The 55,001-nt window shown below is 66.5% G+C and carries 54 protein-coding genes and 1 pseudogene (1 of these 55 running past the window's edge); 30 read left to right on the top strand and 25 right to left on the bottom strand.

From position 1 onward, the window contains the following. The 12 genes from Q0R16_RS02965 to Q0R16_RS02910 form a co-directional block, all read left to right on the top strand. A protein-coding gene (locus Q0R16_RS02965) for an MFS transporter (protein WP_295631691.1) crosses the window boundary here: on the top strand, positions 1-944 show its 3' portion. Its footprint begins 367 nt before the window's first position; 944 of the gene's 1,311 nt are visible here — the last part of the coding sequence; its start codon lies off the left edge, out of view; it ends in the stop codon at positions 942-944. Positions 945-971: 27 nt separating this feature from the next. Next, positions 972-1,274, top strand: coding sequence for a DUF1330 domain-containing protein (locus tag Q0R16_RS02960; RefSeq protein WP_295631670.1), 303 nt, complete (start codon positions 972-974; stop codon positions 1,272-1,274). Between the two features lie 5 nt (positions 1,275-1,279). Beyond that, a complete protein-coding gene (locus Q0R16_RS02955) occupies positions 1,280-2,020 on the top strand; it encodes an alpha/beta hydrolase (protein ID WP_295631667.1) in 741 nt (246 codons plus the stop codon). Further along, positions 2,017-2,847, top strand: coding sequence for a phosphatase PAP2 family protein (locus tag Q0R16_RS02950; protein WP_295631664.1), 831 nt, complete (start codon positions 2,017-2,019; stop codon positions 2,845-2,847). Before Q0R16_RS02955 ends, Q0R16_RS02950 begins: the two co-directional genes overlap by 4 nt. Before the next feature lie 13 nt (positions 2,848-2,860). Then, positions 2,861-3,526: a carboxymuconolactone decarboxylase family protein gene (locus tag Q0R16_RS02945; RefSeq protein ID WP_295631661.1), complete on the top strand. Its 666-nt coding sequence runs from the start codon at positions 2,861-2,863 to the stop codon at positions 3,524-3,526. Between the two features lie 84 nt (positions 3,527-3,610). Then, positions 3,611-5,005 carry a hypothetical protein gene (locus tag Q0R16_RS02940; RefSeq protein WP_295631658.1) on the top strand — a complete coding sequence of 465 codons (1,395 nt, stop codon included), beginning with the start codon at positions 3,611-3,613 and terminating at the stop codon, positions 5,003-5,005. Between the two features lie 88 nt (positions 5,006-5,093). Continuing rightward, the gene (locus tag Q0R16_RS02935) at positions 5,094-5,324 is read left to right on the top strand and encodes a biotin/lipoyl-containing protein (RefSeq protein ID WP_295631655.1); all 231 of its coding nucleotides are present in this window, start codon (positions 5,094-5,096) and stop codon (positions 5,322-5,324) included. Positions 5,325-5,340: 16 nt separating this feature from the next. Continuing rightward, entirely contained in the window at positions 5,341-6,912 is a 1,572-nt protein-coding gene (locus tag Q0R16_RS02930; RefSeq protein ID WP_295631652.1) for an AMP-binding protein, read from the top strand. Further along, a complete protein-coding gene (locus tag Q0R16_RS02925; protein ID WP_295631649.1) occupies positions 6,909-7,868 on the top strand; it encodes an alpha/beta hydrolase in 960 nt (319 codons plus the stop codon). The genes Q0R16_RS02930 and Q0R16_RS02925 overlap by 4 nt, the downstream gene beginning before the upstream one ends. Continuing rightward, complete coding sequence (locus Q0R16_RS02920) at positions 7,865-8,965, top strand: phosphotransferase family protein (RefSeq protein ID WP_295631646.1); 1,101 nt, start codon at positions 7,865-7,867, stop codon at positions 8,963-8,965. The genes Q0R16_RS02925 and Q0R16_RS02920 overlap by 4 nt, the downstream gene beginning before the upstream one ends. A 1-nt stretch (position 8,966) precedes the next feature. Next, complete coding sequence (locus Q0R16_RS02915) at positions 8,967-10,253, top strand: acyl-CoA dehydrogenase family protein (protein ID WP_295631643.1); 1,287 nt, start codon at positions 8,967-8,969, stop codon at positions 10,251-10,253. A gap of 4 nt (positions 10,254-10,257) precedes the next feature. Next, positions 10,258-11,238: an NADPH:quinone oxidoreductase family protein gene (locus tag Q0R16_RS02910; RefSeq protein ID WP_295631640.1), complete on the top strand. Its 981-nt coding sequence runs from the start codon at positions 10,258-10,260 to the stop codon at positions 11,236-11,238. Here the strand turns inward: Q0R16_RS02910 and Q0R16_RS02905 are convergent. After that, positions 11,235-12,032 (bottom strand): enoyl-CoA hydratase-related protein, encoded by a 798-nt coding sequence (locus Q0R16_RS02905; protein WP_295631637.1) that lies wholly within the window; start codon positions 12,030-12,032, stop codon positions 11,235-11,237. The genes Q0R16_RS02910 and Q0R16_RS02905 overlap by 4 nt on opposite strands. A gap of 110 nt (positions 12,033-12,142) precedes the next feature. Between Q0R16_RS02905 and Q0R16_RS02900 the strand changes: the two genes are divergently transcribed. Then, on the top strand, positions 12,143-13,822 hold the full coding sequence (locus Q0R16_RS02900; RefSeq protein ID WP_295631634.1) for an FAD-dependent oxidoreductase: 1,680 nt from the start codon (positions 12,143-12,145) through the stop codon (positions 13,820-13,822). A 145-nt stretch (positions 13,823-13,967) separates the two neighbouring features. Here Q0R16_RS02900 and Q0R16_RS02895 read toward each other — a convergent pair whose 3' ends face one another. Both Q0R16_RS02895 and Q0R16_RS02890 read right to left on the bottom strand, forming a co-directional pair. After that, complete coding sequence (locus tag Q0R16_RS02895; RefSeq protein ID WP_295631630.1) at positions 13,968-14,975, bottom strand: NAD(P)-dependent alcohol dehydrogenase; 1,008 nt, start codon at positions 14,973-14,975, stop codon at positions 13,968-13,970. Beyond that, positions 14,972-15,748 (bottom strand): SDR family oxidoreductase, encoded by a 777-nt coding sequence (locus Q0R16_RS02890; RefSeq protein ID WP_295631627.1) that lies wholly within the window; start codon positions 15,746-15,748, stop codon positions 14,972-14,974. Before Q0R16_RS02890 ends, Q0R16_RS02895 begins: the two co-directional genes overlap by 4 nt. 163 nt (positions 15,749-15,911) lie before the next feature. Between Q0R16_RS02890 and Q0R16_RS02885 the strand changes: the two genes are divergently transcribed. The 3 genes from Q0R16_RS02885 to Q0R16_RS02875 are packed head-to-tail and all read left to right on the top strand — an operon-like array spanning position 15,912 to position 18,660. Then, on the top strand, positions 15,912-16,943 hold the full coding sequence (locus Q0R16_RS02885) for a thiamine pyrophosphate-dependent dehydrogenase E1 component subunit alpha (RefSeq protein ID WP_295631624.1): 1,032 nt from the start codon (positions 15,912-15,914) through the stop codon (positions 16,941-16,943). Further along, positions 16,940-17,929: a transketolase C-terminal domain-containing protein gene (locus Q0R16_RS02880; RefSeq protein WP_295631621.1), complete on the top strand. Its 990-nt coding sequence runs from the start codon at positions 16,940-16,942 to the stop codon at positions 17,927-17,929. Before Q0R16_RS02885 ends, Q0R16_RS02880 begins: the two co-directional genes overlap by 4 nt. Continuing rightward, the gene (locus tag Q0R16_RS02875) at positions 17,926-18,660 is read left to right on the top strand and encodes an alpha/beta hydrolase family protein (RefSeq protein WP_295631619.1); all 735 of its coding nucleotides are present in this window, start codon (positions 17,926-17,928) and stop codon (positions 18,658-18,660) included. Before Q0R16_RS02880 ends, Q0R16_RS02875 begins: the two co-directional genes overlap by 4 nt. Before the next feature lie 127 nt (positions 18,661-18,787). On the opposite strand, the gene Q0R16_RS02870 is transcribed toward Q0R16_RS02875, so the two are convergent. The 4 genes from Q0R16_RS02870 to Q0R16_RS02855 form a co-directional block, all read right to left on the bottom strand. Then, on the bottom strand, positions 18,788-20,917 hold the full coding sequence (locus Q0R16_RS02870) for a hypothetical protein (protein WP_295631616.1): 2,130 nt from the start codon (positions 20,915-20,917) through the stop codon (positions 18,788-18,790). Next, positions 20,914-21,912 carry an acyl-CoA dehydrogenase family protein gene (locus Q0R16_RS02865; RefSeq protein WP_295631614.1) on the bottom strand — a complete coding sequence of 333 codons (999 nt, stop codon included), beginning with the start codon at positions 21,910-21,912 and terminating at the stop codon, positions 20,914-20,916. The genes Q0R16_RS02870 and Q0R16_RS02865 overlap by 4 nt, the downstream gene beginning before the upstream one ends. Beyond that, a complete protein-coding gene (locus tag Q0R16_RS02860; RefSeq protein WP_295631612.1) occupies positions 21,909-23,102 on the bottom strand; it encodes an acyl-CoA dehydrogenase family protein in 1,194 nt (397 codons plus the stop codon). Before Q0R16_RS02860 ends, Q0R16_RS02865 begins: the two co-directional genes overlap by 4 nt. An 86-nt stretch (positions 23,103-23,188) precedes the next feature. After that, a complete protein-coding gene (locus Q0R16_RS02855; RefSeq protein WP_295631610.1) occupies positions 23,189-23,503 on the bottom strand; it encodes a Rieske 2Fe-2S domain-containing protein in 315 nt (104 codons plus the stop codon). Positions 23,504-23,647: 144 nt separating this feature from the next. Here Q0R16_RS02855 and Q0R16_RS02850 point away from each other — a divergent pair, with 144 nt between their 5' ends. The 3 genes from Q0R16_RS02850 (at position 23,648) to Q0R16_RS02840 (ending at position 27,321) form a co-directional block, all read left to right on the top strand. Further along, on the top strand, positions 23,648-24,793 hold the full coding sequence (locus tag Q0R16_RS02850) for an acyl-CoA dehydrogenase family protein (RefSeq protein WP_295631608.1): 1,146 nt from the start codon (positions 23,648-23,650) through the stop codon (positions 24,791-24,793). Then, the gene (locus tag Q0R16_RS02845) at positions 24,793-25,710 is read left to right on the top strand and encodes an acyl-CoA dehydrogenase family protein (protein ID WP_295631606.1); all 918 of its coding nucleotides are present in this window, start codon (positions 24,793-24,795) and stop codon (positions 25,708-25,710) included. Before Q0R16_RS02850 ends, Q0R16_RS02845 begins: the two co-directional genes overlap by 1 nt. 69 nt (positions 25,711-25,779) lie before the next feature. Next, positions 25,780-27,321 carry a glycosyltransferase family 39 protein gene (locus Q0R16_RS02840; protein ID WP_295631604.1) on the top strand — a complete coding sequence of 514 codons (1,542 nt, stop codon included), beginning with the start codon at positions 25,780-25,782 and terminating at the stop codon, positions 27,319-27,321. A gap of 94 nt (positions 27,322-27,415) precedes the next feature. Here Q0R16_RS02840 and Q0R16_RS02835 read toward each other — a convergent pair whose 3' ends face one another. The 3 genes from Q0R16_RS02835 to Q0R16_RS02825 are packed head-to-tail and all read right to left on the bottom strand — an operon-like array spanning position 27,416 to position 30,068. Next, on the bottom strand, positions 27,416-28,255 hold the full coding sequence (locus Q0R16_RS02835) for an LLM class flavin-dependent oxidoreductase (protein WP_295631602.1): 840 nt from the start codon (positions 28,253-28,255) through the stop codon (positions 27,416-27,418). A gap of 4 nt (positions 28,256-28,259) precedes the next feature. Next, on the bottom strand, positions 28,260-28,604 hold the full coding sequence (locus Q0R16_RS02830) for an EthD domain-containing protein (protein ID WP_295631600.1): 345 nt from the start codon (positions 28,602-28,604) through the stop codon (positions 28,260-28,262). 48 nt (positions 28,605-28,652) lie between these two features. Next, positions 28,653-30,068: an aromatic ring-hydroxylating dioxygenase subunit alpha gene (locus Q0R16_RS02825; RefSeq protein ID WP_295631598.1), complete on the bottom strand. Its 1,416-nt coding sequence runs from the start codon at positions 30,066-30,068 to the stop codon at positions 28,653-28,655. A gap of 204 nt (positions 30,069-30,272) precedes the next feature. Here Q0R16_RS02825 and aqpZ point away from each other — a divergent pair, with 204 nt between their 5' ends. Beyond that, complete coding sequence (aqpZ, locus tag Q0R16_RS02820) at positions 30,273-30,968, top strand: aquaporin Z (protein ID WP_295631596.1); 696 nt, start codon at positions 30,273-30,275, stop codon at positions 30,966-30,968. 6 nt (positions 30,969-30,974) lie between these two features. On the opposite strand, the gene Q0R16_RS02815 is transcribed toward aqpZ, so the two are convergent. Continuing rightward, positions 30,975-32,144: a CoA transferase gene (locus Q0R16_RS02815; protein WP_295631595.1), complete on the bottom strand. Its 1,170-nt coding sequence runs from the start codon at positions 32,142-32,144 to the stop codon at positions 30,975-30,977. Positions 32,145-32,286: 142 nt separating this feature from the next. Here Q0R16_RS02815 and Q0R16_RS02810 point away from each other — a divergent pair, with 142 nt between their 5' ends. Both Q0R16_RS02810 and Q0R16_RS02805 read left to right on the top strand, forming a co-directional pair. Then, a complete protein-coding gene (locus tag Q0R16_RS02810; RefSeq protein ID WP_295631593.1) occupies positions 32,287-33,453 on the top strand; it encodes an acyl-CoA dehydrogenase family protein in 1,167 nt (388 codons plus the stop codon). Positions 33,454-33,466: 13 nt separating this feature from the next. Beyond that, positions 33,467-34,810: pseudogene (locus Q0R16_RS02805) on the top strand (aromatic ring-hydroxylating dioxygenase subunit alpha); the annotation flags it as partial. 45 nt (positions 34,811-34,855) lie between these two features. Here Q0R16_RS02805 and Q0R16_RS02800 read toward each other — a convergent pair. The 5 genes from Q0R16_RS02800 to Q0R16_RS02780 all read right to left on the bottom strand — a co-directional run bounded on the left by Q0R16_RS02800 (position 34,856) and on the right by Q0R16_RS02780 (position 38,665). After that, positions 34,856-35,716, bottom strand: a complete 861-nt coding sequence (locus Q0R16_RS02800) for a TauD/TfdA family dioxygenase (protein WP_295631591.1) — start codon at positions 35,714-35,716, stop codon at positions 34,856-34,858. 67 nt (positions 35,717-35,783) lie between these two features. Beyond that, positions 35,784-36,386 (bottom strand): TetR/AcrR family transcriptional regulator, encoded by a 603-nt coding sequence (locus tag Q0R16_RS02795; RefSeq protein WP_295631589.1) that lies wholly within the window; start codon positions 36,384-36,386, stop codon positions 35,784-35,786. A 73-nt stretch (positions 36,387-36,459) separates the two neighbouring features. Next, positions 36,460-37,263, bottom strand: a complete 804-nt coding sequence (locus Q0R16_RS02790) for an SDR family oxidoreductase (RefSeq protein WP_295631587.1) — start codon at positions 37,261-37,263, stop codon at positions 36,460-36,462. A 1-nt stretch (position 37,264) separates the two neighbouring features. Next, complete coding sequence (locus Q0R16_RS02785; RefSeq protein WP_295631585.1) at positions 37,265-38,017, bottom strand: SDR family NAD(P)-dependent oxidoreductase; 753 nt, start codon at positions 38,015-38,017, stop codon at positions 37,265-37,267. Between the two features lie 123 nt (positions 38,018-38,140). Further along, the gene (locus Q0R16_RS02780; RefSeq protein ID WP_295631583.1) at positions 38,141-38,665 is read right to left on the bottom strand and encodes a nuclear transport factor 2 family protein; all 525 of its coding nucleotides are present in this window, start codon (positions 38,663-38,665) and stop codon (positions 38,141-38,143) included. Between the two features lie 173 nt (positions 38,666-38,838). Here Q0R16_RS02780 and Q0R16_RS02775 point away from each other — a divergent pair, with 173 nt between their 5' ends. Continuing rightward, the gene (locus Q0R16_RS02775) at positions 38,839-39,909 is read left to right on the top strand and encodes an alpha/beta hydrolase fold domain-containing protein (protein WP_295631581.1); all 1,071 of its coding nucleotides are present in this window, start codon (positions 38,839-38,841) and stop codon (positions 39,907-39,909) included. Between the two features lie 16 nt (positions 39,910-39,925). On the opposite strand, the gene Q0R16_RS02770 is transcribed toward Q0R16_RS02775, so the two are convergent. Then, complete coding sequence (locus tag Q0R16_RS02770) at positions 39,926-40,825, bottom strand: DUF808 domain-containing protein (protein ID WP_295631579.1); 900 nt, start codon at positions 40,823-40,825, stop codon at positions 39,926-39,928. A 129-nt stretch (positions 40,826-40,954) separates the two neighbouring features. Here Q0R16_RS02770 and Q0R16_RS02765 point away from each other — a divergent pair, with 129 nt between their 5' ends. The 3 genes from Q0R16_RS02765 to Q0R16_RS02755 all read left to right on the top strand — a co-directional run bounded on the left by Q0R16_RS02765 (position 40,955) and on the right by Q0R16_RS02755 (position 43,785). Next, a complete protein-coding gene (locus Q0R16_RS02765; RefSeq protein ID WP_295631576.1) occupies positions 40,955-42,412 on the top strand; it encodes a carboxylesterase family protein in 1,458 nt (485 codons plus the stop codon). A 90-nt stretch (positions 42,413-42,502) separates the two neighbouring features. Then, positions 42,503-42,955 (top strand): hypothetical protein, encoded by a 453-nt coding sequence (locus Q0R16_RS02760; protein WP_295631574.1) that lies wholly within the window; start codon positions 42,503-42,505, stop codon positions 42,953-42,955. Between the two features lie 68 nt (positions 42,956-43,023). After that, a complete protein-coding gene (locus Q0R16_RS02755) occupies positions 43,024-43,785 on the top strand; it encodes a kinase (protein ID WP_295631572.1) in 762 nt (253 codons plus the stop codon). Here the strand turns inward: Q0R16_RS02755 and Q0R16_RS02750 are convergent. The 6 genes from Q0R16_RS02750 to Q0R16_RS02725 all read right to left on the bottom strand — a co-directional run bounded on the left by Q0R16_RS02750 (position 43,730) and on the right by Q0R16_RS02725 (position 48,667). Then, positions 43,730-44,038 (bottom strand): hypothetical protein, encoded by a 309-nt coding sequence (locus Q0R16_RS02750; RefSeq protein ID WP_295631570.1) that lies wholly within the window; start codon positions 44,036-44,038, stop codon positions 43,730-43,732. The two genes, Q0R16_RS02755 and Q0R16_RS02750, sit on opposite strands and share 56 nt — an antisense overlap. Positions 44,039-44,130: 92 nt before the next feature. Beyond that, on the bottom strand, positions 44,131-45,078 hold the full coding sequence (locus tag Q0R16_RS02745) for a glutaminase (protein ID WP_295631568.1): 948 nt from the start codon (positions 45,076-45,078) through the stop codon (positions 44,131-44,133). A 66-nt stretch (positions 45,079-45,144) separates the two neighbouring features. Next, the gene (locus Q0R16_RS02740) at positions 45,145-45,771 is read right to left on the bottom strand and encodes a phosphatase PAP2 family protein (protein WP_295631566.1); all 627 of its coding nucleotides are present in this window, start codon (positions 45,769-45,771) and stop codon (positions 45,145-45,147) included. 49 nt (positions 45,772-45,820) lie between these two features. Further along, complete coding sequence (locus tag Q0R16_RS02735) at positions 45,821-46,945, bottom strand: glycosyltransferase family 2 protein (protein WP_295631564.1); 1,125 nt, start codon at positions 46,943-46,945, stop codon at positions 45,821-45,823. A 47-nt stretch (positions 46,946-46,992) separates the two neighbouring features. Further along, complete coding sequence (leuB, locus tag Q0R16_RS02730; RefSeq protein WP_295631561.1) at positions 46,993-48,051, bottom strand: 3-isopropylmalate dehydrogenase; 1,059 nt, start codon at positions 48,049-48,051, stop codon at positions 46,993-46,995. A 13-nt stretch (positions 48,052-48,064) separates the two neighbouring features. Next, a complete protein-coding gene (locus Q0R16_RS02725) occupies positions 48,065-48,667 on the bottom strand; it encodes a recombination protein O N-terminal domain-containing protein (RefSeq protein WP_295631559.1) in 603 nt (200 codons plus the stop codon). A 113-nt stretch (positions 48,668-48,780) separates the two neighbouring features. Here Q0R16_RS02725 and apaG point away from each other — a divergent pair, with 113 nt between their 5' ends. The 4 genes from apaG (at position 48,781) to Q0R16_RS02705 (ending at position 53,901) form a co-directional block, all read left to right on the top strand. After that, positions 48,781-49,290: a Co2+/Mg2+ efflux protein ApaG gene (gene apaG / locus Q0R16_RS02720; protein ID WP_295631557.1), complete on the top strand. Its 510-nt coding sequence runs from the start codon at positions 48,781-48,783 to the stop codon at positions 49,288-49,290. 66 nt (positions 49,291-49,356) lie between these two features. Further along, positions 49,357-50,193: a LysR family transcriptional regulator gene (locus Q0R16_RS02715; RefSeq protein ID WP_295631555.1), complete on the top strand. Its 837-nt coding sequence runs from the start codon at positions 49,357-49,359 to the stop codon at positions 50,191-50,193. A 157-nt stretch (positions 50,194-50,350) separates the two neighbouring features. Further along, positions 50,351-52,327 (top strand): EAL domain-containing protein, encoded by a 1,977-nt coding sequence (locus tag Q0R16_RS02710; RefSeq protein WP_295631553.1) that lies wholly within the window; start codon positions 50,351-50,353, stop codon positions 52,325-52,327. Between the two features lie 53 nt (positions 52,328-52,380). Next, positions 52,381-53,901: a carboxyl transferase domain-containing protein gene (locus Q0R16_RS02705; protein ID WP_295631551.1), complete on the top strand. Its 1,521-nt coding sequence runs from the start codon at positions 52,381-52,383 to the stop codon at positions 53,899-53,901. A gap of 325 nt (positions 53,902-54,226) precedes the next feature. On the opposite strand, the gene Q0R16_RS02700 is transcribed toward Q0R16_RS02705, so the two are convergent. Together Q0R16_RS02700 and Q0R16_RS02695 are read right to left on the bottom strand one after the other, a co-directional pair. After that, entirely contained in the window at positions 54,227-54,517 is a 291-nt protein-coding gene (locus Q0R16_RS02700) for a hypothetical protein (RefSeq protein WP_295631549.1), read from the bottom strand. After that, positions 54,510-55,001: type ISP restriction/modification enzyme (locus Q0R16_RS02695; protein WP_295631547.1), on the bottom strand; the 492-nt coding region annotated here is incomplete at its 5' end. The genes Q0R16_RS02700 and Q0R16_RS02695, both read right to left, overlap by 8 nt.

Genomic DNA, 55,001 nt, shown 5'->3' with positions numbered 1-55,001 from the left:
TGAGTGAATCGGCATTTTCGTCCTCGTCGCAGGCGCTGATCGCGGACAAGTTCCCGGCGAAATGGCGCGGCACGGCGGTGTCGATCTTCCTGTTCGGCGCGACCATGGGCAACATGATCGGCCCGGCGTTCGGCGGCTGGGCGGCCAAGGCGCACGGCTGGCGCTGGGCCTTCCTGATGGCGGGGATACCGGGGTTGATCCTGGCGCCTCTGGCATGGTTCACCTTGCGCGACGTGCACCGCGGCATGTCCGACGGGGCGCGCAAGTCTGATGCTCCGCCGCCCGGCCCATCGTGGGCGAGCGCGCGCGAGTTGATCGCCATCCCCAGCCTGACATTGATGGTGCTGTCGATCGGGTTTTCGGCACTGCTGACGATGGACATGGTGAGCTGGATGCCCGCTTTCATGGCACGCACCCACGGCATGGCGCTGGCCGATGTGGGCAAGGGCATGGGCGCGGCGCTGTTTTTCGGATCGTTCATGGGTCATTCGCTGGGTGGGCCGCTGTGCGACATGCTGATCCGCCGCGATCGGCGCTGGTACATGTGGATCCTGATCGTGGCGGGCGTGTCTGCGGCGCTGTTCGGCTATGCGATGCTGACCGGGCCGGCGGAGTGGGTGTTCCCGCTGATGATCGCGCAGTTCGCGATCGGCGGGCTGAGCGCGGCGCCGATGATGGCGGCGCTGGCCGCGCTGGCGCCGGCGCGATCACGCGCCACGGCGGTGACGCTGCTGATGCTGTCGATCAACGTGATCGGCTTCGGGCTGGGGCCGTTCTTCGTGGGCGCGCTGAGCCAGTGGCTGCACCCGATCTATGGCGAGGCTTCGCTGGGCGTGGCGATGCGCTGGACTTTGCTCGTGGCTTTGCCCAGCACGGTGTTCGCGTGGATCGCCAGCCGGCGGTTCATAGCGGACGAGGCGCGCGCGCTGGCCGCGCTGGCCTGACACGATCCGGACGAGAGGAACCAACCCATGCCCGCCTACATGATCTTCACCCGCGAAGGCCCGGTCCGCGACGAGGCCGAGATGGCGCTGTATTCGGCCAAGAACCAGGCGGCGGCGGGCAAGTATGTATCCGAATACGGGCTCAAGCCGCTGACCTTCTACGGCGCGCAGCAGGTGATCGAGGGTGATGGGCCCGATGGCATCGTGCTGCTCGAATTCCCCGACGCCGAGAAGGCGCGCGCCTGGTACGACAGCCCCGAATACCAGGATGCCTTGCAGCACCGGCTGAAAGGCGCGACCTATCGTTGCGCGATCGTCGAGCCGAACTGAGCCGCATGGCGACCTTCGTCCTGGTCCACGGCGGCGGCCACGGTGGCTGGTGCTACAAGCCGGTGACCGACCGGTTGCGTGCCGCCGGGCACCTCGTCCACGCGCCGTCGCTGACCGGGCTGGGTGAGCGGGCGCACTTGCTCGACGCCTCGATCGATCTCGATACGCACGTGACCGATATCGCCAGCCTGATCGAGGTCGAGGACCTGACCGACGTGATCCTCGTCGGCCACAGCTATGGCGGGATGGTGATCACCGGGGCGGCCGATCGGGTGGGCGGGCGTATCGGCAACGTGGTCTATCTCGATGCGGCGAACCCCACCGACGGCCAGTCATTGGTCGACGTGGCGGGGCCGATGATGCTGATGGCGCGAAGCATGGGCGAGGTGCGCAATGGGATCGAACTGGTGCTGATCCCCGAACGCACCCCGGCGCAGTTCTATGGCTTGACCGATCCCGAACAGATCGCGTGGATGCAAGCCAAGTTGAGCCCGCACCCGTGGGCCTGCTTCGAACAGCCGTTGGTGTTGCGCGATCCGGCGGCGCTGGCGCGGGTGCCGCAATCGCACATCGTTTGCACGTCAACGCTGGCGACGCGCGATGTGGAAGCGCTCAGACTTGCGAGCGAGGGGCGGTTCTGGGACATCGATACCGGGCACGATCTGATGCTGACCGAGCCCGACAAGGTGACCGAATGCTTGCTCGAAGTGGCGGCGTGGGTCGAGGATCGGAAGGGACAACGATGACGAAACGCTGGATTGCGCCCATGCTCGGGACGGCGGTGCTGATCGGGGCGGGGTGGACCGTGGCACTAGCCGAGCAGCCCCCCATGTCTTCGGCGATGGCGCCCAAGGCGGCACCGATGGCGGGGTTCAAGTTCGAGAAGGGCTATCTCGCCCCGTCGACTTTGCCCGACAGCGTGGCCTTGTTGCCGCCTCCGCCCGCCGCCGGATCGGCGGCCGAGGCGCGCGATGTCGAGGCATCGAAGGCGGCGCTTGCGCTTCACGGAGGTCCGCGCTGGACACTCGCCACGGTCGACGCCGACCTGTTCGCCCCGCGCGCGACCGCCACGATGGCCTGTTCCGCCGGCCACGCGATCGGCCCCACGCAAACCCCGTTGACCGAACACCTGCTGCGCCGCGCGCTGACCGATCTTGCCGCCAGCACCCGCGCCGCCAAAGCCAAGTACCAGCGCCAGCGGCCGTTCATGGTCAACGGTCAGCCGATGTGCACCCCCGATCTCGACGCGGTGCTGCGCCATGATGGTTCGTACCCGTCGGGCCACAGCGCGATTGGCTATGGCTGGGGTTTGATCCTGGCCGAGATCGTGCCCGCACGTGCCACCGCGCTCGCCGCGCGCGGCCGCGCCTTTGGGGACAGCCGCCGCGTGTGCAACGTCCACTGGCTTTCGGACGTCGAGGAAGGCCGCATCGCCGCCGACGCCACGCTCGCGCGGATGCACGCCGAACCCGCGTTCCAGGCCGATCTCGCCGCAGCCGCCAAAGAACTGGCCGCCGATCACTCCACCCCCACCGGCTGCGACGCCGAAGCCGCCGCGCTGGCGCTCCACTGAATCAGGACCCTGCATGACCCAGAATCCCCAACGCATCGGGCCGCTCCCGCGCGAGGAATGGACTGACGATTCGCGCGAAGTCTGCGCCTTCTGGGGCGAGCCGAACGCGTGGGAGGAAGGCTCCAAGACCAGCATCATCATGACGATGGCCAACCACCCCGATCTGGGGAAGGCCTACAACGTCTGGGGCAAGCACCTGCTGATGAGCAACACGCTGTCCACGCGGGTGCTCGAAATCATCGTGCTGCGGATCGCGGCGAAAGTGAAATCGGCCTACGAATGGCACAACCACGTCGGTTACGGCATGAACGCCGGGCTGACGCTCGAGGATATCGCCGCGATCCGCGACTGGACGCCTGAAGCGCCCGCCGATCCGCGCTGGACCGAGACCGAACAGACGGTGCTCCTGGCGATCGACGAGCTGATCGGGCAGGGCACGCTGTCCGATGCCACCTGGGCCACGCTTTCAAAGGCTTACGACAAGCGCCAGATGATGGACCTGGTGTTCACCATCGGCCATTACGTGATGACAAGCTGGGCGCTGTCGTCGTTCGGCGTGCCGATCGAGGGCGGGGCGGACGCGATCGGGTTCGATCTGCGCACCGCCTCGGGCCGCATCCCGGGCAAGACCTGGAAGCCGGGCGAGGACGAGGAATGGGTGGAAACGCGCGGGTATTGAAGCGCACGCGGCTTCGGTCCACCACAGCCGCCACGGCGGTCAGTCCTTACCCCTGACCGCTCGCGCCGGGGCGAAGGGCTTGCAGTGACATCACTTCTGGCATTCTCGGGCCGCATCGGCCGTTGGCCCTATCTGGGCGCGAGCCTTGCGCTCGTGCTGATCCAGCACATGCTCGCCTACCTCGTGCTGACTGCACGCACGGCGAGCCTGGCCACCGTCATCATTCCATGGGCCGCCGCATGGCGGGCAACATTCGAGACGCTTCTTTCGAAATTGCCCGAATCCGGTTTCGCGCTGGCCATGGCCGCGCTTGTCGGCCTGGTGCTACTGAGCGACTGGGCGCTTGCCGCGCTCGCCTTCCGCCGCGCGCGGGCCACGAACGAGAGCTTCCTGCTGGCTGCGCTGGCGGTGATCCCCTTTGTACAGTTGTTCGGGATTGTCTGGCTGACGGTGCGCGCGGATGCTCCGGCAACCACGCCCGAGCCGGCGAGCACGCCCGCGAGGGTCGATTGGCATAGCAGCGTGGTGGGGATGCTCGCGGGCGCCGGGATTGGCGTGGTTGCGGTGATGGTGTTCGCGGTCTTGCTCGGCACTTACGGTCTGGGCCTGTTCGTCGCAACGCCGGTGTTAATGGGAATGGCCGCATCGTATGTCGCCAATTGCCATGGCGACGTCGGGGTGCGCCGATCGATCAGGATCGCGCTCGACGCGGTAATGCTGGGCTCGCTGGGGTTGATCGGCTTTGCGCTGGAAGGGTTCGTCTGCCTGTTGATGGCGGCCCCGATCATCGTGGTGATGGCGATTGTCGGCGCGCTGGTCGGCCGGACGCTGGCGTCGGCACGACGCTACCGGCAATCGACCATGGTGAGCCTGGTTGCGCTGCCGTTCCTGTTCGCGATCGACGCTGTGGCCCCACCGCACGCTGAATTCGAAACAAGCGAATCGATCGAGATCGCCGCATCCGCGCCCGCCGTATGGGATTCGGTGGTGCACATGGGACCAATCCATTCGGCACCCTCCGCTCCGTTCGGTTGGGGTCTGGCTTATCCGATGCGGGGCACGATCCGCGGCTCCGGCGTGGGCGCGGTGCGCGAGGGTGTGTTTTCAACCGGCACCGCCTACGAACGCGTGACTGTGTGGGAGCCGAACCGGCGGCTGTCGTTCATCGTGTTGAGCGATCCGCCGATGATGACCGAACTCAGCCCGTTCGGGCCGATCGCAACCCGGCACGTGAGCGGATACTTTCGCACGATCGACGCGCGCTTTGCGATCGAGCCGCTCGCCAGCGGCACCACGCGGCTGACGCTGGCGACCCGGCATAGCCTCGACATCGGGCCGACCGACTACTGGCTGCCGTTCGCGCGCGCGGCGATCCATGCCAACAAGCTGCGAGTGCTGGCCCATTTCCGCGATCAGGCCGAGCATCGCGGGGGTGAGCTGGCCGAGGCACGCGGTTCAGGGGCATCGTCGCCGCGATAGGGTGCGCAGCGGTCCGCGCGGCCTTTGACTTGGCGGGTGCCGCTGGGGCAGGTCGGGGACGAACAGCTTCCAACACGAAGGACGTACCGTGGCCACCCAGATTCTGCTCCCGAAGATCGGCTTTTCGATGACCGAAGCGGCCGTCGCCGAATGGCTGGTCGAGGACGGCGCCCAAGTCAATGAAGGCGATCCGCTGTTCCTGCTGGAGGCCGACAAATCGACCAACGAGGTCGAGGCGCCGGCATCGGGCATGCTGCGGATCGCGTCGATCGTGGGTGAGACATACGAAGTCGGCACCGTGCTCGGCACCATCGAATAGTCACGGAGGGGGCTTGATGGATCGGCCCCTGCACCCCTGCCATCACGCTGCGTCGCGGCCCGATGCCACAGCGATGGTGGTGGCCGATACCGGCGAGACGCTGAGCTACGCCGAACTCGACGCCGCTTCCAACCGCTTTGCCCAGGCGATGCGCGCCGCCGGGCTGAGGCCGGGCGACCGGCTGGGTGTGATGCTGCGCAACGGCCTGCTGTTTGCGCAAGTCTATTGGGGCGCGCAGCGATCGGGGCTGATGCCGGTGCTGCTCCAGGCGCACTTGTCGGCGGACGAGGCGGCGTGGATCCTCGACGACTGCCGCGCCAAGGCGCTGCTCGTGGCGGGATCGCTCGGCCCAACGCCGCATGCGCTGGCCGCCGATCGCGGGGTGATTCCCGACGTGACGCATCTGTTTGCAGCCGACGACACGCCGCTGCCTGGGTCGATCAGCCTGACCGAAGCCATGGCCGCGCAGCCCGCCGAGCCGGTGGCCGACGAGATTTCCGGCTTCCATATGCTCTACTCGAGCGGGACCACCGGGCGGCCCAAGGGCGTGGCGATGCCGTTCGAGCCCGGCCCGATCGACCGGATCGGCACCAGCGAAGGCTCTACCCGGTTGTACGAGGCGTTCGATCCGCTGGTCAGCTTCAACGCCGGCCCGCTGTTCCACGGCGCGCCGCTCAACGCGATGCTGCTGACGCAGCGGCTGGGCGGCACATTTGTCACGCTCGCCAAGTTCGATGCCGAGGCGACCTTGGCGGCGATCGAGCGATACAAGGTCAACCACGCGCAGTTCGTGCCGACCATGTTCGTAAGGCTGCTGGCGCTGCCCAAGGAAACCCGCGCGAAATACGACCTGTCATCGCTGCGCTTCGTGCTCCACGCCGCCGCGCCGTGTCCGGTCGAGATCAAGCGTCGGATGATCGAATGGCTCGGCCCGATCGTCCACGAATACTACGCCAGCACCGAGGGCGTTGGTGCGACTTTCATCACCGCGCAGGAATGGCTCGAACGGCCGGGATCGGTGGGCAAGTCATCGCTCGGCCCGATCCATATCTGCGATGAGGCAGGCGCGGAACTGCCTGCGGGCGATGCCGGGCAGATCTGGTTCGAGGCACCGCCGGGGCGGTTCGTGCGCTATCTCAACGATCCGGCCAAGACCCGCGCGGCGACGCATCCCGAACACGTCAACTGGTTCACCGTGGGCGATATCGGGCGGCTGGACGAAGGCGGTTACCTCTACCTGACCGACCGCAAGGACTTCATGATCATTTCGGGTGGGGTCAACATCTACCCGCAAGCGGTCGAGGATTGCCTGATCGTCCACCCGGCGGTGCTCGACGTGGCGGTGATCGGCGTGCCGCATTCCGATTATGGCGAGCAGGTCCTGGCGATCGTCCAGCCCAAACACGCAGACGCCGACCGCAGTGGGCTGGAAGCCGACCTGCGTGCCTGGTGCGCAACCCGCATCTCGCCGGTCACCGCGCCGCGGCTGTACCGGTTCGTCGATGATTTGCCCCGGCTGGCTTCGGGCAAGCTGGCAAAGCACGCCTTGCGCGCCCAATTCGCTCTGCTTGAAGGAACTGACCGATGACCGATCCGTTCGTGCTGCCGGATGTGCGTGCGTTCCTCGACACGCTTGCCGCCAACCCGCGCCCGGTGATGACCGCCGAAGTGCTGGCAATGATCCGCAAGCTGCCGCCCGAAATGATGGCCGGAATGGACCTGCCGGTGGGCGATATGCCGACGGTGCGCGATCTGGCGATGCCCGATCCCGCCAATATCTCTGATGGCGGCAAAATCGCGCTGCGGCTGTTCGATCCGCGCGAGCATCGTGGACCCGGCCCGGTGGTGGTGTTCTACCACGGCGGCGGGTTCATCGTCGGCGGGATCGCCACGCATGCGGGCATGGCGGCGTCGATCGCGCGCGGGCTCGATCTGCCGGTGGTCTCGGTCGAATATCGGCTGGCGCCCGAGCACAAGTGGCCCGCCGCGCCCGACGATGCCGAAGCCGCCGCGCGCTGGGTGGCGGCGAACCCCGAGGCGTTGGGCCGCGAGGCAACCGGCCTGATCGTGTGCGGCGACAGCGCGGGTGGCAACCTTGCGATCGTGACCGCGCTGGCGCTGCGCGACAAGCCCGCCGCGGTGCCGGTCATGTTTCAGTTCCCGATCTACCCCGGCACCGGCCGCGCGAAAGGCACCGCCTCGCGGTTGGCTTTTGCCGATGGCTACGGGCTGGAGAGCGCGAACATGGCGCTCTATGAAACGCACTACGCCGCCGATCCGACGCATTGGCGCTACGCCCCGCTGCACGCCGATATGGCCGGTTTGCCGCCCGCGCTGGTGGTTACCGCAGCGCTCGATCCGCTGCGCGATGAAGGCCGCGCTTACGCCGCCAAGCTGATCGAGGCGGGCATCCCTACCGCGTTCCACGAGGCGAAGGGCACCATCCACGGCTTTGCCAGCTACCGCGCGCAGATACCCTCCGCCGTGGCCGAGTTCGAAAGGGTGCTGGTGTTGGCGAAGGCGCTCATCGACGCATTGCCATGAGCGAAATTGTCCACGATCTCGCCGTGCTGGCCCCGGTCGGGCGGCTGACCACGTGGCTGGACGCGCATGTGCCGCAGCTCGGCGATGGGCCGCTAAGGACCGCGCTGCTGAGCGGCGGCACCTCGAACGTGGTGCTGACGCTTCAAAGATCAGGGGGCGATCGCGGCGGGCCGAGCATGGTTCTCCGCCGCCCGCCCGCCGTCCCGCCGCCCGGCGCGGAAAACGGAGTGCTGCGCGAGGCGCGGGTGCTGACCGCGTTGCGCGGTTCGGACGTTCCGCATCCCACTTGCCACGCTTCATGCGACGATCCGACAGTGATCGGCGCACCATTCTACGTGATGGATAAGGTCCAGGGCTGGGCGCCCAACTTACGCGACGAGACGATCCACAACGAGCCACCGTTCGACGCGATGCCCTACACATACGGCATCCCTTTCGCGATCGTGGACGGCTTGGTGGCACTGGCCAACGTCGATTACCGCGCGGTGGGGCTGGGTGATTACGGCAAGCCCGAGGGATTCCTCGAACGCCAGGTCGATCGCTGGGCGGGGCAATTGGCGAGCTACAAGCAGCGCTACGCCTACGCGGGGCGCGACATTGCCGGATATACCGAAGTCGAAGGCTGGCTGCGCCGCAACGTGCGCGAGACCCGCCACGCCGGGATCATCCACGGCGATGTCGGCACGCCCAACATGATGTTTCATTACGCTCCGCCCGCGCGGCTGGCGGCCATGATCGACTGGGAATTGTCCACCATCGGCGATCCGATGCTCGATCTCGGCTGGTTCTGCGGCGCCATGCGCGATGAACGGTGGGACGACGTGACCAGCGGCTCGGGCCTCAACAACCCCGATCACTTCCCCACCCGGCAGGAACTGGCGCGCTATTATTGCGCGGGCACGGGGCGCGATCCGGCCGAGTTCGATTATTACCTGGTGCTGGCGGGGTTCAAATCGGGCTGCCTGCTCGAATACAAGGTGGCGCAGGCTGCTGCGGGGATATTGCCGACAAAGACCGGCGAGTTCTTCGCGCGGATTGTCGATGCGGCGTTCGCGCGCAATGCCCGGTTTGTGGAGAGATTAGCCAAAGGACTGTGAAATGATCGATTTCCGCGTTGAGCCCGATTTTCAGGCCAAGCTCGACTGGATGGACACTTTCGTCCGCGACGAATGCGAGACGATGGACCTGCTGTTTCCGGGCCTTACTTACGATGTGAAGCACGCCAAATCGCGCGCGCACCTCAAGCCGTTGCAGGCGCAAGTGAAGGCGCAAGGGCTGTGGGCGTGCCATCTGGGCGAGCATCTCGGCGGGCCGGGCTATGGCCAGGTCAAGCTGGCGCTGATGAACGAGATTCTCGGCCGATCGTCGTGGGCGCCCACCGTGTTCGGCACCGCCGCGCCCGATACCGGTAACGCAGAAATCCTCGCGATGTTCGGAACGACCGAGCAGAAGTCGCGCTACCTCGCGCCGCTGATGGCGGGCGAAATCGTCTCGGCCTTCTCGATGACCGAACCGCAGGGCGGCGCTGATCCGACCGAGTTCACGTGCAGCGCAAGCATGGACGGGAATGAATGGGTGATCGAGGGCGAGAAGTGGTTCACCTCGAACGCCAAACACGCCGCGTTCCTGATCGTGATGGCGGTGACCAACCCCGAAAACCCGCCGCACAGCCGCATGAGCATGTTCATCGTGGATGCCGCCACACCCGGAATCGAAATCTTGCGGAACGTCGCCACGGTGGGTGAAAGCCCCGACGAGGGCAGCCACGCCTATATCCGCTACAACGCCGTCCGCGTGCCCGCCGATGCGATGCTGGGCGGAGCCGGCGAGGGCTTCAAGGTGGCGCAGGCGCGGCTTGGCGGCGGGCGTATTCACCACGCGATGCGCAGTGTCGGGCGGTGCCGGCGCGCGATCGACATGATGCTCGAACGCGCGGTTTCCCGCCGCACGCGCGGGCGCAAGCTGGGCGATCACCAGTTCGTGCAAGGTCTGATCGCGGACTCAGAAATCCAGCTCGAACAATTCCGCATGCTGGTGCTCAAGACGGCGTGGCTGATCGACGAGGTCGAGGCCGGGCGTGAACCACACGGCAAAGCGCGGCACCACATCGCGATGTGCAAAGTGGCGATGGCGAGCGTGATGCAGGATATCATCGGCCGCGCGGTGCAGCTTCACGGCAGCCTTGGCATCACGTACGAGACCTTCCTCGGCCCGTTCTGGGCGGGCGTTTCGGCGCTGGCATTCGCCGATGGGCCGACCGACGTGCACCGCGCCCAGATCGCGCGCACAATGATGAAGGCCACCAAACCGGTCGACGGCCTGTTCCCGAGCGAGCATATCCCGACCCGGCTGGCGGCTGCCCGCGAGCGCTATCCGGAGGCTTGAGCCCATGTTCCGCGCAGTCATCGCCGACCAGTTGGGCGGCCCCGAATGCTATCAGCTGGTTCCGCACGATCCCGGCGCGCCGGGGCCGGGGCAAGTGCGCATCGCGATCCGCGCGGCGGGGGTTTCGTTCGTCGACGTCCTGACCGCGGCTGGCAAGTACCAGGTCAAGCCGCCGCTGCCGTTCATCCCCGGCAGCGAATGTGCCGGCGTGATCGAGGCGGTTGGAGACGGGGTGACCGGGCTGGAGATTGGCCAGGCGGTGGTTGCGAGCAGTTGGGGCGGGTTGTTCGCCGATGTGGCCGTGGTGGCCGCGCGCAGCGTCCGCCCCGCGCCCTCCGGGCTGAGCTTTGCCGAAGCCGCGCTGTTCCCTGTCAGCGCGTATACCGCGCGCTATGCACTGATCGAGCGCGGGCACTTGCAACCCGGCGAGACGCTGCTGGTGCTCGGCGCGGGCGGGGCGACCGGCCTTGCGGCGGTGCAGCTTGGGCACCACATCGGCGCGCGGGTGATCGCTTCGGCCTCGTCCGCGGACAAGCGCGCGATGGCACTGGCCAATGGCGCCGATGCCGCCGTCGATGCGCGCGCGGACAACTGGCGCGAATTGATCAAGGAGGCCAACCACGGCAAGCCGGTGGACGTGGTGTTCGACCCCGTCGGCGGAGCGGTGACCGAGCCGGCGTTCCGTTCGCTGGCGTGGAACGGGCGGCACCTGGTGGTCGGTTTCACCGGGGGCATCGCCAGCTTTCGCACCAATCTCGCGCTGCTGAAGGGCGCCAGCCTGATCGGCGTGGACTTGCGCCAATATGGCGTGAACGAGCCCGCAGCAGCCGATGCCAACATGCGCGAATCGTTCAAGCTGGCCGAGGTGGGCGCAATCCGCCCGGTGATCGCCAAACGCTACCCGCTGGAGCAGTTCGCCGAAGCCATGGCCGACGCGGAAGCCGGCCGCGCGGCTGGTCGGATCGTGCTGGAAATGACCGCTTAGCCGCCGAACTTCGGCGCGCGCTTTTCCTTGAGTGCGGCCACGCCCTCGCGGTGATCGGCGGTGCGGACCGAGAGCGATTCGTAAGCGATGCCGGCCTCCATCAGCGCGGCGGCGGCGCGTTTGAGCTCCATGTTGGTGAGCAACTTGGTCCAGCGCAGCGCCTGTTGCGCGCCGGCCAGCAGCTTGTCGCAGAACGCATCGACCGCCGCGTCGAGATCGGCCGCGGGGAGCGCGTGGTTGATCAGGCCGATCTCGGCGGCCTTGGTGGCGGTGAGGAGGTCGCCGGTCAGGAGGTACTCTTTCGCGCGGGCCAGCCCGATCCGCGCCGCCCACAGCAACGCGCCGCCATCGCCGGCAACGAGGCCGAGCCCGACGTGCGGATCGCCGATCTTGGCGCCCTCTGCCGCGAACACCACGTCGCACAGCAATGCCAGCGTGGCACCCAACCCGATCGCGTGACCGTTCATCCGGCACACCACCGGCTTTTCGATATCGAGCATGGTGAACACGATGCGCTTGGCCTGGCGGGCTTCGTGGTCGAACAATTCGGGATGGGCGGCGTTGCGTTCGATATGCGCGATGTCGCCGCCGGCCGAGAACGCGCGGCCCGCGCCGGTCAGCACCAGCACGTCCGAGTGGGGGTCTGCGCTCGCGAAAGTCAGCGCTTCGGGCAGTTCATCGTGCTGTGCCAGGTTGAAGGCGTTCATCGCTTCAGGCCGGTTGAATGTTAGCGTCAACAGCCGGTCGCGGCGGGTGAGTTGGATGGTCGTGAAGGCGGGAAGGCTGGTCGTCATGGCACGGGTCTAGCACGCCGGGGCGATATGGAAACGCCGCGCAGGCGATGCATCTTGTGCGGGTCGGGTCCGCACGGTCTAACCCGCGTCATGACCGGAGAATGCAACCAATGAGCGATTTCGACGAGACCTTCGACTGGGTCGTGGTGGGCAGCGGGGCGGGGTCGATGAGCTCGGCACTGGTGATGCGCCGGGCCGGCAAGTCGGTGCTGGTGCTCGAAAAGGCGGCGACGGTTGGCGGCACCACCGCGAAATCGGGCGGGGTGATGTGGATTCCCGGCAACCGCTTCATGGCCGCCGAGGGCGATCCCGACAGCGCCGAGGCGGCAATCACTTACCTCGAAGCGGTTTGCGCCGATGGCCCCGAATTTCCCGGCACCTCGCACGATCGGCGACTGGCCTATGTGGCCGAAGCGCCGAAAATGGTCGATTTCCTGATGGGCGAAGGCATCGCGCTCGAACGCGGATCGCGCTTCTGGCCCGACTATTACGACGAGCTTCCCGGTGGCTGCAAGACCAGCCGGACGGTGGTGGCCAAGCCCTTCGACAAGAAGCAGTTGGGCGCGTGGGAGGCCAGGCTCCAGCCGGGCTTCCTGTCGGTGCCCGCGCGGCTCGATGACGGGATGAAGCTGCCGTTCGCGCACAAAAGCTGGAAGATCCGCTGGATATTCGCGAAGATCGCGGTCGCGGTCGTGCTCGGCAAGCTGACCGGCAAGCACTGGGTGACCGCGGGCGCGGCGTTGCAGGGGCGGATGCTGCAAGCCGCGCTCAAGGCCGGGGTCGATGTGCGCACCGGCGCCGGGGTGCAGGACCTGATCGTCGCGAACGGCGCGGTTGCAGGTGTGGTGATCGAGAAGGACGGCAAGCCATGGCGGATCGGCGCGCGATTGGGCGTGTTGGTCAACGCCGGCGGCTTTGCGCAGAACCAGGCGATGCGCGATCGCTATATGCCCGGCACGCAAGCCGCGTGGTCCAACACCATCCCGTCCGACACCGGCGACTTGTTTCCGGTGCTGGAGCGCGCCGGCGGCGTGCTGGCGCAGATGGACCAGATGGTCGGCTACCAGACCACGCGGATGCCGGGGTTCGATCAGGCTTTCGTCAAGCCGCCCGGCCAAGGGCTGACGGGCAAGCCGCACGCGATACTGGTCGATCAATCGGGCGTGCGTTACATGAACGAGGGTGGCAGCTATGAGCTGTACTGCCAGACCATGCTCGAACGGAACAAGACCGTGGCGGCGGTGCCTAGCTGGGCGATTTTCGACGCGCAATTCGCTGGTGAATACGCGGTCGGCGGGGTCAAGATGGGCAAGAAGACGCAAGGCTGGGCGGACGCCGGCTATCTCAAGCAGGCCGATACGCTGACCGGGCTGGCGGGCGAAATCGGGGTCGATCCGGCTGCGCTGGAAGCAACGGTGGCGCGCTGGAACGCCATCGTGGACAAGGGCGTGGACGAGGATTTCGGGCGCGGCGCGCGGGCTTACGACCAGTGGCTGGGCGATCCGTACAAGGCCGGCAACCCGGCGCTCGGGCGCATCGACAAGGCGCCGTATTACGCCGTGGAGATCGTGCCGGGCGATGTCTCGACATATGGCGGCGTGGTTACCGATGTGCATGCGCGCGTGCTCGACAAGCAGGGCGCGCCGATCGGTGGGCTTTATGCGTGCGGGGTTGCGAGCGCATCGGTGTTCGGCGGCGTGTACCCCGGCGCGGGCGCGAGCGTGGGGCCGTCGATGACTTTCGGCTATGTCGCGGCGAAGCATGCGGCGGGGGTTGGGAACAGTTTGTAGATCGGGGGTAATCCAGCCACCGTTCGTGCTGAGCTTGTCGAAGCACTGTCCTTCACTTCTGCCGCTGTGCAAGAGAAGGACAGCCCTTCGACAAGCTCAGGGCGAACGGAAAATGATGCGCCGCTGAACTTTGATCCCGAGCAACCTAAAGCAAACGCACCCCGATCTTCCCGAAGAACCGCCCGCTCTCCAGATGCCGGTACGCATCTGCCAGCCGCTCCAGATCATAGACCGCATCGACCACCGGCCGGATTGCGTGCTTCGCGCAGAACGCCAGCATCGCCTCATGCTCGGCGCGGTTGCCGACGTTGATGCGCACCACCGGGTGCCCGCCGGTCTCCGTATTGTGCCACGAGAAGTCCGAGCCGAGCATGCCGATGGCCGCGATCACCCCGCCGGGATCGACCACGGCGGCAGTTTTTTCGAGCGCGCTGGCGCCGATCACGTCCACCGCGATCTGCACACCGCGCCCACCCAGGGCCTTGCGCAAGGCTGCGGGCCAGTCGGGCGTGGTGCGGTAGTTGATCGTCACATCCGCACCCAAAGCGCGCGCGCGGGCCAGTTTCGCGTCGCTCGACGAGGTCACCACCACATGCCCGCCCGCCGCCTTGGCGAATTGCAACGCGGCCAGGCTGACCCCGCCGGTGCCGGGGCACAGCACCCATTCGCCTGGCTGGATCGGACGGTGGAGGAACAGCGCGTTCCACGCTGTCAATCCCGCGCAGGGCAGCGTCGCGGCTTCCAGATCGCCAAGTTCATCGGGGATCAGCACCAGGCTTTCGGCCTCGAAATTGCCCAACCGCCGCGCGGTGCCGTCGACCGATCCGCCGAGCATCGTCATCGTCGGGCGCAGGCCTTCGAACCATCCGGTGGCGAACAGCGGGCTGACCCGATCGCCCAGCTTTACGCGGGTCACGCCCTCGCCCACCGCCACCACTTCGCCCGCGCCGCATGACAGCGGGATCACTTCGGGTTCCTTCGCCAGCCCGGCCATCAGGCCGCGGATCACGATCAGGTCGCGGTAATTGAGCGCGGCGGCGCGCAGCCGGACTGTGGCCTCGCCGGGCGCTGGCGCGGGGACTTCGATTGCGCGCAACGCGATCGCGTCGATCCCGGCTCCGCCCTTGATGAAGGCGGCGGTGGTCATGGTCATGCGGAAGCTCCGGTGCTGTCGGGGATGAGGTCAAATGCGCCGAGCAGCGTATGGGCGCGTGCCGCGACCGCATCGCGCCGCTCACCATGCGTGAGGATATACGGCCAATCACCGCGAATGCCGGCGATCACGCGCTCGGCGACCACAGCGGCGTCAATTCCCGGCATCGTGCCTTCGGGTTCGGGGCGGCCAGCGGCGCGGGCGCTGGTTTGGGGAAGCCCGGTCGAGGTCAGTCCAGGGCACAGCACCGACACACCCACGCCATGAGGCGCGAGTTCGAGCCGCAGCACTTCGGACAGCATGGCCAGCCCGGCCTTGGCCGCGCCGTATTCGCCCAGCCGCGCCTGCGGGTAAAGCGCGGCCATCGACGCGGTGTTGACCACATGCCCGGCCCCACGCGCGCGCATGCCCGGCGCGAAGCAGCGCACGCCGTTGAAGCTGCCGGTCAGCTTGATCGCGATCATCCGGTCGAACGCGGCAGGGTCCATGTCGGTCAGTTCGGTGCGGCACGGCCCGATCCCGGCGTTGTTGCACAGGATGTCGACCGGACCGTGCGCGGCTTCGGCACTGGCGCGCGCATCGCCCCACGCCGCGCGGTTGCTGACATCGAGGCGGATCGCGTGAAACGCGCCCGCCAATGCATCGAGCCGCGCCTGGTCCCAATCGGCCACGGTTACGCTGGCGCCCCGGGCCAGCAACGCCCGCGCGATCGCGAGGCCGATGCCGCTCGCGCCGCCGGTAATGAAGGCGTGGCGCCCTTCGATGGTCTGCATGGTGCCCGTTTTCCTGCGCTTGTCGGGGCAAGCTACCCCGGTTGCGGCGGGATCGTGCCTGCCCTGCGCTCGATATCGCGCCAGCGAAGTTACAGCCGGACCCGCGCGCGCTATCACGCCACACGCTAAGACCGCATCCGCACACCCCAATCGAGGACCCTTCATGGCCGAATCGAGCACCGCCAATGCCCCGCAGCCAAGCTCTGCGGCGCTGGTCGATATCTACCGCCGCATGGTGCGGATCGAGCGCAACGATGACGCGATCCGCGCCACCATCCGGCGCGGCAAGCTGATGATGCCGTATTACTCGGCGCGCGGGCAGGAGGTGATCCCCAGCGCGGTCTCGCACCATCTGACCGATGACGACAAGATCTGCACGATCTACCGCGGCATCCACGACATGGTGGCCAAGGACATGCCGCTGCGCCCGCTGTGGGCCGAGATTGCCGGGCGGGTGGATGGCACGTGCAAGGGCAAGGGCGGGCCGATGCACCTCACCCACCCCGAAACCGGCGTGATGGTGACCACGGGGATCGTCGGCTCCTCGATGCCGATCGCCAATGGCCTGGCGTGGGCGGCGCTGCTCGATGGCAGCAAGCAGGTGACGGTCGCCTATTTCGGTGACGGTGCGAGCAACATCGGCGCGTTCCACGAGAGCCTGAACCTGGCTTCGGTGTGGAAGCTGCCAGTAATCTTTGTGTGTCAGAACAACGGTTTCGCCGAGCACACCCGGTTCGAGAAGGCCACTTCGGTCGAACATATCGCCACCCGCGCGATCGCTTACGGGATGCCGGGCTTCACCGTGGACGGCAACGATCCTTGGGCGATGTACGAGGCGGTAGCAATGGCGGTGGAACGCGCGCGCAACGGCGATGGACCGACATTGCTCGAATGCAAGACCTTCCGCTTCCTCGGCCACGTGCTGGGCGACGATGATTTCTACATGACCAAGGAGGAGAAGGCCGCGGCGATGGCCGACGATCCCCTGCCGAAATTCCGTGCGCGGCTGATCGCCGAAGGCCACGCCACCGAAGAACAGCTTGCCAAGATGCAGGCCGATATCGAAGCCGAAGTCGCCGATGCGCAAGCGTTCGGCATGGCCAGCGAATTCCCGTCGGCCGACGAACTGCGCCGCGACGTGTTCGCCACCGAAATGCCCCCCCAACAGTTTTCGGCCATGGAGTTCGGCGCATGAGCGAGATGCTGAAAATGAACGCCATCCAGGCGATCAACGCTGCGATGATGGACGCGATGGCGGCTGATCCTAAAGTGCTCGTGCTGGGCGAGGACATCGCCGATCCCGAAGGCGGCGGCGTCACCGGCACGATGCGCGGCCTTTCCACGAAGTTCGGCGAGCATCGCGTGCGCACCACCCCGATCAGCGAACAGGCGATCATCGGCGCGGCAATCGGCGCGGCGCTGGGCGGCTACAAGCCAGTGGCCGAAATCATGCTGATGAACTTCACCACCGTGTGCATGGACATGATCTTCAACCACGCCGCCAAGCTGCGCTTCATGTCGGGCGGGCAGAGCGCCGTGCCGATCACCATCCGCACGCTGACCGGCGCCGGCTGGCAGACCGCGGGGCAGCACGCCGATCACCTCGAAGGCTGGTTCGCGCACGCCGCCGGCATCAAGGTCGTTGCGCCGTCGAACCCGGCCGATTACAAGGGCTTGCTGATGAGCTGCATCCAGGACCCCGATCCGTGCATCTTCATCGAAAGCGCGGGCACGCTGTTCGTGCCGGGCGAAGTCGCGGCCGATCAGGGGCCGATCCCGCTGGGTGTCGCACGCGTGGCCAACGAAGGCACCGACGTGACGATCGTGACCTGGTCATCGATGGTGCTGCGCGCACAAGCCGCCTTGCCGGCGCTGGCCGAAGCCGGGATTTCGGCAGAGATCATCGACTTGCGCACGGTATCGCCGTGGGACCGCGAGGCGGTGTTCGCGTCGGTGGCCAAGACCGGCCGCGCGATCGTGGCGCACGAAGCGGTGCGCAACTTCGGCCCCGGCGCCGAAATTGCCGCGAGCATCAACGAGGAACTGTTCACCACGTTGAAAAAGCCGGTGATTCGGCTGGGTGCGCCGACGTGCCCGGTGCCGTTCTCGAAGCCGCTGGAGGATGCCTTCCTGGTTTCGCCCGCGCAAGTCGTCGCGGCGGCGAAGTCGCTGATGGCATGACCGCTGCGCCCGCTTTCGCGCTGTTACATGGGGGCGGGCAGGGCAGTTGGGTGTGGGAGCCGACGCAGCGCGCGCTGGAGGCGAAAGGCGCGCGCGTGCTGGCGCTGGATGTGCCCGGCTGCGGGGTGAAGCGCGGGCGTGACTTGGCGGGGATGACCGTCGATCATGTCGCTGCTGAATTGTTGGCCGACATTGCTGGCTGGACCGATGGGCCGGTCACGCTGGTCGGCCATTCGCTCGGCGGAGTGGTGCTGACGCGGATGGCCGAAGCCGCGCCTGACCGCTTTTCGCGCCTGATATACGCCAGTTGTGCCGCGCCGTTGCCCGGTCAGACTCCGATCGCGATGATCGGCGGCGGGGTGCAAGGCGCGAGCCAGAGCGAAGTCGGCTGGCCGGTTGATCCCGCCACGCACACCCCCGAACAGCGCTACCGCGCGATGTTCTGCAACGACATGCCGGCGGGGCAGGGCGATGATTTTCTGGCGCGGCTGGGGCCGGACGTGTGGCCCACCGATACGTTCACCCGCAGCGACTGGCGCTACGATCACCTGGCGCAAATGGCGGTGAGCTATATCTTGCTGGATCGCGATCAGGCGCTGCCGCCGGCGTGGCAGGAGCGTTTTGGAAAGCGGGTCCATGCGGATCGCATCGCGCGGCTCGATGCCGGGCACCAGGCGATGTGGACGCGGGGCGCGGCTTTGGCGGATGTGCTGCTGGAGGAAGCGGGTTAGGGGCCTTTCGGCTTGGCGCTGCCTTCCCAAACCCGTTCGTCCTGAGCTTGTCGAAGGACTGTCCTTTTCTGCTACCTCGCAAAAGAAACAGCAGTCCTTCGACAAGCTCATGACGAACGGTGTGGGGTCACTCCACCACAACCCGAACCCGCGCCAGATTGCGCACGCGCGCGTAAGGTGACGCCGTATTGCCGCGCCGCTCGGACGCGACCTTGAGCGTCACGAACCACGTGCCTGGCCTGGCGAAGCTGTGCGTGGTCGTTAGCGTCAGCTTCCCCGCAGGCTTGGCGGGCAATGCAGCCTTTTCGGGGTAAGTCCCCTTGCCGTCGAAGTCCCACGCCGCCTCGACAACCGCCCCGGTTCCGGCGGGAACATCTACCGTTGCAGCAAACTTCACCGGCTGCCCTACCCGTACCGCCGCGCGCGCCTTGCCATCGGCGGTGAGCGCGATGGTTGGCTGCACCCCGCGCCGATCATGCGCGCCGGCAGGCAGAATCACCTGCCCATCCGCCACCCGATAGCTCGTCGTCTCGGGCGGCGGCGTGCCCTTTTCCACCCACGCCGACACATCGCGCAGCGCCTGCTGGAGCACGCCGATGTAGCTGATCACGCGGGTCGGCTCGTCCTTGTCCTCGCTGGCGCCGTGGAGCGCGTTGTCGGTGTACCACAGGCGATAATGATCGTGCGCGGAAGCGCCGAAATGCGCGTCGAACTTGTGCGCGTACCAATCGGCCTGCCATGGGAAGGCCTCGCGATCGAGCAGCGATTCGACCACGATGATCTTGCCGTTGAACGCGCCCGTCGGCACCGTGCCGGCCGCGCCGCGCGTGAACAGCGGGCCGAGGTTGATCTTGCGCTGCGGGTACTTGGGCGCGCCGTCGGGCGCGCGGAACTGGTCCCACACTGCATAGTCGCGCCCCGGCACCTGGTGGCGATGATAGGTCTGCGCCGCGAGGAAATTGCTGTTGTCGAGCCGCACCTTGTCGCCCGGTCTCACCAGCGCCAGCACCTTGGTATCGACCACGCCCAGCGTCACCGTGCTGCCGCGCAGCAGCCGCACCGCCAGCCGCTTGCCGGCCGCGGCGCCGCTTTCGATCACCAGATCACCGCCTAGGAACCCCACGTCGGGCGGCGTCCCGCCAAGGTCGAACGCCACCGGGCGCTTGCTGCCGTCGTCCAATGCAGTGCGCCACGCGGCATCGGCCGAGCCGCGATCGGTGCCGGGGATGCGCACCTCGGGCAGCCCGCGCGCGACCGCCTTGTCCTCGTCGAGCGGCGCGGCGATGGTGGTTTCAAACTGCAACCGCGCCACCTTCAAGGATTCGGGCGGATCGAAACCGAGGTAGCCGGGCTTGGTCCAGAAATCGGTGAAGTACGTGGGGTCGGCCATGACCATGCCCTGGTAAAGCGCGGTGAAGGCGTGGACGCCCATCGTCTTGTATCCGAACCACGATCGCGGCGGGAAACCCATCGCGGTGACTTCGCGCCAGGCTTCGCGCTGTTCGTCGTTCAATCCCGCTGCCGGATCACCGCTGCCGCCCGCGTCCATCGCATCGACGATTGCCGGGAAATGCCCATCGAGCAGCCGCATCGCGTGCATCCTGACAGCGAACACATTGGGGGCGGCCATCGGCGAACCGAGCACGAACGGCACCGCGCCGTCCCATACGCCCTGGGTGTTCTCCATGCTGCCCAACGTGCGATATCCGCCCCCGCTGCCACCGTAGAGGTAGCCGTAAGGCCGTTTGCCGCCATATAATTTCAGCGCCTGCACCCGCGAAAATTGCGCGGCGGCGGCGTTGGCGCGGAACGCGGCGATGGTCGGGTCGGCACCGAACGCGGGGCCGGCGGTCTGGCTGGTGCCGCCGCCGTTAGTCTCGACGAAATAGCCACCAGATGCGATCGAGAAGCCGATCTTGTCGTCATCGCGATCGGGCTTTTGCGCCAGGTTTTCGTTGTCGGGCACCGGGGTGACGTACTGGAAGAACCGGCCCTGGTACTTGTCGGCGGGTGGGAAATAGAACGAAAAGCGCGTTTCGGTGCCTTTGAACCCGCCATGGATATAGTGGTGCCGGACGGGGGCATCGCGCCATTCGTCGATGTCGATGTAGGGTTCGCGGAACAGGGGGTCTTCGCCAGAAACGGAGGGCGGGGTGGCGGGCTGGGTCATGGCGGGTGCTCCTGCGGTGGGTGCCGGCGGCCCGGCAGCGATCGCCAACAGCGGGAGGAGGGCGGCAAAGGTGCGAATCGGCTTCATGCCCGTGTTCCTTCGAGCAGCGCGCGGCCGCTCAGTTGATCCCAATGGTCGCCATCGCCGAGCAGCGCGGCGTTCAGCAGCGCGCGCTTGAGAAACAGATGGCACGCGTACTCGGCGGTCAGCCCGATCCCGCCGTGAAGCTGGATCATCTCCTCGGTCACCATGCGGTAAACCCCGCAGGCATGCGCCTTGAGCGCGCCCATCGCGAGCAGCGTGGCATCGGCATCGCCTGCGCGTTGCCACAGCAGCGCATCGGCCGCAGCGATCGCGCATTGCAGATCGGCCACCCGGTGCTTGAGCGCCTGGAACATCGCCAGCGGCCGATCGAACTGGCGGCGGGTCTTGAGGTAATCGACCGTCATCGCCAGCGCCGCCTCGGCCCCGCCCAGCGCATCGGCGGCGAGCGCAAACAGCATCGTCGAACGCGCGGTGGCGTCGAGCGCCTGCGCGGCCGTGCCTTCGGCCAGCACCTTTGCCGGTGCATCGTGTGGCACCACCACGTCGAACAAGCGGCGCGTGCGGTCCCAGGTCGGGCGCTCGATCACCGTCACGCCGGGCGCATCGCGCGCGACCAGCGCGACGCGGTCCGGCCGCAGAACGAGCACGTGGCTGGCACGATCGGCATCGGGCACGCACGTCACCATGGCACCGGTGGGCGCGACAGCCAGGCTGGTGGTCATCACCTCACCACCCATCGCCGCTTCGAGCAGTGCGTCGCGGCCGTCGAAAGCGTCAGCGTGGGACAGTGCGGCGATCACGCCCACTTGCGCCACCACCGGCCCCGGCACCAGCGCGCGACCCAGTTCCTTGGCGATCGCGGCCAGCCCTTCGTGGCCAAGCCCCAGCCCGCCGCGATCCTCGGGCACGTGCGCCATCAGCCAGCCCATCTCGCCCGGCAGTGCCGCCGCCTCGTCGCGCGCCAGCCCGTCGCCCGCCTGCCCGTGACTTAGCGCCTTGCGCGCGGCATCGGCCAGTTCGGTGCGGATCTCGCTCATGCGCCCACCCATGATTTCGGTTCGCGCGGCATTTCGAGCATCCGTTCGGCGATGATGTTGCGTTGCACCTCGTCGCTGCCGCCGGCGATCGTCCAGGCGTAGGAGTTCATGAAATCGGCCATCCAGTTGCCCGTTTCCATGCCCCCGCCAAACACGATCGGTTCGTGGTATTGCTGCCCGATCCCGCCCAGCCGTAGCCCCATCGAGGTGAATTCGCGCAAGGTGCGGGCATACATCAGCTTGACCAGCGAGGCGTCACCGACCGCTTCCTCGCCCGCGATGCGCTTGGCCAGAAACTGGTCGGCGAGCGCTTGAGCCGCGTCGATCCGCGTCGCCAGCCGGCCGAGATCGCGCAGAACGCCCGGTTCGTCGCCGCCCACCAATTCGACCAGCCGCCACAGACTGCCGCGCATCCGTGCGCTCAGTTCGAGCAGCGTCAGTCCGCGTTCGGACGACAGCGTCGATTGCGCCACCGCCCAGCCCTGGCCTTCGGCGCCCAGCCGGTCGGCCACCGGCACGTGCACGTCATCGAGAAACAGTTCGGCGAATTCCTCGTCACCGTGGATCTGGTGGATCGGTCGCGCGGTGACGCCCTTGGCCTTCATGTCGAGCAGCAAGTACGTCAGCCCCGCCTGCTTGGCACCTTCACTGCTGGTGCGGACGAGCAGCAGGCATTTGTCGGCGAACTGGCCCATCGTGGACCACAGCTTCTGCCCGTTGACGACGTAGTGATCGCCCCTCAACTCGGCCCGCGTGCGCAAGCTGGCGAGGTCCGATCCCGCGCCCGGTTCAGAAAAGCCCTGGCACCAGATTTCGCCCGCAAGGATGCCGGGCAGGTACTTTGCCTGCTGTTCGGGCGTGGCCCATTCGAACAGCGTGCAGGCGGCGTGGTACGTCGAAACGAAGGTCAGGATCAGCCGCGGCGTATCGGCGCGCGCCAGTTCCTCGTAGATCACCTTCTGCTCGGCCAGGCCGCGCCCGCCGCCTGGCCAGGCTCCGTGAGGACCTTGGGCGGGCCAGTGCGGGATGGCCCAGCCGCCTTCGATCAGCGTTGTGAACCATTTTCGCTGGAGTGCGAGGAACCCATCGTGGCTGGTGCAAGTCTCGCGCCAGTCGGCCGGCGCGTTGGCGGCGAGCCAGGCGCGCAATGTCTGGCGCAGGGTGTCCAGGTGATCGTAAGGTTCGGGCATGGTTTCCGATAGGCACCATCGGGGGCGTTGCTCGCAAGGGGGGACCGATCCCATATCGGCTGGGCGATGGTCCGAAAGGGCAGTCGTCAGGCAGCGATCTCGATCATTCCGTCCACCACCCGCACCGCAAACGTGGCGATCGCCATGCTGGCTGGCGGGCCGAGCGCCTCTCCCGTGGCCAGATCGAAGCGTGCGCCGTGCGTTGGGCACATGATCCAGCCGTTGCGTATCCGCCCGCAAGCGAGCGGCATATCGGCGTGGGAACAGCGGTTCTCGACGGCATGAATACCGTCCTCGTCATGGCACAGCAGGATCGATCGGCCACTTACGCCGACCTCGCGTACGGTGCCGCGCGGCAGGTCTGCCAGCGGCGCGACGGCGGTGAAAACGGGTTCGCTCATCGCATGGGGTTCTCCGATCGCCGGAGGCTTGGCAAGTGCGCGTTTATCACCGGGGCGTTGTCTTGCACCGGGCACCGCGTCGCGATTGTCCGTGCGGCCGCGACTGGGCTATCGCCCTCTCCTTGATTGTGCGGAGCCTGGCCGATGGATTTCACCTGGAATGCCGAACAGGTCGCCTTCCGCGACCGGCTGCGCGGCGTGCTTGCCGCCAATCTGCCCGATAATTGGGAGGCCGTCGCCGGGCACGGTCCAGGGTCGGCCGAGATCACCGAGTTCTCAAAGGCGTTCTGCGCGATGCTCGCCACCGAGGGGCTGCTCACCCCGCACTGGCCCAAGGCGATCGGCGGTGAGGGGCTGGGGCCTTGGCACCAGACCATCCTGGCCGAGGAAATGTGGGGCCACGGCGAACCACGCGGCGCGCAATACATGAACGTCAACTGGATCGGCCCGACGCTGATGCGCTACGGCACGCCCGAACAGCAGGCGCGCTATCTGCCCGGCATTTCGGCGGGCAGCGCGATCTGGTGCCAGGGCTTTTCCGAGCCGGGATCGGGTTCGGACCTTGCTTCGTTGCGCACCCGCGCGGTGCGAGATGGGGACACTTACCGCGTTTCGGGCCAGAAGATCTGGACCAGCTATGCGGGCCTCGCTGAAACCTGCTTCCTGCTGTGCCGCACTGCCGATGATCGCAAGAAGGGCATCTCGATCCTGCTGTTGCCGATGGACACGCCGGGCATCACCGTGCGGCAGATCCCGTCGATCATCGGCGAAGGCGACATCCACGAGCTGTTTTTCGACGATTGCGTTGTTCCCGCAGGCGCCTTGTTCGGCGACGAGGGGCAGGCGTGGGAGATCATCGCCTTTTCGCTCACCAACGAACGGCTGGGCATTCCGCGCTATCACCTGGCGCGGGCGGCGTTGGACCGCGCGGTGAGTGTGCTGAAGGGGCGAGGCGCGTTCGTGCGCGAGGGCGTGCGTGCCGAAGCCGCAAAAGCAGCCGCGCTGTGCGAGGCGGCGCGCATGGCCAGCTACGCCATCGTCAGCCGCCGCGCAGGCGGCGAGGCAATCGGCGCGGAAAGCAGTTCGGCCCGCTTCGCCACGGTGATGGCCGAACGTGCGGTGGCGGAATTCGTGGTGGAGTACCTGCCCGAGGCGCTTGCCGATGCGGAACCCTACCTCAAGATGCACCACCAGCGCGGCATCGTCGCGGGGATTGCGGCGGGGGCGGCAGAAATCCAGCTCAACATCATCGCCACCGATGTGCTCAAATTGCCCAGGGAAGCGCGCTGATGGACTTGTCACTCACCTCCGATCAGATCGCGATCCTCGACGCGCTCGACGGCATGGTCAGGCCCTATGCCGCGATGCCGATCGGCGCGACCGGGTTTGCGCTGACCAGCGCGGACCTTGACCGGGAGATTGGCGAAAGCGGCTTCCTCGATGTGGGACGCGATCCCGATCTTGGCGCGGTCACCGCCGCGCTGGTGGTCGAGCGGCTGGCCCGGCTACCCTTCGCCACCGAAGCGGCGGTGAGCGCGTTGATCGGGCCGCTGTTGGGCGAAGGCACGGGAGGCCCGCTCTGCGTGGTCGATGCTGCGCGGCTGCACCGTCCATTGCGGTTCCTGGCACCGGGCGCGACTGTGGTGGTGCTCGGCGATGCGGTCACCAGCTTCACCGCCGCCGCCGATCAGGTGCGCGCCGAGCCCGAAAGCCTGTTCGCCTATCCGATGGGCACGTTGCTGGTCGATCCTTCGACCGCCTTGGCCACCCGGCACGACATTTCGCCCGACCATGTCCGCACCCATTTGCGCATCGCGCTTGCCGCCGAGGCTGCCGGGCTGCTGTCCGCCGCGCTCGAGGTGACGTGTACGTATCTGGCCGACCGTCAGCAGTTCGGCCGCCCGCTGGCCACGTTCCAGGCGCTGCGACACCGGCTGGCAGAGGCGCAAGTCCGCACCAACGGCGTGCGCTGGCTGGCGTTGAAGGCCGCCGCGACGCTGGATGCGGGAGACGCCGCGCTGGCGCTGCTCCACGCGCAGGAAGCGGCGCGCGCGGTGACGTACGATCTGCACCAGTTCCTCGGCGCGATGGGCATGACCCTGGAGCATCCGCTGCACTTGTGGACTTATCGGCTGAAAGCGCTGATCGGCGAACTGGGCGGTCGCGCCGAACAGGCGGCTGCGGCCGCCGACGCGATCTGGGGCTGAGGCAAGCTGAGCCCGCGCCGCTTGCCGCGCGGCGCAAGATGCTGATAAGTCGGGCCGCATGATGTCCGGATGGCCGAAACTCGCGTGGTGATCGCCGACCGCACTCGGCTCGATCGTCGCGCGCTGCTGGCGGCGCTGGTGGTGTTCGCATTCCACGCCGCCTTCGCCAGCCGCTACGACCTGTTCCGCGACGAATTGTACTTTATCGTCTGCGGCCAGCACCCGGCGTTCGGCTATGTCGACCAGCCGCCACTGGTGCCGTTGCTGGCGGCGGGGCTTTACGCGATCGGGCATGGTGCGTTCGCGCTCCGACTGCCCGGCGCGATCGTTTCGGGCGCGCTGGTCTACCTCGCGGCGCGGTTCGTGGTGCTGCTGGGCGGCGGCAGGCTGGCGGCGGCGCCGGCAATGCTGGCGGTGGCGATCGCGCCGATGCTGATGGGGCTGACCGCAGTGCTCAACACCACGCTGTTTGATCCGCTGCTGTGGACTGCGGTGGCGTATTTGCTGGCGCGCGCGATCCGGTTCGACGACGATCGGGCATTGATCGGAGCGGGGATGGTCGTGGGCCTCGCGCTCGAGATCAAGTACGCGATGCTGTTCTGGGCAGTTGGGCTGGCGATCGGCATTCTCGTCACGCCGCAGCGGCGGCTGGTGTTGCGCCCGGCGCTATGGATCGGGTTGGCGCTGGGTGTGCTGATCGCGCTGCCTTCGTTCGTGTGGCAGGCGGCGCATCACTTTCCGTTTCTCGAACTGGGTGCGGCGGCGAAGGACAAGAACGCCGATGTCGCGCTCGGCCCCTTCCTCGCCAACCAGGCCATGGTGATGAACCCCGCGTCGGCGCCGCTGTGGATCGCGGGGCTGGTTGGTCCATTCGTGGTGGCGCGGCTCAAGGACATGCGTTTCGTGCCCATCGCCTGCCTGGTGGTGCTGGTGATCGTGCGGCTGGGGCACGGCAAGGACTACTACATGGCGCCATGCTATCCGGTGCTGTTCGTGCTGGGCGCGGTCACGCTGGCGCCGCTGGTAACGACAGTTGCGCGCAAGCTGGTGGCCGGGCTGGTCGCGGTGGCAGCCATCGCGGTTTCGGCAGTGATCGCGCCGATCACGCTGCCGCTGCTCTCGCCGTTCGGGCTGGCCCACTACATGACGCGGATCGGGTTCACCCCGCAGGCGCAGGAGCGCAGCTTTGCCGGCACCTCGCTGCCGCAGGTGTTCGCGGACCAGCTTGGCTGGCACGATTTCACGCGGCAGGTGGTCGATGCCTGGGCGCGCATTCCGCCCGCCGACAAGGCGCGGACGGCGATCAAGCTCGACAACTATGGCGAAACCGCAGCGCTCGACATTTTTGGCCGCCCCGCCGGTCTTCCGCCCTCGCTCAGCGGGCACAACCAGTATTATCTATGGGGCCTGCGCGGGCAAGACCCGGTGAACCTGCTGGTGGTGCAGCGCGATGTGGAGGCGTTACGGCCCTATTGCAGCTCGGTCGAAGTGCTGGCCACGACCAGTTCACGCTTCGCCATGGCGTATGAGAACGGCAAGGCGATCGCGCTGTGCCGGGGCCTCAAGCAACCACTCGCCACGTTATGGCCGCAGATCAAGCACTTCGATTAGGCCAGCCGCGGCTTCACCTCCTCGATCACCCACTGCATGAAATCGGTCGCCGCGGCCAGGTCCGGGACAGGCGGCGTGGGGACCGAGCTCATCGTCACACCCAGGTCCTTGAACCAGCCAAGCCGGTCGACGATGCGCTGCAAGCCCTGGCCCGCACGCGCGGTGGGATCGGTCTGTGGCTCGTGCCCTTCGCCGACTTCGCTGGTCGAAAAGCCGTAGAACACCTCGGCCAGCTTGCCGTTGTAATCGGGCTGGCTGCGGATGAAATCGAGCCGCGCAGGAATAGCCTCGGGCTTGGTGAGGAACGGCCACCAGCCACTGGCGTAGCGCGCGGCGCGGCGCGGCGCAGAGCGGCGTCGGCATCGCCGTGCATCCAGATGGGAAGGTGCGGACGTTCGGGGCTGGGCGCGTGGCATTTCGGCTCGAACGCCGCGTCGCGGAAGGACACATATTTGCCTTCGAACACCGGCGCGTCGCTGGTCCACAATTCGATGATCGCGGCCAGGTATTCGTCGGCCATTGCCCCGCGCTCGCGGAACGGCACGCCGAGCAGGTCGAATTCCTCTTTCAGCCAGCCGACCGCGAACGTGACAGTGATCCGCCCACCCGACATCCAGTCGATGGTCGAGAGTGCCTTGGCCGTCACCGCCGGGTGCTGGAGCGGCAGGATCGCGATCGAGGAATTGACCCGGATCGTCTCGGTGGCGCCGGCCATGTGGCCCATGCCGGCATAAGCATGGAAATGATGCGGGCCGGACAGTCCGACGTGCGCAGTCGGGATCAGGAAATGCTCGGGCACCGACAGCATGTCGTAGCCCCATTGGTCGGCCAGCTTGGCCAACCGGGTCATTGCCGGGCCGTCGACGGTGAACTCCCACGGTTGGGTGCGGCCCGCCAGTTCGATCAGGTGCGGCATCGCGAAGGCGAGCTTCATCGCGTCATCCGGGCAGCGCCGTTTCAGCCTCGGTGACCACGAAGGCGCGGGTTTTCGATCGGTCGAACAGCTTTTCCTCGTCGGCGATGACGTCGGCGGGCAGATCGTCCTTGCGCAGCGTTTTCAGCAATCCATCGACCAGCTTGCGATCCTCGAACCACAGTTCGGTGATGACGTCGAATTCGGGCTCGGGCTCGCCCCGCCGCCGCTCGATGTAGCGGCGCTGATAGCGCTTCGCATCGCCCATGTAGGTCATGCACAGCGGCACGTGGCGGATTTCGTAATAGGCGCGGAAGGCGTTGAAGCTCAGCCCCTCGCGGCGCTTCATGAACAGCAGCACCTTGTGCATGGCGGAACCGTCCTCTTCTCTGGCTCGCCAGCCTTAGCGCTGCCGGGCCTAGAATCCCAAGTCCAGAATCGGGCCGTCGAAATTGCCTGCGAGCATCTGCGTCGCCGCTGCGAGCTTGTCCTGCGCCACGCCTTCGAGATAGCCGTCGAGGATGCGGTTGTAGTTGCTGATCATCCCTTCCTTCTCGTGCGAAAGGCGCATGAAGTCGAAGCCACTGGCGTGGACGCCCTTCTGCTGGATCGGGATGTTCGAATAATCCTGCCGCGGGATCGGCGGGAACTGGTCGCTGTCATACGGCAGCCAGGTCGGCTCCGTCGGCACCTGGTGGTCGACGCCCTCGGCCACGTGGGTGAGCGACCACAGCTCGAAGATGCATTCCTCGGGTCCGGTCGGCCGGATGCGGTAAGCCGACATGCTGGTGAAGAACGGCAGCATGAAATAGTGCGGGAACAGGAATTCGACCGAATTGACCGGATCGGACACCGCCACCGCGTTGAGATCGGGCACATTTTCGCCCGCCGCGCGCAATTGCGTGGTGATCATGTGCTGCAACGTGCCGTACCACGTCATCAGCGCCATCTGCGGATCTTCAGGCAGTTCCAGATCGGGCATGGCTTTCGCGATCGCCACTTCCTTGGCGTGGACCATCCCCGCCATGCCCTCGCTCAGCAGTTCGAGCGTCCGCACTTGCGAGGCGATGTTTTCCTTCATCGTCCAGTTGGGATTGATCGCATCGCCGATCCCGCCGGTGTCCATGCCGTACATGCCGTTGTACAGCGCGGGCGCCGCCTTCTGCAGTTGCGGGTGCGTGCGCATCACGTGATAGCCTTCCATGAAGGCCTCCATCGCGATCTTCCAGTTGGCGGGCAGCTTCGTGGCGAACCACCATTCGGCCTTGAGGTTGCTTTTGCCGTGCGCGTCGAGCCGTTCCAGCACCGGGCCCATCGTTTCGTGCAGGCCTGGCGCGGTGTCGTCATGGTTGATCCACGCCAGCCCGCCCCAGGTTTCGACCCGGCACGGCCGCAGGTTCAGGTCATCCTGATCGAGCTGGTGTTCCGAAAACATGTGCTTGCCGTAAACGAAGGTGCACTTGCCCTCGGTGTTGAAGCGCCAGCCGTGGAACGGGCAGATGAAGCCCTGCACCTTGTAGTTGCCGAACCCGGCTTCGGGCACCAAGGGCACGCCGCGGTGGCGGCAGGCGTTGTGATAGGCCTTCACCCCCGATTTGGCGCGGACCACGATCACCGATTTGCCCAGGTTCGAATATTCGATCCAGTCGCCTTCGTTGGGGATCAGTTCGAGCCGGCACGCCATCTGCCACACGTGCGGCCACAACTTTTCGTTCTCGAGCTGGTAGAACGCCGCGTCGTAATAGCGCGGTGTGGGAATGCGTTCGGGGTCGGTAACCTTGAACGGGATCGTGCCGCCGTTCTGTGACACCCCCGTGCCTGAACCATCTGCCATGTCGTGCCTCATTGATCTGGTTTGGCCCCTGAGGGGCTTCGGCGGCGAGCCTAAAGACTGGGCGAGGGCGCGCAAGCCACGGCCGGAAGGGCGAGCGTTTCATCGCCGCCCCGATCATCGCCGGGCAAAGTGGGTGCAGATTGCAATTGCGTGCCGCAATCGATGCGATAGGTTGCCCGCATAACAACAAAGGGAGCGGGCGGGATGACAAGGAAATTGACGGCAGAGTTTTTCGGGACTTTCTGGCTGGTGTTCGGCGGCTGCGGGTCGGCGGTGCAAGCTGCGGCGTTTCCGGAGCTCGGCATCGGATTTGCGGGGGTTTCGCTGGCTTTCGGGCTGACCGTGCTGACGATGGCTTATGCCGTCGGCGGGATTTCGGGCGGGCATTTCAACCCGGCTGTCTCGCTCGGGCTGGCGGTGGCCAACCGCTTCGAATGGCGCAACGTGCTGCCCTACTGGATCGTGCAAGTCGCGGGCGCGGTAGTCGCGGGCGGAGTGCTGTTCGCGATCGCCTCGGGCAAGCCGGGCTTCGCGGCCGGCGGCTTCGCCTCGAACGGCTATGGCGCGCTGTCGCCTGGCGGTTATTCGCTGATGGCGGCGCTGCTGATCGAAGTGGTGCTGACCGCGGGTTTCCTGATCGTGATCCTGGGGTCGACCGCAAAGTCCGTACCCGCCGGCTTCGCCCCGCTGGCCATCGGGCTGGCGCTGACGTTGATCCACCTGATTTCGATCCCCGTCACCAACACCTCGGTCAATCCCGCCCGGTCGACCGGCGCGGCGCTGTTCGCGACGACGGGTGCGCTGGGCCAGTTGTGGCTGTTCTGGCTGGCACCGCTAGCGGGCGCGGCGATCGGCGGACTGATCTGGAAGTTCCTGCTGGCGGGTGACGAAACCGAATAGCGCTGACTATTCCTCCAGCCCGAGTTCGCGCAACACATCGTCGGTATCCGCGCCCAGCGTCCGCGTCGGGCCGGATACCGCGCCGGGGGTGCGAGAGAACCAGGTCGGCACGCCGGGGAAGCGCACCGGGCCTTGTTCGCTATCCACCGTCTCGAAGAAGCCGACGGCGTCCAGATGCGGATCGGTGAACAGTTCGGCGGGGGTGCGCAAGGGTGCGGCGGGCACGTTGAGGTGGGTCAGCAACTCGATCCATTCGGCGGTGGTGCGCGTCAGGAAGGTTTCTGCGAGCAATCCGTAGATGCGGTCGATCTGCGCGGCGCGGGCTTCCAACGCGTCCATCTCAGGCGTTGCCCACTCCGGTTTTACCGCTCCGACGAACGCCGCCCAGTGCTTGTCGTTGTAGATCAACGCCGAGATATGGCCGTCCTTCGTGGCGTAAGGCTTGCGGTTCGGCGCGACCACGCGCGGATAGAACGCCTCGCTCAGCGGCGGGGTGAACATTGCGCCGTTGGCATGTTCGACCAGCACGAACGAGGCCATCGTCTCGAACATGGCGACCTCCACCTCCTGGCCCTCGCCGGTGCGCGCCTTGTGGAACAGCGCCATCATCGTGGCGTAAAGCGCGGTCAGGCCCGAGACCTTGTCTGCCACGATCGTGCCCAGGTACGCGGGCATCCCGGTCAACTGCTGCTGCAACGCCACCAGCCCGGATTCGGCCTGGATCGTGTCATCATAAGCCGGCCGATCGCGCTCGGGCCCGCGATGCCCATAACCGTAGCAGTTGGTATAAACGATGCCGGGGTTGATCGCCGCAACCGCTTCGTAATCGAAGCCCAGCTTCTTCACCGCCGCCGCGCGCATCGAATGGATGAACACGTCCGCGCCCGCGATCAGCTTGCGCAAGGCCGCCTTGCCCTGCTCGGTCTTGAGATCGAGAACCACCGAACGCTTGCCCCGGTTCACGTTTACGTAAACCCCCGCCAGCCCCGGCGCGGGCGCCACCGAGACATAGCGCGTGGGATCGCCCTCGGGCGGCTCGATCTTGATCACGTCGGCGCCCATGTCGGCCATGATCTGCGTGGCATAAGGCCCGAAAATCATCGCGGTGAGATCGATCACGCGGACGCCCCTGAGTGGTCCTTTGGCGTGCGGCCCGGTTGCTGTTTTGCTGGTCATGGCGGTGGGGCTAGCGGGCTTGGCGCGCCAAATCCATCGCCGCCGTCTTCGCCCCGCCGATATCGCTGTCGCTTGCGTTGAGGCCGGTGCCAGCCGCTGCTAGTCCCTTGCGTTGACCAAACCAGCACGGGCGGCACATAGCGTGGATTTCAACTTCAGCCCAGACCAGCAGGAAATCCGCGATACGATCCTGAAGCACTGCACGCGCTTCCCCGACGAATACTGGTTGGAACGTGACCGCGAAGGCGCATTCCCCGAAGATTTCTACCGCTCGCTGGCAGACGCCGGCTGGCTCGGCATCGCCATGCCAACGCGCTTCGGCGGCGCGGGGCTGGGCATCACCGAAGCCTCGATCATGATGCAGGCGATTGCTGAATCGGGCGCGGGCATGAGCGGGGCCAGCGCGGTCCACATCAACATCTTCGGGCTGCAACCGCTGATCCTGTTCGGCACCGAGGAGCAGCAGCAGCGCGCCATCCCCGGCATCGTCTCGGGCGCCGACAAGGCCTGCTTCGCCGTGACGGAACCCAACGCCGGGCTCAACACCACCCAGCTCAAGACCCGCGCCACCCGCGTCCCCGGCGGTTACAGCGTCAGTGGCGACAAGATCTGGATTTCCACCGCGCAAGTCGCCAACAAGATGCTGCTGATCGCGCGCACCACGCCGATCGAGGACTGCGCCCGCAAGACCGACGGGCTCAGCCTGTTCTACACCGACTTCGATCGCGAAAAGATCGAAACCCGCCTGATCCACAAGATGGGTCGCCACGCCGTCGATTCGAACATGCTGTTCTTCGAGGATTACTTCATCCCCGAACACGATCTGGTGGGCGAAGAGGGCAAGGGCTTCAAATACCTGCTACACGGCCTCAACCCCGAACGCGTGTTGATCGCAGCCGAAGCCGTCGGCCTCGGCCGCGCCGCCCTGGCCCGCGCCGCCCGCTACGCCCGCGAACGCGTGGTGTTCGATCGGCCCATCGGCCAGAACCAGGGCATCGCCCACCCGCTGGCGAAATGCTGGGCGCAGTTGGAAGCCGCCAACCTGATGACCTTCAAAGCCGCCGCGCTGTTCGACGCCGGCCAGGACTGCGGCATCGAGGCCAACGCCGCCAAGTATCTGGCGGGCGAAAACGGCTTCGAAGCCTGCCATACCGCGATGCTGACGCTGGGCGGAATGGGCTACGCACAGGAATACCACGTCGAACGCTATCTGCGCGAAAGCCTGATCCCCCGGACCGCGCCGGTTTCGCCGCACATGATCCTCAATTTCCTCGCCGAAAAGGTGCTGGATTTGCCGAGGTCTTATTGATGAGGGCTGCCCGATGAACGAACACACCCGCACCGTCCAATCGGCCGCAGACCTCACCCAAGCCGTCACCATCGGCTCCGAAGCCTACCTTTCCCGCGACTACGCCCGCGCCGAGCAGGACCGATTGTGGCGCAAAGTATGGCTTCAGGCCGGGCGGATCGAGGACATTCCGGCCGTCGGCGACTTCATCACTTACGACATCGGCCCGGATTCGATCATCGTCCTGCGCGCCAGCGACACCGAAGTGCGCGCATTCTACAACGTCTGCCCGCATCGGGGTCGGCGGCTCGTGGATACTCCGGCGGGGCAGCGCAATGCGCGGGGCAATCGGCGGCAATTCGTGTGCGGGTTCCATGGCTGGACGTTCGATCATGCGGGGGCTTGCACCTATATCCAGCATCAGAACGATTGGCAGGGTTCGCTGACGGCGGAGAGCACGCGGCTGGGGCCGGTGCGGGTCGATACGTGGGGCGGGTGGCTGTGGGTGACGATGAACGCGCAAGCGCCCGCGTTGCGCGATTGGCTTGAGCCGGCGGCGACGATGCTCGATCCGTTCCGGTTGCAGACCATGCGTTGTCGGTGGCGCAAGTGGATCCGGTTCGAATGCAACTGGAAGGTGGCGCTGGAGGCGTTCAGCGAGACGTATCATGTGCCCGGCACGCATCCCGAATTCATGGCGTTCGGGCAGTTTCGCGGGTGGGGTCGCAACCAGGGGACGCACAGCAACATTGGTTACGATGCGCCCAAGGGGCAGGAGGAGGATGCGGCCAAGCTGCGGCTCGGCACGGGCGATCCGCGCATATCCACCGCCGAGATGCAGGTGTTCACTTGGGAAAACGCCAACACCAACACCACGCGGACCTTGGTGGAGGCGGCGATCCGGCTGAAGGACGAACTGCCCGAGGGCACGCCGCCGGCCGAAGTCTCGAAGCACTGGCTGACCTCGGCACGCGCGACCGATGCGGCGCGGGGGGTGCATTGGCCGGTGGTCGATCCCCAGCACACCGCGCAGAGCGGCACATCGTGGCAGGTATTCCCCAACTTCCAGATCGGCCACGCGGTCAACAACATGCTGTGCTACGCGGCGCGGCCGTGCGGTGATGATCCCGACCAGTGCTATTTCGAAGCGGCGGTCTATGAATTGTATCCTGAGGGTGAGGCGCCTGACACCGAGTGGGAGCAGACCGCGCGCGAGGACTGGCCGCCGGTGTTGCAGCAGGATTTCGCCAACATGGCCGCGGTCCAGCAGGGCATGAAGAACCACGGTTTCCGTGGCACGCAGCCCAATCCCTACATGGAACGCACGATCCCCAGCCTGCACTGGAATCTGGCGCGGTTCATGGGAGTGGGTGCGCCGGTGAAGCTGGGCGAGTCGGGAGGGGCCGGGGTGGGCTCTTGCTTCCTACTGAATCTCTTCCTCGCCCATCAGCTTGGTGCGGTGCATCATCCGGTCACACGTGGGATCGTAGGCTTCGGCGCGGTGCATGGTGCCGGTGTTGTCCCAGATCACCAGGTCTCCCACCGACCATTCGTGGCTGAAGTGGAACGGTTCGCTGGTCGCCCATTCGCGCAGACCGTGGATGATGCGCGCGCTTTCCATCGGGTCCTTGCCGGTGATGGTGTGCGCGGTGCAGCCGATCAGCAACGATTTGCGGCCCGACTTGTGCGTCCAAACCAGCGGGATTTCGACATCGCCGATCGCCTGCATGTGTTCCAGCTTGGCCAGGCTGGGTTCGGGTTCGTAATAGAACAGCGAGGCCCAGGCGCCGTGGCGCACGCGCAAGCCGTCAAGCTCGGCCTTGCGGGCTTCGGGCAGGTCTTCCCAGGCCCAGTAGGTGCTGCAAAACCCGGTATTTCCGCCCCAGGTCGCGGTTTTCTTGCACGATAGCAACGAGGCCAGGATCGGCAGCTTGTTCATGGTCCCGTCGATATGCCAATAGAGCGAGCCCTTCAGATATTCGGCCACCCCGGGGTTGAGCTTTTCGTCGAGCGTGATCTTGTGGATCTTTTCCTCGGTGTCGCGCATTTCCGGCGCAAACGTCCCCATCGTCTTGGTGAAGGCGACCTGTTCCTCGTCGGTGAAATCGATCTTCGGGAACACCAGCACGCCGCGTTCATCGAGCAGTTCGCGCAATTGCGGACCCAGCGACCCATCGAGCAGTTCGGCCTTGGTGTTGAGCACACGCGCGCCGATCTTGGGCTTGATCTGTTCGACGGCCAACCGGAGTTCGGAGGCGGGCTTCACGGTGGTGGTGACGTTCATGGCGCAGTTCTCCCGGATCGACTCGGTCGTGTATTGAACACCTGTTCAACACACCGCTCGCTTCCTGTCAAGCCGGCCGGGTGCCAAGCAACGCGTCGAGCCAGCCATCGATCCACGCGCGTGCGTCGGCATGGCCGGCGCTTACCCCCATCGCGCCTTCCATCACCAGCGCGCGGCCCACGCCGGCCAGCAGCACCGACAGCGCTTCGGGCGAAACGCCGGGCGTTGCGCGCGGCGCCTCTGCCAGTCGCGCCCCGATTGCGCGGGCAAACATATCACTTTCGCGCGCGCGCATCGCGGCAACGTGATCGGCAATCGCCGCGCGCAAGCTGGCGTGGCGGTTGGCGAGTGCCATGAATTCCAGGCTTAATGCGGCACGGCTGGCGTCGGCGTGGAACCGCCACAGCGCGCGCACCGGATCGTGATCGGCGGCGGCGGCATCGATCATCGCATCGCTTTGCGCGGCACCGCGCCGGAACACCGCCAGCCACAAGTCCGCGGTCGCCGGGAAGTAGTAATGCACCAGGCTGGCGGGCAGTCCGAGCCGCGTCGCGACCTTGCGCGTGGAGACCGCGGCATAGCCATCATCGCGGATCACCGCTTCGGCCGCCTCGACGATCCGCGCGCGTGTTTCCGAATTTTCCGCGCCGACGCGCCGCTTGGTTGCCATTTGCCCGATGTTCAGGCGGCAGCGTCCGGTGTCAACCTGCCAGTGCCAATCTGCCAGTACCAATCTATCAGTATCAGCCGCTGTGCATCGACACTCCGCTCATCGCCATCCAGCCGGCATCGTTGACGAAATTCGCACCCGTGGCAAACGAGCTTTCGTCGCTTGCCAGGAACAGCGCCATCGCAGCCATCTCCTCAGGCTGCGCCATGCGGCCGAGCACGCCCATGCGGTCGATGATCGCGTTCGAGGTGGGCAAGCCCTTGGCCTCCATCTCCTGGCGCTGGCTTCTGGCCATCGGCGTTTCGGTGGCGCCGGGGCACAGGGCGTTGACGCGGATGCCGTGCTTGCCCAGTTCCACCGCCGCAACCTTGGTCAGCCCGACCAGGCCGGCCTTGGACGCGCAATAGCCCGCGCTCGATGCAGCGATGAACGCGCCGATCGAAGCGGTGTTGATGATCGAGCCCTTCTTGCCGGCAGCGATCATGTGCGGCGCCACCGCCTTCATCATCAGCCATGGGCCCTTGAGGTTGACCTCGATCACCCGATCGAACGCGGCTTCATCGATCAGCAGCATCGGGCGCTTGCCCTCGCTGTCGACCCCGGCGTTGTTGAACAGGATGTCGGGCACGCCCAGTTCGGACAGCGTGCGTTCGACCAGCCGCGCGATGTCGGCGCTGTTCGAAACGTCGGCACCGATGCCGATCGCTTTTCCGCCCGCGTTGCGGATCGCCTCGACCACATGCGCAACGCGATCTTCGCTGAGGTCCACCGCCGCGATGGCCGCACCTTCGCGCGCGAACATCAGCGCCGATGCTTCACCCATGCCCCCGGCCGCGCCGGTGATGATCGCGATCTTGTTGGCCAACCTGCCGGCCATGTCAGTGAGACCCCATGTAGCGGCCGCCATTGGTGCTGATCGTCTGGCCGGTGATGTAGCTGGCTTCTTCCGAGGCAAGGTAGGCGATGGCGGCGGCAATGTCCTCTGGCTGGCCCATGCGCTTCATCGGCAGACTTTTGGCGAAGGCTTCGGCATCGATCGGCGCGGCGCGCAGCATCGGGGTGTCGATGAAGCCCGGCGGCACCATGTTGACCGTGATCCCGTGACCGGCGAATTCGAGCGCCAGAGCCTTGGTCATGCCGACCATCCCGCCCTTCGATGACACGTAATGCGCCTGCGTGGGCGATCCGGTCTGCACCGAGGACGATGTGATGTTGATCACGCGGCCCCACCCGGCAGCCAGCATATCGGGCAGGCATTCCTTCGTGACGAGCCACGGCCCACGCAAGTTGATGCGGATCACCTTGTCGAACAGGTCGTCATCGGTTTCCAGGAACGGCGTGAACGGCGCGATCCCGGCGTTGTTGACCAGGATTTCGATCTGGCCGAGTTCCGTCCGCGTGGTTTCAGCGGCGGCGCGGATCGCGGCCTTGTCCGAACAATCGACATCCAGCGCGATTGCGGTGCCACCGGCCTTGCGGATCATTTCGGCGGTTGCTTCGGCGCCGGCCAGGTTGATGTCCCAGATCGCGATTTTGGCGGTATCTTCGGCCAGCCGGATCGCGCAGGCGCGGCCGATGCCCGATCCGGCCCCGGTAACGACGGCGGTGCGGCCGAGGAGCGAACGTGTCATGGCATGGGTCCTTCTGCGTGGTGCGGTGTTGCGCGGGATCAACAGCATTGGCGCGCGCATCGTCAACCCGCGCCCCGCGCCGGGCCCGCACCATCACCGGAGCGATGGGGGTTGGCTGCGAAGTTACCGGCGCGCGAACAGCGGCAGGCCCAGAACAGAATAGCTCGCGTCCGCCGATGGATCGGGCTTCGCGCCGGCATGGGCATCGGGCAGCAACAGTTGCATGTCGAAGCTCAGCACGCGCGCGGCGAACTTCCAGCGCCCGTCTTCGCGGGCGTAGCGATCGATGTAGCGCACCGCCTGCACATCGTGCGCCAAGGCGCCGGGCGCGGCACCTTCGGAGCGGTCGGGCACCAGGTGCCAGGCGATCGCATAGACCTCGCCCTCGGCGCTTCCGCCGTCATCGACCAGCGCGATCAGGTGGTTGCACACATGATGCGCGCCGGCGTGCATTTGCGGCAGGCTGCGTTCAAGCCAGTCGACATAAGCCTCACCGGTGCCCTTGAAGTAAGGGCTGTGATCGTCGGTGCCGTCCCTGGCATACAGCGTCCGCAGCAGCGCGATGTCCTTGCGGTCCACCCCGCGCGAATAAAGCAGCGCCAGTTCGCGGATTTCGTCCTTCGCCACCAGCCGTTCCAACGCGTTCATGGCCTTCGTCTCCCACCGGTTTGACGCTGCATAGCGCCGCTGCGCCCAACCCGCGTATCGCCAGGCCGATAAGTGACGAGCGGCTTTGTAACCGCGCGCCGCACCGATAGTCTGCGCAGACGAACCGCGCCCTCGCATGACGACGAATGGGTGCCCAATGGGAAGGAACCGCGATGAATCTGAGGCAATCGGTGCTCGGCGCGCTGGCGCTCATGGCTTTGGGCGTGCCCGGCGCTCACGCGCAGCAGGCGGCGGGGTCGATCGAACCCGACGGCACGGTGAACGTGCCCGCATTCAAGCTGCCCCCGTCGATCTACGCCAGCGACGAGGCGAAAAAGACCATGCCGCGCAGCCCCGCCGACATGGAAGCACCGATGATCGCCGCGCTGGCTGCGGGCAAAGCGGGCGAACTGCGCGCCAAAATCGGCCAATACATGGCGCCGCGCATCGACAAGGTGAAAGCCACATACGGCGTCACCACCCGCACCGAAATGCTCGGGACGATCCGGCTGGTGCATATGGTGCCGAAAGCCATGCCCGCTGCCAACGCGCGCAAGATCCTGCTCAACCTGCCTGGCGGCGGCTTCGTGATGGGCACGGCCGACGGCACCGGATCGATCGAGGGCATCCCGCTGGCGGGGCTGGCCAAAGTCGAAGTGGTGTCGATGACTTACCGGCAGGGCCCCGAACACTGGTTTCCGGCGGCGAGCGAGGACGTCGCCACGGTCTATCGCGCGTTGCTCAAGACGCACAAACCGCAGGACATCGCGGTGTTCGGCTGCTCGGCCGGCGGGCTGCTGGCCGCCGAGAGCATGGCGTGGTTCCTCAAGGAAAAGCTGCCGCTGCCCGGTGCCGTCGGCATTTTCTGCGCCTCGGCCGACGCGCGCTGGGGCGGCGACAGCCGCGCCTATGGCCGCCCGTTCCAGGCGCTGGCCCCCGCCGACCGCGAACGGCAATATTTCCACCCCGGCGACGAGACCAACCCGCTCGCCTCGCCGATCCTCACCCCCGAAGTGCTGCGCAAGTTCCCGCCCACGCTGGTGATCACCGCCACCCGCGCGCCCGAATTGAGCAGCGCGGTCAACACGCACCGCGAACTGGTCAAGGCCGGGGTCGAAGCCGATCTGCACGTGTGGGATGGCCTGGGGCATGCGTTCTTCTACGATGCCAGCCTGCCCGAATCGCGCGAGGCGTTCGATGTGATGGCGCGGTTCTTCCGCAAGCACCTGAAGCTTGCGCAATGAGCGTATCCAGGCCGCATTATCCCGCCTTGGCGCCCGTCGCCGCTTTGACCAGATGCAACACGCCGGCGATCACTGCGCCGAGCGCCAGTCCGATCACGCCGCAGATGACGACATCGGCCAGCCACGCCGCTGCGCCGTGATACAGGCCCAGCCATTCGGCGGGGTGCGCGCCGGTGCTGTGGACGATGATCTGCCCGCCGACCCATAGCATCGCCGCGGTGCCGATGAAGGCCAGCGCGGCCAGCACCTTGGGCATGGCCTGCACGAGCGCGCGGCCCACGGCGCGGGTTGCGCCAAGCTTGCGCCGCGAAAGGTTCAGGCCGATATCGTCCATTTTGACGATCAGGCCAACGACGCCATAAACCATGGCGGTGATCGCGATGGCCACCACCACCAGCGCCGCAGCGCGCAAGCCAAGGGCTTGGCCCGCCACTTCATTGAGCGCGATGACCATGATTTCGCCCGACAGGATGAAGTCGGTGCGGATCGCACCCTTGATCATGATGTCCTCATGGCCCGGTTCGGCAAGCCCTTCGGCCTCCGCAGCCAGATCCGCCTTGTGAGTCAGCGCGTGGATAACCTTCTCCGCGCCTTCGAAACACAGATACGCGCCGCCAATCATCAGGATGGGCGTGATCGCCGCTGGCAGCATCACCGAAAGCAGCAGGATTGCCGGCGTGATGATGACCAGCTTGTTGAACAGCGACCCCTTGGCAATCCGCCAGATGATCGGCAGTTCGCGGTCGGCCGTGAAGCCGGTGACATAACGCGGGGTAACGGCGGCATCATCGACCACCACCCCGGCCGACTTGATCCCCGCTTTCCCCGCCGCCGCGCCGATATCATCGAGCGAGGCCGCCGCCAGCTTGGCGATCGTGGCGATATCGTCGAGAAGGGCAACCAATCCGCCGGCCATGACTTTTTCCTGTTATTGCGCCGCATTGGTTCGGCAGGCGGTCGGATGCCGGCCGCATGGGGTTAGCGGGCAGCCGGGGGCAGGGGCAAGTGGATTGCGCTTGGCGGATATTCGGGCGAGATTGGGGGAATGATGGGGCAATTGCAGGTCGAGACCGGGGCGGGACCGGTCATGGGCGAGGCGCGCGACGGTGTTCGGCGCTGGCTGGGCATACCCTTCGCGCAGGCCGAGCGCTTCGGCGCGCCGCGCCCGCCCGCGCCGTGGACCGAGCCGCGCGATGCCACGAAACTTGGGGCCCAATCGCCACAGATGTTCGGCAACAACCCCAAGCGCGCGATGATCCGGCAGGCGGGGTTCGATGAGGATTGCCTGGTCATCAACGTTTACGCGCCAAAGGAACCCAGCGACCAACCGCGCCCCGTCTATGTGTGGATTCACGGCGGCGCGTTCGTGGGCGGCAGCGGCAATCCCTACGATGGATCGGCGATGGCGCGGACGCACGGCGTGGTGGTTGTCACGATCAATTACCGGCTGGGCGTGCTCGGCTGGGTCAACTTCGGCGAAGTGCTGGGGCTGCCCGAACTGCCCTCGAACCTGGGCTTGCGCGACCAGGTGGCGGCGCTCGAATGGGTGCGCGACAATATCGCGCGCTTCGGCGGCGATCCCGCGCGGGTGACGATCGGTGGCGAAAGTGCGGGCTCGATGTCGGTCTCGCTGCTGATGCTGCACAAACCGGCGTGGGGCTTGTTCCACGGCGCCATCATGCAAAGCGGCGCGGTCAGCCTGATCCACAGCCGCGAGAAATCCCGCGCGATCGCAAGGCGTTATGCCGAACTGCTCGATCTCGATCAGGGCAGCCTGGAAAAGATGCGCAGCGTACCGCTCGAAGCGCTGTTCGCCGCACAAGCCAAAGTCGGCGCGGAGAACCCCGCCGGCATCCCCGCTGCGCCTTGGTTCGATGACGATGCGCTGCCGCCCGACCTGGCCGCCGCGCACGCCGCACCAACCGCCCCCGTGCCCTTGATCGCGGGCGCCAACCGCGACGAAGTGCGGCTGTTCGAGATCATGCCCGGCGAAATCCTGCCGACGCGCTGGCCGCAATTGGAAGCGCTGCTGACCGCGCAACTCGGCCCCGAACACGCCGCGCGCGTGCTGGCGACCTATTCGCGCACCACCAAGGGCCGCCGCGCGCTGGCTACCGATGTGGTTTTCGCGATGCCCACGCGCAACTTCGCGCAGCGGCATTCTGCGCACCAGCCGACCTGGTTCTACCGCTTCGACTACGCCCACCCGATCGCCGGCGCGACCCACGCGCTCGAACTGACGCTGATGTGGCCGATGCGCGGATGGCTGGCGGCACTGGCGCGCGGCGGCCCGATGAAAGGCTTCCGCGCCGCGCTGGGGACGCGGATGGTGGCGCACTGGGCGCACTTCATCCACCACGGCGCGCCCGATGCAGGCTGGCCCGCGCACGCCCCCACAGTATGGCCGGTCAAGGTGTTCGACCTGGCCGATCGCGTCGAAGCCAACCCGCAAGCCGAGCGCGTGGCGGCGTGGGCGGGGCGCGATGTGGGGCCGGGGCTCTGAGGTTTGGTTGCAGTTCAACGCGTGATCCCACCGTTCGTCCGCGAAGCCCCACACTTTCCTACAGCCGCGAATTGTGGCTTATCCTGCGCGATGAGCCACGTACTTCCCGTCTGCCGCCGCCCGCGAATTCCAGCGTTTGCCCCCGCCCCCACGCGCGCCCGCCGCGATGGGTGGACGCCGGCGCGGCAGGCGCAATTCATCGGCGCGCTGGCGGAGACGGGGTCGGTTGCGGCGGCGGCGGCGCGGGTGGGGATGAGCCGCGAAAGCGCGTGGCGACTGCGTGCACGCGATGGGGCGGAGAGTTTTGCGGCGGCGTGGGCTGTGGCGAAGGTGTTCACAGTCGTCCACAAAGCGCCGTTACCTCCAAAACGGAAGATCACGCCCGGTGAGTGGCGGCGGCGGGCATTCGGGGGTGTGCTGCGGGTGGTGATGCGGCGCGGGCACCATGCCTGGACCGAGCAGAGGCCCGACAATTCGGCGATTCTGCGATGGCTGGCTGTGCTTGACCGGTCGGTGCTAACCGCGGGTTGGACCGAAAGGTGACAGCGCACAAAAATCCCGTTCAGCGTCAATCGGGCACTCGGGCGGATCCGGCGATTCTGGCAGCAATCATGGCGTTGGTGGACTCGAAACCGGGCCGCCACCCGCTCGTGCTTGGACTGTGCGGCGCGCAGGGGTCGGGCAAGTCGACGCTGGCCGCAGCGCTGGTGGACGCGGCGACACGGCGGGGGCTGGCCGCGGCCGCGCTATCGCTCGATGATCTCTACCGCACCCGCGCCGAGCGGTCGGTGCTGGCGCGCGAGGTCCACCCATTGCTGGCCACGCGCGGCGTACCGGGAACGCACGATGTGGCGCTGGGACTGGACTTGCTGGTGCGGGTCGAGGCGGGGGAGGCGGTGTGCCTGCCGCGCTTCGACAAGGCCACCGATGACCGCGCGCCCGAAGCGCAATGGACGGCGGTGCCGGGGTCGCTCGACTTGTTGGTGTTCGAAGGCTGGTGCGTGGGCGCACGGCCACAAGCGGCGGCGGCGCTGGTCGATCCGGTCAACGCGCTCGAAGCGGGGGAGGATGCCGACGGCCACTGGCGCCGCTGGGTCAACGCGGAACTTGCGGGCGACTATCAGCGGCTGTTCGCGCGGATCGGTGTGCTTGTGCTGCTCGCCGCACCGGGGTTCGAGGTGGTGGCGGACTGGCGGCTGGAGCAGGAGCAAGCCGGAGCGGGTGTCATGGACGCGGGCCAGATCGCACGCTTCATCCAGCATTATGAACGGCTTACGCGCCATATCCTGGCTGAAATGCCCGATCGCGCAGACCTCGTCATCCGGCTTGATCGTGATCGCAAACCGCTTGCGATTGTCGGCCGTTCATCGTGACCGGGTGGCCGTTGGCGTGTTCCCGCAACTGCACATTGTCCTGGGAAATCAACGCACTTTCGCCGCGGCCCATCGTCCAGTTCTTGCCGAGCCGGACCTTGCTGTTGGGCGCGCACCAGATCTCGCCGGTCTCGTCGATTGCGGTAACCCAGATCAGGTTGTGCTCCTGCCCGTAGTCGATCATGCCGATGGCATAACCATCGCCCTTGCCGAGAACGTGGAGCGGGATGGTGGGGTTGAGTTGCGTGAACACGCGCGATTTGCCTTGCTGAGGAGGGGCCCGATTGCCCCGGTTCACCAAGACAAAGCCTTGTTGTGCAGATGGTTCCAGCGGCTGGCCCGGTTTCAGCCCAACAGCGGCGTGACCGGTTCGAAAACCGACCAGCCGGTGCGCTGGACCAGCCGTTCAAGCGCCATCGCGCCCAGTTGCGAATTGCCGCGCTCGTTCAGCCCGGGCGACCATACCGCGATCGAGGCCAGCCCCGGCGCCACCGCCAGGATGCCGCCGCCCACGCCCGACTTGCCCGGAAGGCCGACCCGGTAAGCGAATTCGCCCGATCCGTCGTAGTGCCCGCAAGTGATCATCAGCGCGTTGATGCGGCGGGCGCGCTGCGGCGAAACCACCGAGCGGCCGGTCGCGGGATTCTTGCCGTCGCTCATCAGGTAACGGCCGGCCAGTGCGAGTTGGTGGCAGTTCATCGACAGCGCGCACTGGTGGAAATAGAGCCCCAGCGGCAGTTCGATGGCGTGGTGGATATTGCCGAAGCTGCGCATGTAGGCGGCCAGCGCCTGGTTGCGGAAACCGGTTTCGGCCTCGCCGCGCGCCACCTCCTCGTCGATCATGATCGAATGGTCGCCCGCCAGTTCGCGCACGAAACGCAGGATTTCGCCAAGCGCCTCGCGCGGTTCGTAGCGGCCGAGCAGGATGTCCGAAATGACGATCGCGCCGGCGTTGATGAACGGGTTGCGTGGGATGCCGTGTTCGGTTTCCAACTGGACAATCGAGTTGAACGCGCTGCCCGAAGGCTCGCGCCCCACGCGCTTCCACAGCGCATCGCCCACCGTGCCGAGCGCGATGGTGAGGCCGAACACCTTGCTGATCGACTGGATCGAGAACGGCATCTCGGCATCGCCCGCCTTGTGCACCGAACCATCGGCGCCGACGATGCACATGCCGAAATGCTTCGGTGATACGTTGGCGAGCGCCGGGATGTAGTTGGCGACGGTGCCGCGGTCCTGCACATCGGCCATTTCGGCCGCGATGTCGGCAACGATGTCCTGCAAACGATCCACGGTCAGCCCCCTGCATGTCGTGAATGGCAATGTGCCCCGGCTTGGCCGCCGGGGCCAGCGCGAAGTTCAGGCGGACCGGTGCCCGATCCGGTGCTTCATGGCGTAGACCGCCAGCGCCCATGCCGATCCCAGTGCCCAGCCGGCCAGCACATCGGATGGCCAGTGGACGCCCAGGTAGATGCGCGTGCATCCGATCAGCACGACCAGCGTGACCGCCAGCGCGACGAAGTAGCGCCTGAGCGCAGGCTGTGCTTCCCCCAGCATGATCGCGAGCGTAAGGTAGACCGCCGAGGAAACCATCGCGTGGCCGCTGGGGAAACTGAGGCTGGTCACCCGCGCCAGGTGCGGGACCAGTTCGGGGCGGGGGCGGTGCAGCCATTGCTTGAGGCCGGCGTTAAGCAGCGTTGCGCCCACCAGCGCAATGCCGATCCAGGCCGCCTCGGCCCGCCGGTGCAGTGCGAGCAGGAATGCCACGCCGAAGCCGCCGAACAGCGTGATCAGCGTGAACCCGCCCAGCGCGCTGATGTCGACCGCCGATTGCTCGAGCCACGCCGGGCCGATCGGTACGTCGGGATGTCCGGGCTGGCGCAGCGCGAGCAGGATCGAGCGATCGAACGCGAAGCTGTCGCCCTCGAGCAATTCGGATGCGATGAACAGCGCGATCCCCGCCAGCGACAACGCCAGCAGCCACACAGCGGGCTGGAGCGCGGAACGGCGGATCGAAAGCGCGATGGCGGGTGTCCTAGTACTTGCCCCAGACAAACCGCGATGACAGCGCGAAGTTCCACACCGATCCCAGCACGATGCCGACCAGCACCGCGACCACCGCGTGGAAGCCCATCGCCTTGAGCGCCGCGGCCGAACCGACATTGGTCAGCAGCCCGAGCGAGCAGGTCAGCGCGAACTTGAGCCATCCACGCAGCAACGGCCCGAACCCGCGCAGCCGCTTGTCGGCATACGTGAACTCGTTGTTGAGCACAAAATTGAAGGTCATCGCGAAGATCGCCGCGACCGTATTGGCCACGTTGAACGCGGTGTTGCTCGACCAGTGGCCATAGATGAACCGTTCGCCCAGCAGCAGGTGCAGCATCGCCCACAAGCCGGCGAACTGCACCGCCACGCCCAACGCGCCCACGGTGCCGAACAGCGCGAAACGGGTCGGGATGATCCGGCCCAGCCACTTGTCGTAAAGCCCGATCAGGAATTCGAGCACCACCGTGCGATCGAGCTTGCTTTCGCCTTCGGTGCGCGCGGTGAAGTTGAGCGGAAATTCCTTGATCCGCAGCGGCGCGTCTACGGTGGCGAGGATATCGAGCAGGATCTTGAAGCCCACGCCCGACAGCCGGTGTGCATCGGCGCGCAGGATTTTCGCGGGCAGCATGAAGTAGCCGCTCATCGGATCGGACAAGTCCACGCCAGTCACGCGCCGTGCGATCGAGTTGGCCATGCCGCTGGCCTTGACCCGGTCGGGGCGGCCCCAGGCTTCGGTGCTGGCGCCTTCGGCAAAGCGCGAGGCATAGGCGACGTCGCATTCGTCGGTCGAAACGACCGCGTACATCCTGGGCAGCAGTTCGGGATCGTGCTGCTGGTCGGCATCCATCACCGCCACGATTGGCGCCGCGGTGGCGCACATCCCCTCGATCGCCGCCGAAGCCAGCCCGCGCCGCCCGATCCGCTCGATCACGCGGATGCGCGGATCGGCCTGCGCGATGCGCCGGATTTCGTCGCTGGTTCCATCGGGGCTGTTGTCATCGACAAAGATCGCCTCCCACGCCAGTCCGGTCAGCGCGGCATCGAGCCGCGCAACCATCGGCGCGATGTTGGCGCGTTCCTTGTAAGTGGGCAGGACGACGGCGAGTTGCAGCATGGAGGATGGTTCTTTGCTGACGAAAGCGGAAGGGAACGCGCGGGCGCTTACAGCCTTGCGAGCACCGCGTCACCGATTTCCTGCGTGCCCGCTGTCCCGCCAAGGTCCCCGCCGCGCACCCCGTCGGCCAAGGCCTTGGCCACGGCGGCTTCGATCCGCACGGCTTGGGCCTCGAGCCCGAGCGAATGGCGCAGCAGCATCGCCGCCGAAAGGATCGTCGCCATCGGGTTGGCCTTGCCTTGGCCGGCGATGTCGGGCGCGCTGCCGTGGATCGGTTCGAACAGCCCGAAGGTGCCGTGCGCGGTCTGGCGTTCGCCGAGCGAAGCCGAAGCGAGCAGGCCGATCGAACCCACGCACATGCTCGCCTGGTCCGACAGGATATCGCCGAACAGGTTGCCGGTCAGCACCACGTCGAATGCACCGGGGTTGCGCACCAGTTGCATCGCCGCGTTGTCGACATACATATGTTCGAGCGCCACGTCGGAGTATTCGGCCGCCACCTCGATCACCACGTCGCGCCACAATTGCGAGGTTTCGAGCACGTTGGCCTTGTCGACCGAGCACAGCTTGCCGCGCCGGCCTTGCGCCGCGCGGAATCCCACATGCGCGATGCGGCGCACCTCGTCCTCGGCATAGGACATCATGTCCCAACCTTCGCGGCGGCCGTCCTCGGTCTTGCGGTGGCCCTTGGCGCCGAAATAGACATCGCCGTTCAATTCTCGCACGATCAGCAGGTCGATCGCGCGCGCCACTTCGGGGCGCAGCGCCGATGCGTCTTCCATGCCGGCGAACATCCTGGCCGGGCGCAAGTTGGCGAACAGCGTCAGTTCCTTGCGGAGCCCCAGGATCGCCTGTTCTGGCCGCAAGTGCCGTTCGAGCGCGTCGCACGTCGGATCGCCGACCGCGCCGAACAGGATGGCATCGGCATCGCGCGCAATCTCCAGCGTTTCGGGCGGCAGCGGGTGGCCGGTAGCCTTGTACGCCACGCCGCCGACCAGTGCTTCGGTCATCGAAAAGTTCGGAAGGGTGAGCGCCTCGATTGCCCGCATCGCTTCGCGGGTCACTTCGGGGCCGATCCCGTCACCGGGCATTACTGCGATTTTCATGCTTTTTCCCGTCTCAGGCGATCCGGCCCAGTCGATCGAGCAGGATTGCGCGCGTCGCCATAGCATCGCGGGTTCGATCGGCAAGCAGGTGCTCGGCAATCGCTTTGCCTGTGCGATCCAGCCGCGCGAGCAAGTCGGGCCAGGGCTCGTCCGTCGGAGGCATCATGGCCTGGCCGTAGCCGGCTTCGTGCAGCAGCAGCGCCTCGTATCCTGCCAGCGCGCGCGCCCAGCCGCGCGCCGATGGCGCATGGCACACCGCGTCGAGCAGCGCCGCCAGCGCGTTATACAGCGCGGGGTGGGGTTGGCCTTCGGGCAGCGCGGCCGCGGTCAGCGCGCAACCCCACGCAATGGCGGCGCTGGCCAGCGGTTCGGTCAGCCACGGGCCTCGGCTGGTCACCAGTTCGATGCGGATCGACGGCAGGCGGCCATCCCCCCGGTCCAGAATCTCGACGTCGAGCGCGTTGCCGGGGATCAGCACCGGGCGCAATTGCCGGCCGCGCGCGCCGGCGACATAGCCTGCAACCAGCCCCTGCCGTTCGGTCATCAACCGCACCACCGCGCCATGTTCACCGTGGGCGCGGGCGGAGCACAGCAGGGCCTGGGTGCGAACGGTCATTCCGCGTGCTGTGGCGGCCGCGACCCCGCGAGACAAGCCGTCCCGCGGGCCTCTTGCCGATGTTTCGCAAATGCCGATGGAATCACGCGGCGATGTCGGGTAACTTCGCTTTTATGGACGCCTTCTTCCAGCACCGCGCGAACACGCCGATTTCCGACGACTCCGTATCCGGCGGGGCCACAACGGGTGAAATCACCGTGCGCGTCGCGGTCAATTACCTGCCCGAACAATCGCGCGTCGAAGCCGGCAAGTGGTTCTGGGTGTACCATATCCGCATCGAGAACCGCTCGAACGAACCGGTCAAGCTGTTGACGCGGCATTGGCGGATTACCGACGGGCGCGGCATGGTCAACCATGTCGACGGCGATGGCGTGGTTGGCGAACAGCCGCTGATCGCCCCCGGCGGCGCGCACGATTACGTCTCGGGTTGCCCGCTCGGCACCCCCAATGGCTCGATGGAGGGTCATTACACGATGTGTCGGGACTTTGGGCACCGGGGCAATGCGCCGGGGCGCGAGGCAGAGCTGTTCGAAGTGGCGATCCCGTTCTTCCCGCTCGCCGCGCCCGCAACTGCGGATGGCCCATCGCACCCGAGCCAGTCCGGTGGCCGTACCGGGGCCTGACATGGCGCAAGTTTCCGCAAGTACCCAAGCTTTCGCAAGTACCCAAGTTTTAGCAAGTAACGGGGCATGAAGCGAACCCACCTGCCGCTCAACGGCTTGCGCGTGCTCGATGCAGCGGCGCGGCACTTGTCGTTCACGCGCGCCGCCGATGAACTTGCGGTCACGCCTGCGGCGGTGGGCCAGCAGATCCGCGCGCTCGAGGACCTGCTGGGCGTGGTGCTGTTCCGCCGTACCCCCAAGGGGCTTGAACTGACCGATGAGGCTGCTGCCGGGCTCGATGCGATTCGCGAAGGGTTCCTGCGGTTCGAGGAAGCGGTCCAGGCTATGCAGGCCGGACAGTCCAGCCAGGTTTATACCATTGCTGCCCCGCGCGATGTGTTCGCGGCCTGGCTCTCGCCCCGGCTTGCGGCATTCCGCGCGGGCAATCCGCACGTCCGGTTCCAGCTTGCGGCGGGCGACGGCGAAATCGAATTCACCGAGGCCAATCTCGATCTCGCGCTGCGCTGGGCTGAAGGGCCGGGCGATCTCGAAGGCGTGGCGATCGGGCCGGCGGCAATGCAGGTGGTGTGCGGGACCGGCGCCGAAGCCGATCCCCCTGGGCTTGATGCGCCGTGGCCTCATGCGCCTTGGGTAGCCTGGCCGGGAGACCCTGCGCCGGGTGAGGAGGAGGGTGTCGAACCCATGCTGGGTGTTGCCGATGCCGGCAGCGCAGTCAGCGCCGCCGCCGCAGGCCTTGGCCGCGCGCGTGTTCCCGTCCTGCTGGCTGAAGCGGCGATTGCAGAGGGCCGCGTCATGGCGTTGGGCGGGCCTGTGGCGTCACGTCGCGGCTATTGGCTGGTTGCACCCCTGCCGCAGTGGCGCCAGAAGAAGGTCAAGGCCTTGGTTGCTGCGCTTACAACCTGATCTTTACGGCTGATTTGCCTGTTTCACGCGCTGCCGCAAAGTATCCGGGCGAAGTTCGATTGTCCGCCGGCTTCAGGCACATGAGAACTGTTCCTTAACGACACGCCGCTAGACCTCCCGCATGTTTCGGGATGACCAGTTGCGCCGGGGAAAGGGCATGGACCGGGTCAGGCGTTTGCGGCGTTCGCTGCGGCGCGCGCTGACAACGCCGCGCATTTCGACAGGGAACGAGGCATCGGTGCGGCGTTACGCCGAAAATCTGTCGGTGAACGTCCCCGTGATCTATGGAATGCTGCTGCTGTGCATGATCATGCTCGCAACGCGGTTCTATGGCACCGCGCCGACGTGGCTGACGGTGGTTGCACCCACTTTGCTATGCAGTTTCGGCGCCTGGCGATTGCTGCGCTGGCTGCCATCGGGGGTGCGCGCGCGCAGCGATGCCGAACTGGTGCGCGACGTGCGATTCATCGCTCGATCAGGCGCAGTTGCGGGCGCGGTATCGGTGTCGTGGGCGCTGCTGCTTTACGGTTACGGTGATGATCACCAGCGCGCGCTGGTGCAACTGGTGGTGACGATCGGCTGCCTGACCGCGATCCTGGGCATGCCGCACGCCCCGCAAACTGCGCTGCGTATGGGCCTGGTGGTGATCCTGCCCGCTGCCGTGTTCTTCATGACCAGCGGGCAGACCGATGCGCCTTATGTGGGCATGATCGAGCTGATGATGTTCGCGTTGGTGATCCACGTGACATTCGGCCACCACCGCGATTTCGTTAAGCTCGACATTTCACGGCGCAAACTGGCGCGGCGCGAGGCCCATGCCGCGCGGCTGGCCGATGAGAACCTGACGCACGCGATGTACGACCCGCTGACCGGTGCGCTCAACCGCCGCGCAATCCTGCGCCAACTCGATCAGCTTTCGGCCGATTTATCGACGCCGCAACCGTGGCTGGCGCTGATCGACCTCGACGGCTTCAAGCTGATCAACGACACCTATGGCCACGCTGCGGGTGACGCGGTGCTTCGGGCGGTCAGCGGGCGGATTGCCGAGTGCGATCACTTGCTTGCCTATGGCCGGCTGGGCGGCGACGAGTTTGCGGCCGTGCTCGATGGCGCGCTCGAGTGCAGCGCCGCGGTTGCATCGATGGACGCCTTGTCGGTCAGCGTCCGCCAGCCGATCGTCGATCGCGGCGCGGTCTTGCGGCTATCGGCATGCGTGGGCCTGCGCCGCACCGACGGTCTGTCGGTGGGCGAAAGCGTCGAACGCGCCGATGCCGCGCTGTACAAGGCCAAGGCCAAGGGCGACGGATCGGTCGCGGTGTTCGAGGCCGACGACGAAATCGCGCTCCAGCAGAAACGCCGCACCACGCGCAGTTTCAACGAATGCGATCTCGACGCGCGGCTGCGCCTGCTGTTCCAGCCGATGTTCGATGCCGATCAGGGCCGTGTGGTGCGTTTCGAAGCGCTGGCGCGCTGGTCGCCCGATGGCAAGATCTGGCTTTCGGCGGATCACTTCATGCCGCTGGCCGAAGCGACCGGACGCACCGACGATCTGACCAGCCAGGTCCTGACCAAGGCCCTGCGCGAATGCCGCGCCTGGGAATTCGATTGCAGCCTGGCGATCAACTTGTGCCCGCGCGACGTGCTGCGCGACAGCGCGGTCGAACGTCTCGAAGCCATCGCGCAAGCCGCCGGTGCGCCCAACGATGCGATCGTGTTCGAAGTGACCGAACGCGGCTTGCTGACCGATCCGGCATTGGCCGCGCGCCAGCTCGAACGCTTCCGCAACCGCGGTTTCCGGATCGCGCTCGATGATTTCGGCGCGGGCTGGTCGAGCCTCAGCCACGTCCAGAAGCTGCCGCTCGACTGCCTGAAGATCGACCGCGCGCTGACCGGCGCGCTGGCCAGCGATCCCGGTGCGCGGGCGATTGCGGGCACGATCGCGGCGCTGGCGTGGCAGCTCGGCATCGAATGCGTGGCCGAAGGCGTCGAAACCGCAGGCCAGGCCGAAACCGCGCGTGCGCTCGGCATCCGGCTGATGCAGGGCTATCACTTCGGCCACCCGCTGCCGATTGGCGATGCGCTGGACGCGATGCGCAGAGGCTCGCAAACCGTTGCCATCGGGGGTAGCGCCTAGTCCCTATCGCAAGGCCGCCGGACGTGCCACATCGGGCTGGGAGAGCATGACCGATGACCTGGCAAGCCGAAATCGATGAACTGCGCCGGCGCGAGGCTATGGCCGAAAAAATGGGCGGGGCCGAAAAAGTCGCGCGCCAGCACGGCCGGGGCAAGCTTGATGCCAGGGCGCGCATTGCCGGGCTGGTCGATCCCGGATCGTTCCGCGAGATCGGCAAGATCGCCGGCAAGGGGCATTACGATGCCGATGGCCAGCTTACCGACCTCAACGCCTCCAACCTGATCTTCGGCCGCGCCGATATCGAGGGCCGCGCGGTGGTCGCCTCGGCCGACGATTTCACCGTGCGCGGCGGGGCCGCCGATGCCGCCATCCACCGCAAGTTCACCCAGTGCGAGAAGATGGCGCACACACTGGGTTTGCCGCTCATCCGCATGATCGACGGCACCGGCGGCGGTGGGTCGGTCCGCACGCTGGAGGACATCGGCGCCACTTACGTTCCCGCCACGCCTGGCTGGTCCGACGTGGTCCGCAACCTCGACACCGTGCCCGTCGTCGCCTTGGCACTCGGGCCGACGGCGGGGCTGGGGGCGGCGCGGGTGGTGGCGAGCCATTACTCCATCATGGTCAAGGGCCTCTCCCAACTGTTCGCCGCCGGTCCCGCGGTGGTCGAAGCATTGGGTGAAGCCAGCGACAAGGAGAGCCTTGGCGGCAGCGCGATCCACACCCGCAACGGCGTGGTCGACGAGGAGGTGGCGTCCGAAGTCGAGGCGTTCCAGTTCGCCCGCCGCTTCCTGTCCTACCTGCCCTCCCGCGTCGGCCAGCCAGCGCCCCGCAAAAACCTGCGCGACCGCACCGACCGTCGCGAGCCCTTCCTCCTCTCCGCCGTCCCGCGCGACCCCAAGCAGGTCTATTCGATGCGCAAGGTGGCCGAAGCCGTGGCCGACAAGGGCAGCGTGTTCGAGATGGGCCGCCAGTGGGGCCGCGCCGCGATCACCGCATTCGCCCGGTTCGATGGCTGGCCGGTTGCCCTGCTCGCCAGCGATCCCACCTTCCTGGGCGGATCATGGGAAGCGCGCACCTCCGAGAAGGTGGAGCGCTTCGTCAAGCTGGCCGACCAGTTCCGCCTGCCGATCGTCCACCTGGTCGACAACCCCGGCTTCATGATCGGCCTGGCCGCCGAAACCAGCGGCACGATCCGATACGGCGTGAACGCCATGAACGCGATCTACCGCGCCACCGTGCCGCTTGCCTCGGTCATCGTGCGGCGGGCTTATGGCATCGCCGGCAGCGCGATGAGCAATGCCGACGAATTCCAGTACCGCTTCGCCTGGCCGAGCGGCGATTGGGGCAGTCTGCCGATCGAGGGCGGGATCGAAGTGGCCTACAAGGCCGAACTCGAAGCCGCCGAAGACCCCGCCGCGCACCTTGCCGCAATCCGCGACCGCCTCAACAAGCTCCGCTCCCCCTTCCGCACCGCCGAACTCTACGGCGTGGAAGACATCATCGACCCCCGCGACACCCGCCCGCTGTTGTGCGAATTCGCCGGGCTGGCGTGGGCCAAACTGGGCGGCTGACCCGCCCAACCGGTTTCATTTGCAACCTCACGAACATCGCGCGTGTGCTCTATTGCGAGTTTGGGAATTTGTGTGAAAGTTTGCCTTTCGAATCAATATGTTGTGCCGATTTCAAAGAACATCGTCGGCCTTGCAGACTGCGCGCATGTAGGAAAGCGCTTTCTTGTCCCCCGCCCGCTTGCGGGGAGCCGAAGGCGTTCCGATGGGACAGCGGTCAGCGGTGGGCAATTCTTCGTTTTCAATTGAAAACGAAAGCCAAATGCGATGGCTGTCCTTTGACAAGATCAGGACGGACCGACCCCTTGCGCGCCCAGTGTTGGGCACATTACGCTGCCAGTTGCAACCGTTCGATCTCGGCGGCAAATTCGAAGCAGAGCTGGTCGCGCTCGTCGTCAGGCAGCCATTTCGACATGTTCGGGAAGATGGTCTGCCACATCCTGCGGTCCTTTTCGGGCCATGGCTTGGCCGGGGCCGCGCGCGCGGTGTCGAGCACGGCGTGGAGCCGTTGCCGGATGCGATCGGGATCGGGGACATAGCTTGCCGGTTTCGGGTGCGGAATCCGATCTTCCGCTTCGCCGAACAGGCTCGCTTGTCCGTTTCCGAACTGGTCAGTCATCACCGTCTGTCGCCTCATCGTCGTGCGCCGGGGCCGGAAAGCCAAGGCCGGCGCGGGTGACCGTATGGGCAAGGGTGTCTTGCAAGACAAGATCGGCCTGCGCGAACCAATGGATAAGTTCGTGGATACGCGCGGCAACATCGCGCAATTCGCGCAACAGTTCCAGCGTGACAGGCAAGCCCTTGCGGCCGTCGATCCAGCGCGGCAGCACGCGGTATCCACTGACGGAGAAATTCCACACCGCCAGCGGCAAGCCCGTGAAGGCGGGCACCGCGGCATTTCCATGCCGCCATGCGGAGAGCGTGCCATCGGAATAGGTGATCTCGGCAACGGCGGTGGTGGCGTCCGGTTCGCCCACGAGCTTGCAGAATTCACGCGTGCGGAACGCCGGTGCTGGTGCGCGCTGGAACGCTTCGAGCGCGCGCACTTCGCGCCCGACGGCGGCGGCGCGGGCGAACACCGCTGGATCGGCGGGAAAGGGCAC

It is taken from the genome of Novosphingobium sp. (genome assembly GCF_025351285.1).
GTDB lineage: Bacteria > Pseudomonadota > Alphaproteobacteria > Sphingomonadales > Sphingomonadaceae > Novosphingobium.
Note: the sequence above shows the minus strand (reverse complement) of the source record. Positions and strands in the feature narration are given on the sequence as shown.

Excerpts from the sequence above, each read along its gene's own strand:
- aqpZ (WP_295631596.1), top strand. The coding sequence starts at position 30,273 with ATGACAAGGAAATTGACGGCAGAGTTTTTCGGGACTTTCTGGCTGGTG.
- Q0R16_RS02715 (WP_295631555.1), top strand. The coding sequence starts at position 49,357 with ATGAAGCGAACCCACCTGCCGCTCAACGGCTTGCGCGTGCTCGATGCA.
- Q0R16_RS02835 (WP_295631602.1), bottom strand. The coding sequence starts at position 28,255 with ATGAAGCTCGCCTTCGCGATGCCGCACCTGATCGAACTGGCGGGCCGC.
- Q0R16_RS02910 (WP_295631640.1), top strand. The coding sequence starts at position 10,258 with ATGTTCCGCGCAGTCATCGCCGACCAGTTGGGCGGCCCCGAATGCTAT.
- Q0R16_RS02905 (WP_295631637.1), bottom strand. The coding sequence starts at position 12,032 with ATGACGACCAGCCTTCCCGCCTTCACGACCATCCAACTCACCCGCCGC.
- Q0R16_RS02735 (WP_295631564.1), bottom strand. The coding sequence starts at position 46,945 with ATGCTGCAACTCGCCGTCGTCCTGCCCACTTACAAGGAACGCGCCAAC.
- Q0R16_RS02900 (WP_295631634.1), top strand. The coding sequence starts at position 12,143 with ATGAGCGATTTCGACGAGACCTTCGACTGGGTCGTGGTGGGCAGCGGG.
- Q0R16_RS02830 (WP_295631600.1), bottom strand. The coding sequence starts at position 28,604 with ATGCACAAGGTGCTGCTGTTCATGAAGCGCCGCGAGGGGCTGAGCTTC.
- Q0R16_RS02875 (WP_295631619.1), top strand. The coding sequence starts at position 17,926 with ATGACCGCTGCGCCCGCTTTCGCGCTGTTACATGGGGGCGGGCAGGGC.
- Q0R16_RS02945 (WP_295631661.1), top strand. The coding sequence starts at position 2,861 with ATGACCCAGAATCCCCAACGCATCGGGCCGCTCCCGCGCGAGGAATGG.
- Q0R16_RS02755 (WP_295631572.1), top strand. The coding sequence starts at position 43,024 with ATGGCGTTGGTGGACTCGAAACCGGGCCGCCACCCGCTCGTGCTTGGA.
- Q0R16_RS02780 (WP_295631583.1), bottom strand. The coding sequence starts at position 38,665 with ATGAACGCGTTGGAACGGCTGGTGGCGAAGGACGAAATCCGCGAACTG.
- Q0R16_RS02915 (WP_295631643.1), top strand. The coding sequence starts at position 8,967 with ATGATCGATTTCCGCGTTGAGCCCGATTTTCAGGCCAAGCTCGACTGG.
- Q0R16_RS02785 (WP_295631585.1), bottom strand. The coding sequence starts at position 38,017 with ATGACACGTTCGCTCCTCGGCCGCACCGCCGTCGTTACCGGGGCCGGA.
- Q0R16_RS02705 (WP_295631551.1), top strand. The coding sequence starts at position 52,381 with ATGACCTGGCAAGCCGAAATCGATGAACTGCGCCGGCGCGAGGCTATG.
- Q0R16_RS02925 (WP_295631649.1), top strand. The coding sequence starts at position 6,909 with ATGACCGATCCGTTCGTGCTGCCGGATGTGCGTGCGTTCCTCGACACG.
- Q0R16_RS02950 (WP_295631664.1), top strand. The coding sequence starts at position 2,017 with ATGACGAAACGCTGGATTGCGCCCATGCTCGGGACGGCGGTGCTGATC.
- Q0R16_RS02880 (WP_295631621.1), top strand. The coding sequence starts at position 16,940 with ATGAGCGAGATGCTGAAAATGAACGCCATCCAGGCGATCAACGCTGCG.
- Q0R16_RS02765 (WP_295631576.1), top strand. The coding sequence starts at position 40,955 with ATGATGGGGCAATTGCAGGTCGAGACCGGGGCGGGACCGGTCATGGGC.
- Q0R16_RS02840 (WP_295631604.1), top strand. The coding sequence starts at position 25,780 with ATGGCCGAAACTCGCGTGGTGATCGCCGACCGCACTCGGCTCGATCGT.
- Q0R16_RS02930 (WP_295631652.1), top strand. The coding sequence starts at position 5,341 with ATGGATCGGCCCCTGCACCCCTGCCATCACGCTGCGTCGCGGCCCGAT.
- Q0R16_RS02860 (WP_295631612.1), bottom strand. The coding sequence starts at position 23,102 with ATGCCCGAACCTTACGATCACCTGGACACCCTGCGCCAGACATTGCGC.
- Q0R16_RS02855 (WP_295631610.1), bottom strand. The coding sequence starts at position 23,503 with ATGAGCGAACCCGTTTTCACCGCCGTCGCGCCGCTGGCAGACCTGCCG.
- Q0R16_RS02865 (WP_295631614.1), bottom strand. The coding sequence starts at position 21,912 with ATGAGCGAGATCCGCACCGAACTGGCCGATGCCGCGCGCAAGGCGCTA.
- apaG (WP_295631557.1), top strand. The coding sequence starts at position 48,781 with ATGGACGCCTTCTTCCAGCACCGCGCGAACACGCCGATTTCCGACGAC.
- Q0R16_RS02960 (WP_295631670.1), top strand. The coding sequence starts at position 972 with ATGCCCGCCTACATGATCTTCACCCGCGAAGGCCCGGTCCGCGACGAG.
- Q0R16_RS02790 (WP_295631587.1), bottom strand. The coding sequence starts at position 37,263 with ATGGCCGGCAGGTTGGCCAACAAGATCGCGATCATCACCGGCGCGGCC.
- Q0R16_RS02890 (WP_295631627.1), bottom strand. The coding sequence starts at position 15,748 with ATGCAGACCATCGAAGGGCGCCACGCCTTCATTACCGGCGGCGCGAGC.
- Q0R16_RS02800 (WP_295631591.1), bottom strand. The coding sequence starts at position 35,716 with ATGAACGTCACCACCACCGTGAAGCCCGCCTCCGAACTCCGGTTGGCC.
- Q0R16_RS02725 (WP_295631559.1), bottom strand. The coding sequence starts at position 48,667 with ATGACCGTTCGCACCCAGGCCCTGCTGTGCTCCGCCCGCGCCCACGGT.
- Q0R16_RS02770 (WP_295631579.1), bottom strand. The coding sequence starts at position 40,825 with ATGGCCGGCGGATTGGTTGCCCTTCTCGACGATATCGCCACGATCGCC.
- Q0R16_RS02710 (WP_295631553.1), top strand. The coding sequence starts at position 50,351 with ATGGACCGGGTCAGGCGTTTGCGGCGTTCGCTGCGGCGCGCGCTGACA.
- Q0R16_RS02885 (WP_295631624.1), top strand. The coding sequence starts at position 15,912 with ATGGCCGAATCGAGCACCGCCAATGCCCCGCAGCCAAGCTCTGCGGCG.
- leuB (WP_295631561.1), bottom strand. The coding sequence starts at position 48,051 with ATGAAAATCGCAGTAATGCCCGGTGACGGGATCGGCCCCGAAGTGACC.
- Q0R16_RS02825 (WP_295631598.1), bottom strand. The coding sequence starts at position 30,068 with ATGGCAGATGGTTCAGGCACGGGGGTGTCACAGAACGGCGGCACGATC.
- Q0R16_RS02870 (WP_295631616.1), bottom strand. The coding sequence starts at position 20,917 with ATGAAGCCGATTCGCACCTTTGCCGCCCTCCTCCCGCTGTTGGCGATC.
- Q0R16_RS02795 (WP_295631589.1), bottom strand. The coding sequence starts at position 36,386 with ATGGCAACCAAGCGGCGCGTCGGCGCGGAAAATTCGGAAACACGCGCG.
- Q0R16_RS02920 (WP_295631646.1), top strand. The coding sequence starts at position 7,865 with ATGAGCGAAATTGTCCACGATCTCGCCGTGCTGGCCCCGGTCGGGCGG.
- Q0R16_RS02760 (WP_295631574.1), top strand. The coding sequence starts at position 42,503 with ATGAGCCACGTACTTCCCGTCTGCCGCCGCCCGCGAATTCCAGCGTTT.
- Q0R16_RS02850 (WP_295631608.1), top strand. The coding sequence starts at position 23,648 with ATGGATTTCACCTGGAATGCCGAACAGGTCGCCTTCCGCGACCGGCTG.
- Q0R16_RS02815 (WP_295631595.1), bottom strand. The coding sequence starts at position 32,144 with ATGACCAGCAAAACAGCAACCGGGCCGCACGCCAAAGGACCACTCAGG.
- Q0R16_RS02955 (WP_295631667.1), top strand. The coding sequence starts at position 1,280 with ATGGCGACCTTCGTCCTGGTCCACGGCGGCGGCCACGGTGGCTGGTGC.
- Q0R16_RS02895 (WP_295631630.1), bottom strand. The coding sequence starts at position 14,975 with ATGACCATGACCACCGCCGCCTTCATCAAGGGCGGAGCCGGGATCGAC.
- Q0R16_RS02700 (WP_295631549.1), bottom strand. The coding sequence starts at position 54,517 with ATGACTGACCAGTTCGGAAACGGACAAGCGAGCCTGTTCGGCGAAGCG.
- Q0R16_RS02845 (WP_295631606.1), top strand. The coding sequence starts at position 24,793 with ATGGACTTGTCACTCACCTCCGATCAGATCGCGATCCTCGACGCGCTC.
- Q0R16_RS02775 (WP_295631581.1), top strand. The coding sequence starts at position 38,839 with ATGAATCTGAGGCAATCGGTGCTCGGCGCGCTGGCGCTCATGGCTTTG.